This is a genomic window from Lentzea sp. HUAS TT2, from assembly GCF_051853195.1.
Classification (GTDB): domain Bacteria; phylum Actinomycetota; class Actinomycetes; order Mycobacteriales; family Pseudonocardiaceae; genus Lentzea.
In genome coordinates this window covers 1,689,595-1,746,621 of sequence record NZ_CP196667.1, presented here as the reverse complement: position 1 = coordinate 1,746,621, position 57,027 = coordinate 1,689,595, and the positions used below count along the sequence as shown (strand labels likewise).

The 57,027-nt window shown below is 68.0% G+C and carries 46 protein-coding genes and 1 pseudogene (1 of these 47 only partly in view); 24 read left to right on the top strand and 23 right to left on the bottom strand.

Features of this window, described 5'->3' with window-relative positions:
- Window positions 1-1,427: 1,427 nt before the first annotated feature.
- Window positions 1,428-2,078, bottom strand: coding sequence for a TVP38/TMEM64 family protein (locus ACSHWB_RS08505; RefSeq protein WP_439661536.1), 651 nt, complete (start codon window positions 2,076-2,078; stop codon window positions 1,428-1,430).
- Window positions 2,079-2,148: 70 nt separating this feature from the next.
- Between ACSHWB_RS08505 and ACSHWB_RS08500 the strand changes: the two genes are divergently transcribed.
- Window positions 2,149-2,553 (top strand): hypothetical protein, encoded by a 405-nt coding sequence (locus ACSHWB_RS08500; RefSeq protein ID WP_439661535.1) that lies wholly within the window; start codon window positions 2,149-2,151, stop codon window positions 2,551-2,553.
- On the opposite strand, the gene ACSHWB_RS08495 is transcribed toward ACSHWB_RS08500, so the two are convergent.
- The gene (locus tag ACSHWB_RS08495; protein WP_439661534.1) at window positions 2,550-4,427 is read right to left on the bottom strand and encodes an ABC1 kinase family protein; all 1,878 of its coding nucleotides are present in this window, start codon (window positions 4,425-4,427) and stop codon (window positions 2,550-2,552) included. The genes ACSHWB_RS08500 and ACSHWB_RS08495 overlap by 4 nt on opposite strands.
- Window positions 4,428-4,678: 251 nt before the next feature.
- On the opposite strand from ACSHWB_RS08495, the gene ACSHWB_RS08490 reads away from it, so the two are divergent.
- Window positions 4,679-6,802 carry a glycosyl hydrolase family 95 catalytic domain-containing protein gene (locus ACSHWB_RS08490; RefSeq protein ID WP_439661533.1) on the top strand — a complete coding sequence of 708 codons (2,124 nt, stop codon included), beginning with the start codon at window positions 4,679-4,681 and terminating at the stop codon, window positions 6,800-6,802.
- Window positions 6,803-6,859: 57 nt separating this feature from the next.
- On the opposite strand, the gene ACSHWB_RS08485 is transcribed toward ACSHWB_RS08490, so the two are convergent.
- Window positions 6,860-7,243, bottom strand: a complete 384-nt coding sequence (locus ACSHWB_RS08485) for an SSI family serine proteinase inhibitor (protein WP_439661532.1) — start codon at window positions 7,241-7,243, stop codon at window positions 6,860-6,862.
- Window positions 7,244-7,330: 87 nt separating this feature from the next.
- Window positions 7,331-8,200: an SGNH/GDSL hydrolase family protein gene (locus tag ACSHWB_RS08480; RefSeq protein ID WP_439661531.1), complete on the bottom strand. Its 870-nt coding sequence runs from the start codon at window positions 8,198-8,200 to the stop codon at window positions 7,331-7,333.
- A gap of 111 nt (window positions 8,201-8,311) precedes the next feature.
- On the opposite strand from ACSHWB_RS08480, the gene ACSHWB_RS08475 reads away from it, so the two are divergent.
- Complete coding sequence (locus ACSHWB_RS08475) at window positions 8,312-9,565, top strand: MFS transporter (protein ID WP_439661530.1); 1,254 nt, start codon at window positions 8,312-8,314, stop codon at window positions 9,563-9,565.
- On the opposite strand, the gene ACSHWB_RS08470 is transcribed toward ACSHWB_RS08475, so the two are convergent.
- Both ACSHWB_RS08470 and ACSHWB_RS08465 read right to left on the bottom strand, forming a co-directional pair.
- Window positions 9,497-10,348, bottom strand: coding sequence for a hypothetical protein (locus ACSHWB_RS08470; RefSeq protein ID WP_439661529.1), 852 nt, complete (start codon window positions 10,346-10,348; stop codon window positions 9,497-9,499). The genes ACSHWB_RS08475 and ACSHWB_RS08470 overlap by 69 nt on opposite strands.
- A complete protein-coding gene (locus ACSHWB_RS08465; protein ID WP_439661528.1) occupies window positions 10,345-11,292 on the bottom strand; it encodes an SPFH domain-containing protein in 948 nt (315 codons plus the stop codon). Before ACSHWB_RS08465 ends, ACSHWB_RS08470 begins: the two co-directional genes overlap by 4 nt.
- A gap of 58 nt (window positions 11,293-11,350) precedes the next feature.
- Here ACSHWB_RS08465 and ACSHWB_RS08460 point away from each other — a divergent pair, with 58 nt between their 5' ends.
- A complete protein-coding gene (locus ACSHWB_RS08460; protein ID WP_439664547.1) occupies window positions 11,351-12,037 on the top strand; it encodes an NUDIX hydrolase in 687 nt (228 codons plus the stop codon).
- Window positions 12,038-12,241: 204 nt separating this feature from the next.
- On the opposite strand, the gene ACSHWB_RS08455 is transcribed toward ACSHWB_RS08460, so the two are convergent.
- Complete coding sequence (locus ACSHWB_RS08455; protein WP_439661527.1) at window positions 12,242-13,249, bottom strand: Gfo/Idh/MocA family protein; 1,008 nt, start codon at window positions 13,247-13,249, stop codon at window positions 12,242-12,244.
- 191 nt (window positions 13,250-13,440) lie between these two features.
- On the opposite strand from ACSHWB_RS08455, the gene ACSHWB_RS08450 reads away from it, so the two are divergent.
- Together ACSHWB_RS08450 and metX are read left to right on the top strand one after the other, a co-directional pair.
- Entirely contained in the window at window positions 13,441-14,727 is a 1,287-nt protein-coding gene (locus tag ACSHWB_RS08450) for a bifunctional o-acetylhomoserine/o-acetylserine sulfhydrylase (RefSeq protein ID WP_439661526.1), read from the top strand.
- Complete coding sequence (gene metX, locus ACSHWB_RS08445; RefSeq protein ID WP_439661525.1) at window positions 14,727-15,740, top strand: homoserine O-acetyltransferase MetX; 1,014 nt, start codon at window positions 14,727-14,729, stop codon at window positions 15,738-15,740. The genes ACSHWB_RS08450 and metX overlap by 1 nt, the downstream gene beginning before the upstream one ends.
- Here the strand turns inward: metX and ACSHWB_RS08440 are convergent.
- Window positions 15,703-16,389: a TioE family transcriptional regulator gene (locus ACSHWB_RS08440; protein ID WP_439661524.1), complete on the bottom strand. Its 687-nt coding sequence runs from the start codon at window positions 16,387-16,389 to the stop codon at window positions 15,703-15,705. The genes metX and ACSHWB_RS08440 overlap by 38 nt on opposite strands.
- Window positions 16,390-16,468: 79 nt before the next feature.
- On the opposite strand from ACSHWB_RS08440, the gene ACSHWB_RS08435 reads away from it, so the two are divergent.
- Entirely contained in the window at window positions 16,469-17,596 is a 1,128-nt protein-coding gene (locus ACSHWB_RS08435) for an erythromycin esterase family protein (protein ID WP_439661523.1), read from the top strand.
- On the opposite strand, the gene ACSHWB_RS08430 is transcribed toward ACSHWB_RS08435, so the two are convergent.
- Window positions 17,568-18,074, bottom strand: coding sequence for a hypothetical protein (locus tag ACSHWB_RS08430; RefSeq protein WP_439661522.1), 507 nt, complete (start codon window positions 18,072-18,074; stop codon window positions 17,568-17,570). The genes ACSHWB_RS08435 and ACSHWB_RS08430 overlap by 29 nt on opposite strands.
- Window positions 18,075-18,194: 120 nt before the next feature.
- On the opposite strand from ACSHWB_RS08430, the gene ACSHWB_RS08425 reads away from it, so the two are divergent.
- The 4 genes from ACSHWB_RS08425 (at window position 18,195) to ACSHWB_RS08410 (ending at window position 21,749) form a co-directional block, all read left to right on the top strand.
- On the top strand, window positions 18,195-19,313 hold the full coding sequence (locus ACSHWB_RS08425) for a sensor histidine kinase (RefSeq protein WP_439661521.1): 1,119 nt from the start codon (window positions 18,195-18,197) through the stop codon (window positions 19,311-19,313).
- On the top strand, window positions 19,310-19,963 hold the full coding sequence (locus ACSHWB_RS08420; protein ID WP_439661520.1) for a response regulator: 654 nt from the start codon (window positions 19,310-19,312) through the stop codon (window positions 19,961-19,963). Before ACSHWB_RS08425 ends, ACSHWB_RS08420 begins: the two co-directional genes overlap by 4 nt.
- A 62-nt stretch (window positions 19,964-20,025) precedes the next feature.
- Window positions 20,026-20,730 (top strand): alpha/beta hydrolase, encoded by a 705-nt coding sequence (locus tag ACSHWB_RS08415; protein ID WP_439661519.1) that lies wholly within the window; start codon window positions 20,026-20,028, stop codon window positions 20,728-20,730.
- Window positions 20,727-21,749, top strand: a complete 1,023-nt coding sequence (locus ACSHWB_RS08410; protein WP_439661518.1) for an acyltransferase family protein — start codon at window positions 20,727-20,729, stop codon at window positions 21,747-21,749. The genes ACSHWB_RS08415 and ACSHWB_RS08410 overlap by 4 nt, the downstream gene beginning before the upstream one ends.
- Window positions 21,750-23,103: 1,354 nt before the next feature.
- On the opposite strand, the pseudogene ACSHWB_RS08405 reads toward ACSHWB_RS08410, so the two are convergent.
- Window positions 23,104-23,337: pseudogene (locus ACSHWB_RS08405) on the bottom strand (hypothetical protein); the annotation flags it as partial.
- Between the two features lie 308 nt (window positions 23,338-23,645).
- On the bottom strand, window positions 23,646-24,218 hold the full coding sequence (locus ACSHWB_RS08400; protein ID WP_439661517.1) for an SACE_7040 family transcriptional regulator: 573 nt from the start codon (window positions 24,216-24,218) through the stop codon (window positions 23,646-23,648).
- Window positions 24,219-24,381: 163 nt separating this feature from the next.
- On the opposite strand from ACSHWB_RS08400, the gene ACSHWB_RS08395 reads away from it, so the two are divergent.
- The 5 genes from ACSHWB_RS08395 to ACSHWB_RS08375 all read left to right on the top strand — a co-directional run bounded on the left by ACSHWB_RS08395 (window position 24,382) and on the right by ACSHWB_RS08375 (window position 32,820).
- Window positions 24,382-25,167 carry an SGNH/GDSL hydrolase family protein gene (locus tag ACSHWB_RS08395; RefSeq protein ID WP_439661516.1) on the top strand — a complete coding sequence of 262 codons (786 nt, stop codon included), beginning with the start codon at window positions 24,382-24,384 and terminating at the stop codon, window positions 25,165-25,167.
- A 137-nt stretch (window positions 25,168-25,304) separates the two neighbouring features.
- Entirely contained in the window at window positions 25,305-26,894 is a 1,590-nt protein-coding gene (locus ACSHWB_RS08390) for a carboxyl transferase domain-containing protein (RefSeq protein WP_439661515.1), read from the top strand.
- A 2-nt stretch (window positions 26,895-26,896) separates the two neighbouring features.
- Window positions 26,897-28,810, top strand: a complete 1,914-nt coding sequence (locus tag ACSHWB_RS08385; protein ID WP_439661514.1) for an acetyl/propionyl/methylcrotonyl-CoA carboxylase subunit alpha — start codon at window positions 26,897-26,899, stop codon at window positions 28,808-28,810.
- 5 nt (window positions 28,811-28,815) lie between these two features.
- Window positions 28,816-29,967 carry an acyl-CoA dehydrogenase family protein gene (locus tag ACSHWB_RS08380; protein WP_439661513.1) on the top strand — a complete coding sequence of 384 codons (1,152 nt, stop codon included), beginning with the start codon at window positions 28,816-28,818 and terminating at the stop codon, window positions 29,965-29,967.
- Between the two features lie 126 nt (window positions 29,968-30,093).
- Window positions 30,094-32,820, top strand: a complete 2,727-nt coding sequence (locus ACSHWB_RS08375; RefSeq protein WP_439661512.1) for a hypothetical protein — start codon at window positions 30,094-30,096, stop codon at window positions 32,818-32,820.
- Between the two features lie 329 nt (window positions 32,821-33,149).
- Here the strand turns inward: ACSHWB_RS08375 and ACSHWB_RS08370 are convergent, their stop codons facing one another.
- Complete coding sequence (locus ACSHWB_RS08370; protein ID WP_439661511.1) at window positions 33,150-34,685, bottom strand: acyl-CoA dehydrogenase family protein; 1,536 nt, start codon at window positions 34,683-34,685, stop codon at window positions 33,150-33,152.
- A gap of 170 nt (window positions 34,686-34,855) precedes the next feature.
- Between ACSHWB_RS08370 and ACSHWB_RS08365 the strand changes: the two genes are divergently transcribed.
- Window positions 34,856-36,106 carry an FAD-binding oxidoreductase gene (locus ACSHWB_RS08365; RefSeq protein ID WP_439664546.1) on the top strand — a complete coding sequence of 417 codons (1,251 nt, stop codon included), beginning with the start codon at window positions 34,856-34,858 and terminating at the stop codon, window positions 36,104-36,106.
- Window positions 36,107-37,339 (top strand): class I SAM-dependent methyltransferase, encoded by a 1,233-nt coding sequence (locus tag ACSHWB_RS08360; RefSeq protein WP_439661510.1) that lies wholly within the window; start codon window positions 36,107-36,109, stop codon window positions 37,337-37,339.
- A gap of 46 nt (window positions 37,340-37,385) precedes the next feature.
- Here the strand turns inward: ACSHWB_RS08360 and ACSHWB_RS08355 are convergent, their stop codons facing one another.
- The 4 genes from ACSHWB_RS08355 to ACSHWB_RS08340 form a co-directional block, all read right to left on the bottom strand.
- Complete coding sequence (locus ACSHWB_RS08355; protein WP_439661509.1) at window positions 37,386-38,219, bottom strand: S1C family serine protease; 834 nt, start codon at window positions 38,217-38,219, stop codon at window positions 37,386-37,388.
- A 66-nt stretch (window positions 38,220-38,285) separates the two neighbouring features.
- Complete coding sequence (locus ACSHWB_RS08350; RefSeq protein ID WP_439661508.1) at window positions 38,286-40,319, bottom strand: putative bifunctional diguanylate cyclase/phosphodiesterase; 2,034 nt, start codon at window positions 40,317-40,319, stop codon at window positions 38,286-38,288.
- 177 nt (window positions 40,320-40,496) lie between these two features.
- Window positions 40,497-40,964 carry a GNAT family N-acetyltransferase gene (locus ACSHWB_RS08345; RefSeq protein WP_439661507.1) on the bottom strand — a complete coding sequence of 156 codons (468 nt, stop codon included), beginning with the start codon at window positions 40,962-40,964 and terminating at the stop codon, window positions 40,497-40,499.
- Complete coding sequence (locus ACSHWB_RS08340; RefSeq protein ID WP_439661506.1) at window positions 40,961-42,061, bottom strand: LLM class flavin-dependent oxidoreductase; 1,101 nt, start codon at window positions 42,059-42,061, stop codon at window positions 40,961-40,963. Before ACSHWB_RS08340 ends, ACSHWB_RS08345 begins: the two co-directional genes overlap by 4 nt.
- A 191-nt stretch (window positions 42,062-42,252) precedes the next feature.
- On the opposite strand from ACSHWB_RS08340, the gene ACSHWB_RS08335 reads away from it, so the two are divergent.
- Window positions 42,253-43,947 (top strand): FAD/NAD(P)-binding protein, encoded by a 1,695-nt coding sequence (locus ACSHWB_RS08335; protein ID WP_439661505.1) that lies wholly within the window; start codon window positions 42,253-42,255, stop codon window positions 43,945-43,947.
- Here ACSHWB_RS08335 and ACSHWB_RS08330 read toward each other — a convergent pair.
- From ACSHWB_RS08330 to ACSHWB_RS08320, 3 genes are read right to left on the bottom strand one after another with little or no spacing between them, the layout of a single operon-like run.
- Window positions 43,936-44,403 (bottom strand): flavin reductase family protein, encoded by a 468-nt coding sequence (locus ACSHWB_RS08330; RefSeq protein ID WP_439661504.1) that lies wholly within the window; start codon window positions 44,401-44,403, stop codon window positions 43,936-43,938. The genes ACSHWB_RS08335 and ACSHWB_RS08330 overlap by 12 nt on opposite strands.
- Window positions 44,400-44,879, bottom strand: coding sequence for an NADPH-dependent FMN reductase (locus ACSHWB_RS08325; protein ID WP_439661503.1), 480 nt, complete (start codon window positions 44,877-44,879; stop codon window positions 44,400-44,402). Before ACSHWB_RS08325 ends, ACSHWB_RS08330 begins: the two co-directional genes overlap by 4 nt.
- Before the next feature lie 56 nt (window positions 44,880-44,935).
- Window positions 44,936-46,591 carry an FAD-binding dehydrogenase gene (locus ACSHWB_RS08320; RefSeq protein ID WP_439661502.1) on the bottom strand — a complete coding sequence of 552 codons (1,656 nt, stop codon included), beginning with the start codon at window positions 46,589-46,591 and terminating at the stop codon, window positions 44,936-44,938.
- 72 nt (window positions 46,592-46,663) lie between these two features.
- Between ACSHWB_RS08320 and ACSHWB_RS08315 the strand changes: the two genes are divergently transcribed.
- Window positions 46,664-47,083 carry a cupin domain-containing protein gene (locus ACSHWB_RS08315; protein ID WP_439661501.1) on the top strand — a complete coding sequence of 140 codons (420 nt, stop codon included), beginning with the start codon at window positions 46,664-46,666 and terminating at the stop codon, window positions 47,081-47,083.
- A gap of 268 nt (window positions 47,084-47,351) precedes the next feature.
- Here the strand turns inward: ACSHWB_RS08315 and ACSHWB_RS08310 are convergent, their stop codons facing one another.
- Window positions 47,352-48,038 carry a hypothetical protein gene (locus tag ACSHWB_RS08310; protein WP_439661500.1) on the bottom strand — a complete coding sequence of 229 codons (687 nt, stop codon included), beginning with the start codon at window positions 48,036-48,038 and terminating at the stop codon, window positions 47,352-47,354.
- 27 nt (window positions 48,039-48,065) lie between these two features.
- Window positions 48,066-49,928: a tetratricopeptide repeat protein gene (locus tag ACSHWB_RS08305; protein WP_439661499.1), complete on the bottom strand. Its 1,863-nt coding sequence runs from the start codon at window positions 49,926-49,928 to the stop codon at window positions 48,066-48,068.
- A gap of 43 nt (window positions 49,929-49,971) precedes the next feature.
- Here ACSHWB_RS08305 and ACSHWB_RS08300 point away from each other — a divergent pair, with 43 nt between their 5' ends.
- A complete protein-coding gene (locus tag ACSHWB_RS08300; RefSeq protein ID WP_439661498.1) occupies window positions 49,972-50,514 on the top strand; it encodes a hypothetical protein in 543 nt (180 codons plus the stop codon).
- Between the two features lie 251 nt (window positions 50,515-50,765).
- Window positions 50,766-54,011 (top strand): S8 family serine peptidase, encoded by a 3,246-nt coding sequence (locus ACSHWB_RS08295; protein WP_439661497.1) that lies wholly within the window; start codon window positions 50,766-50,768, stop codon window positions 54,009-54,011.
- Window positions 54,012-54,064: 53 nt separating this feature from the next.
- On the opposite strand, the gene ACSHWB_RS08290 is transcribed toward ACSHWB_RS08295, so the two are convergent.
- Both ACSHWB_RS08290 and ACSHWB_RS08285 read right to left on the bottom strand, forming a co-directional pair.
- Entirely contained in the window at window positions 54,065-54,436 is a 372-nt protein-coding gene (locus ACSHWB_RS08290; RefSeq protein WP_439661496.1) for a hypothetical protein, read from the bottom strand.
- 54 nt (window positions 54,437-54,490) lie between these two features.
- Window positions 54,491-55,573: a mechanosensitive ion channel family protein gene (locus ACSHWB_RS08285; protein ID WP_439661495.1), complete on the bottom strand. Its 1,083-nt coding sequence runs from the start codon at window positions 55,571-55,573 to the stop codon at window positions 54,491-54,493.
- Window positions 55,574-55,733: 160 nt separating this feature from the next.
- On the opposite strand from ACSHWB_RS08285, the gene ACSHWB_RS08280 reads away from it, so the two are divergent.
- Together ACSHWB_RS08280 and ACSHWB_RS08275 are read left to right on the top strand one after the other, a co-directional pair.
- The gene (locus ACSHWB_RS08280; protein WP_439661494.1) at window positions 55,734-56,261 is read left to right on the top strand and encodes a hypothetical protein; all 528 of its coding nucleotides are present in this window, start codon (window positions 55,734-55,736) and stop codon (window positions 56,259-56,261) included.
- A 143-nt stretch (window positions 56,262-56,404) separates the two neighbouring features.
- Window positions 56,405-57,027 carry the 5' portion of an adenylate cyclase gene (locus ACSHWB_RS08275; protein ID WP_439661493.1) on the top strand. 382 nt of this gene lie beyond the right edge of the window, so 623 of the gene's 1,005 nt are visible here — the first part of the coding sequence; its start codon is at window positions 56,405-56,407; its stop codon lies beyond the right edge, outside the window.

Sequence of the window (57,027 nt, the reverse complement as noted above, 5' to 3'; positions counted from 1 at the left end):
CCTGGTCAAAACGCTAACTGAAAGTAAGTGTGAGAGCTCTCCGCGTCAGGAGAGCTCCCACACCTCAGAACGGCCAGGTCGCGTTCTGACCTGCTTCGAGCAAGGGGATCGCCTTGAAGGTGGCGTCCGTCAGGCCGCCGAACTCGTGCCGGTCGCTGTGTCGATGGTGTGCGCGGCGTGCTGGTCGCCACCGAGGTTGATGCCGATCACTGACACCCTTGCCGGATTCGGCCATGAGCCGCGCGTAGACGAACTCGGCCGCGCCGCTACAGTCGGCCTTGCATTTCCGTTTGCGTAGCTGACGGCTACTTCTTCGAAATTAACCCGTCGTCGGCAATCCTGATCTCGGGAGCGCGCAACTTCACATGTACCCGGTGCGAGCGAATCCTGTCTTCGCGTCCATGCTGGCACGGGCTAGTGGCTTAAGACGCTTGTTGCCTTATGCCGTCGTGACCTCGGGCCACGTGTGAGGCTGTTCGCTCCCCTTCCGTCGAAGGTCTGAGCCTTGCCCTCTCCGCGCGTCGATCCACATCCATGTGAGCACTGTGGGACAACTACGCGTAACCCGCGCTTCTGTGGCAATGCCTGTCATCTCATCGGTACCCAGGTACAGCGATCGGCACGACTGCGCAAGCCCCGTCCAACGTGCCCTCAGTGCGGTGTCGGTGCCGTCGTTCGTGGTGCGAAGACTTGTAGCCGACCGTGTTCAGACGCAATGCGCCGTCGTCAGCCCGACCCATGCCGCCGATGTGGGTCATGTGAGCGGGTCGGGCGCCGTCGTGGAGGACCGTACTGCTCGTGGGCATGCTTCAACGAGGACCGGTACGAACGCACAGGCTCGTTTGCCAGATGGATCACAGCGTGGACCTCGGGTCAAGCCTCGGGGACGACCGAGGACGGAAAGCCCGACGACCGAGTGCGGCAAGCCCTCGTGTTCCTTCGCGGACAGCAGTGCGAGGAATGCGGGTGGGCCAAGATCAACCCGGTCAGCGGACGAGTGCCACTGCACGTCGATCACATCACAGGGGACCGAAAGAGGAACCGGCCGCACGAGGTGCGACTGCTTTGTCCCAACTGTCACTCGTTGACGACCAACTACCAGCACCTCAACAATCCCGATGTCGCACCAGTTCGCGTGCAACAAAGCCGGAGGTATCGAGAAACATGGCTAAGTCCAACTCCTGCGGCGTTTGTTCAGTCGTGATATCCCCGACTGTCACGGGCAACTTGTCAACCGCGACCAGGCGCGATGGCGGCTCTGACTTCGTGCGGTCGGATCAAGGGGAATTGGCCGCTCTGTCAACTGGGTTGCAGCCGCAAGAACGACCTGCGAGTCTCGGACTCGCAACCCATCCATTAGGAGTGGAAGCAGGCCTCTGCTGCGCACCGGGCGCTCATCAATACAACCACGCCGCGCAAGGGTTTTCCTAAGGCGCCGCCTTCACGAGCCGTCGCAGCATGTAGAACAGCCCGACCGTGAGCAGGAAACCCACGGCGCTGATCATCACGATCTGCTCGACGGTGTCGGCCTGCGATCCGGCGAACACGTAGGCGGCACAAATGGGGATGGTCCCGACGAGGGTGAACGACATGAAGGTCCGGAATGACACCCGTGACACCCCCGCGGACACCGACACCGTCTCCGCCATCATCGGGATACCGCGCGCCACGCCGAAGAACCAGGGCCCGAACTGACGGCCCCAGCGGCGCATTTCCGTGAGCTCCTCGATGGTCACCACCCGGCGCACCAACCACGGGCCCGCGAACCTCCCCAGGGCGTACCCTGCGGCAGAGGAACCCAGGGACCCGACGATCGCGAGTGCCAGCCCGATGGGCAGACCGAGTGCCGTTCCCGCCAGCACGATGAGCGGAGTCGACGGCACGGGCAGCAGCACGTCCACGACGAGCAGGGCGAAGATCGCCGCCGCCGCCCACAGCGGGTCGATGCCGCGCACCCACGTCACGACCCCTTCGAAGTCGATGAGGTCCAGCGCCTCGAACACGATCCAGCTCAGCAGCACGAAGCCGAGCACGACGGCCGGTATCCACTTCCACCGGACGCCCGTCTCATAACTCATCGGGTGATGGTCGCCCACGCCGATGCGCCGGACAATCCGCCAGTGGCGCAGGTTCCGCGAAGGGACACACATGAGTGACGATCTCGTGCCGTTTCTGGGGCACTGGGTGCTCGATCCGGCACGCTCCGCGTACACCGGTGGCACCCCTCCGCGAAGCGGCCACTACAACCTGAGGCTCGAGAACGACCGGCTGGTGGTCAGCATCGAGGGCGTGCTGGGCTCCGGCGACCCCATCCGGACCGGGTACACATTGGACCTGTGGCAGGACACACCGATGAGCGTCGGCCACGTCGACCGCGTGCGCACCGTCGTCGAGCCGCGACGGTTCTGCACGATCGCCTACGCGGGCGCGCAAGCGGTTGCGCGCGCCTGGCGGGTGCTCGGTCACCTCAACGAGATGACGGTCGTCCAGTCGGCACCGGACCAGTTCGGAGTGTGGCGCGACGACGTGTCGGTGTATCGGAGGCAGTTCTAGGAACGCGGCCTGAGCACCGTGACGACGACGCGAAGACCGAGCAGGACCGCGATGATCAGCAGGTTGTAGCCGAGCACCTGGTGCAGCCCGACGTCCGCCGAGATCCGCGGGCCGCCGGTCGAGCCGAGCAGCAGCACCGCCATCACGCCGGCGGTCGCGCCGAGCGCGGTCAGCATCACCTGGTGCAGCAGGCCGGTGATGAACGACCTGTCGCGTTCGTCCGCGAACAGCCTCATCGACATGCTCAGCCGGCCCTGCTCCATCGCCCCGGTGATCCGGTCGATCCGCCGCGGGAGGCGGCGCAGCATCGGCAGCACGGCCTGCAGCTCCTCGGCCATGGTCCGCTGCACCGACTCGGGCGTGAGGCGTTCGGAGATCTGCTCGGCGGCGAACGACCGCGACTCCACGACGATGTTGAAGCCCGGCGCGAGCACCGCCAGCGTGCCCTCCAGCGTCGCCAGGGCCCGGAACACGGCCGCGATCTCCGGCGGGACGGCGAGGCCGAACCGCGACACGATCAGGAACAGGTCGCCGAACATCTCCACGTCCGGCCGCATGCCCGCACCGAGGTGCCGGGCCATGAACTGCCCGAGCGCGCGCTCCAGCCGTTGCTCGTCGATGTCCTCCGGCCGTGAGGTCAGTTCCAGCAACGCGTCCGTCAGGCCCGCGGGATCACCGCGGTCGATGGCGAGCAGCAGCCGTTGCAACGCCGAGCGCAGCGCGGAGTCGATCCGGCCGACCGAGCCGAAGTCGAGCAGACCGAGGCGTCCGTCGGCCAGCAGCATGACGTTGCCGGGGTGCGGATCGGCGTGGAAGACGCCGTCCAGCATCACCTGGCGCAGCACGAACCGCAGGAGCGTGCGCGCGAGCCCCTCGTTCTCCGTGGCGCCGCGCAACGGCACCCCGTCGAGCCGGTCCATCACGAGCACGCGAGACGTCGACAGGTGGACGTGGGGCAGGCCGACGGACGAGTCCGACGCCGCCGCCACGGCCGTGATGTTGCGCGCCTCGATCTTGAAGTCGAGCTCCTCGCGCAGCGCCGCCGCGAACCCGGCCGCCAGGTCCCGGATCCCGAGCGCCGCGCCCCACCGCGTGCGCTGCAGCTTCTCGGCCAGGCGCGTGACGATGTCCAGGTCGCCCTCCGCCGTCGCACGGACGTCCGGGCGCTGGACCTTCACGACGACCTCGGCGCCGGACTTCAGCACGGCCCGGTGCACCTGCGCGATCGACGCCGCTGCCAGGGGTTCCGGATCGACCTCCTGGAACGCGTCGAGCCCGACCTCGGCGTCGAGCACCGCGCGCACCTGGTCCCACTTCGCCGGCGGCACCTTGTCCTGCAGCAGGCTCAGCTCGTCGACGAAGTCCTGCGGCAACAGGTCGGCGCGCGTCGACAGCACCTGCCCGAGCTTCACGAACGTCACGCCGGCGTCCTGCAACGCGAGCCGCAGCGACCGCGAGAGCCCCGTCGAGGTCCGCTCACGGCCGCGCAGGTAGGGCCCCAGGCCGTGCCGGACCGCGATCGCGGTGATCCGCGAGTACCGCCGGGTCCGTGCGATGCGGCGGCGCAGCATGCCCCACCACTCGGTGGGCGGCGGGATCGAGCCGGTCGGCACGATGATCTCCGCGAACGCCAGCAGCCCGATGACCACCAGGATCGACAGCCCCAGCTGCACGGTGACCAGCGCGGCGGACGGCTCAGTGCCGGCCTCGCCGTAGACGCTCGTCGCGATCGACATCGCGAGCAGGCACATCAGCGCGGTGCGGACCAGGCCGACGCGCAGGCCGAGAATTCGCCGCGCTGCCAGGGCCATGCCCATGACCAGCAGCAGGAAGGTGATCGGGAAGCCGATCGTGTAGACGAGGAAGTCCCCCATGATCGCAGCCTATGCACCGCTCTTGACTCAAGCAGACCGGTCGCGAAAGATCCGATGAATCGCCGCCAGCGTGGACCTGACCGCACAGTGAAGTGAGGTGTCCGGCAGTGGTCGAGCTCAACCGGCGTACGGTGATCGGAGGCGCATTAGCAGGGGTGGCGGGTAGTGCGCTGCTCTCTGGGAGTGCGTTCGGAAGTGATGGGTTCAGCTGGCAGGACTTCCTCGGGTCATCCGATCTCATCTGGAAGAAAATGCCCGCGACGTGGTTCGAGGGCCCGTTCCTCGGCAACGGCTACCTCGGCTCCGGCATCTACGCCGAGCCGGGCGCGAACGCGGTCAGGTTCAACGTCCAGCACTCCCAGGTGCAGGACCACCGGCCGGAGTTCGGGGCGCTGTTCGGTCTCGCCCGGCTGCCCATCGGCTACTTCACGCTCGAACCCGTCGGCGCGATCACCGGCGTCGACCTGCGGCTGGACCTGTGGAACGCCGAGCTGACCGGCACGATCACGACGGCTGCCGGAAGTCTTCGGGTGCGCGCCTTCATCCACACCCGCCGCGACCTGTACGCGATCGACGTCCAGGCCAGCGAGGGCGAACGCGCGTTCCGGTGGGTCTTCCACCCGCTCAAGGCGATCAGCCCCCGCACCGACCCGAAGTGGGGCCGTCAGCCGCCCGCGGGGTTCACCGACAACCCGCCCGTGCAGCTCACCAGCGCCGGTGACGTGCAGTTGGCCGTGCAGCCGTTGAACGCGGGCGGCGAGCACGTGACGGCGTGGCGCGAGGCCACCCGCGGCACCCGGCGCACGCTGTTCACCAGCGTCGCGTGGTCGCATCCGGCGAAAACGGCGGTGCGCAGGGCGATCGCGAACGTCCGGTGCGGTTCGATCGAGGGGCTCGCCGTCGAACACCGGTTGTGGTGGCACGACTTCTACCGCAAGAGCTTCCTGTCCATTCCGGACAAACGACTGCAGGCGTTCTACTGGATCCAGCTCTACAAGTTCGCCTCGGCGGCGCGGAAGGAAGCACCCGCGATCGCGACCTGCGGGCCGTGGCTCGAGAACACGCCGTGGCCGAACACCTGGTGGAACCTCAACGTGCAGCTGGAGTACTGGCTGATCCACGGCTCCAACCACGTCGAGTTCGACGCCGTCACCTACTCCGTCGACAGATACCGCGACGCGCTGGTGGAACAGGTGCCGGCCGAGTACCGGCACGACTCCGCCGGCATCCCGCGCACCACCGACACCGTGCTGAACAACGGGGCAGGGGTGGGCAACTCCGGTTACGGCGTGGGCATTCCCGGCAAGGACGTGCCGACGCCCGAGGTCGGCAACCTGACCTGGACGCTGCACAACGTCTGGCTCACCTACCGGCACACGATGGACGACCGCGTGCTGCGAGGTGTGCTGTTCCCGTTGCTGCGCAGGGCGATCAACTACTACTTCCACTTCCTGACCAAGGGTTCGGACGGGAAGTGGCACCTGCCGATCACGTTCTCACCGGAGTACGGCGTGAACGCGCCGGACTGCAACTACGACCTCGCGCTGATCCGGTGGGGGTGCCAGACGCTGCTGGAGTCCGCGAAGTCGTTGCGCGTCAACGATCCGCTGATCCCGAAGTGGCGCGACACGCTGGCGAACCTGACGCCGTACCCGGTGGACGCCAACGGGTACATGATCGGCGCCGGGGTGCCGTTCGCGAAGTCGCACCGGCACTACTCGCACCTGCTGCAGATCTACCCGCTGTACGAGGTGACCTGGGAGGATCCCGCCAGCCGTCAGCTGATCGAGACGTCGTTGAACCACTGGATCAGCTTCGAGGGCGCGTTGCAGGGCTACACGTTCACGGGTGCGGCGTCGATCTCCGCGCAGATGTTGCGCGGGGACAAGGCCGACTACTACCTCGGTGAGCTGATGCGCCGGTACATCAAGCCGAACACGATGTACCAGGAGTCGGGGCCGGTGATCGAGACGCCGTTGTCCGCCGTGCAGTCCATGTACGACATGCTCTGCCAGAGCTGGGGTGGGGTGATCCGGGTGTTCCCGGCGGTGCCGTGGCCGGACATCTCGCTCGACCGGTTCCGGACGCAGGGTGCGTTCCTGCTGTCGGCGTCGCGGCAGAACGGCGTCACGCGGTGGATCAAGCTGCGTAGCGAGGCCGGTGCGCCTTGTGTTGTGCGCACGGACGTCAAGGATCCGGTCGTGCGGGATTCGCGGGGGCGGCCGAGGCGGTTCTCGGTGCTGGCCAACGGAGATCTGCACATCGACCTGCGGCGCGGTGAGGAAGCGGTCATCCACCGAGCCGGGGACAAGCCTGAGTTGAAGGTTGGACCGGTGGGCGGATCACCGGTGCCTTCGTGGGGGCTTCCTGCGTAGTGCGTTCCTGGTGCCCCGCCGCGACGGCGGTGCGGCGGGGCACCAGCGAACGCGGTCTTAGAAGTCGAACACCTTGGCGGTGTTCACGCGCATGACGCACGGGTTCGAGAAGGTCTCCTCGAAGTCGACCTTCTTGCCGCGCCACGTGCCGTGCAGCTTCGCCTTCGTCGGGTTCAGCTCCATCGTGCACAGGGCTTCGGCCTGGGGCAGCCGGGTGAAGTCGCCGTTGACGGGAGCGAGGTCGTCGCACGCGGTCTTGGCGTTCTTGTGCGGCCCGCTGGCGGGGTCGCAGTTCAGCAGGGTGTTGTCGAAAGAGCCCAACTCCTGCTGCACCGAGAGGATCAGGGTCGATTCGGGCAGCAGAGGCGCCGCGGTCGCCGTCGCGGGGATGGCCGGAGCGGCGAGCGCGAGGCAGGCAAACAAAATTCGGTTCCTGGCCATGCCCTCACTGTGGCGCGGCCAGGAACCGAAATTCCAATCAACCGAGCGGTAACACCAGATCGTGTAAACCGCCGAAAGTGCGTGCAACTAGACGCCGCTGAGTTCCGTCCCGGCGAGAGCGGCGGCCACCTGCTTACCCACCGCTGCCATGCCCTTGGCATTCGGGTGAACCGGGAACGCGAGGCTCGTCGGGATGATGCCCTCGACCCACTTGTCCCACGGTGCCGCGCACGTATCGCGACCGGCGCTGATGTCGTACGGGTTCACGAAAGTGGCACCGGCCGCTTTCGCCTGTGCGCCCAGCATTCCGTTGAGCTGCTTCTGCACGTTGTCGAGGTACGGCACGTCGCCCCGCGAGATCGGCACGATCGGCCAGCACCCGCCGGACGGCGGCAGGATGCGCAGGTAGCCGACGACCACGATCTTCGCCTTCGGGCTGCGCTGCTTGATGCCCGCGAGCACGGCGGCCACCTTGGCGGAGGTGGCGTCGACGCGCTGGGCCAGCGAGTCGCCGTAGGTCGCCTGGCAGGGAGCGCCGTGCGGGTCGAGCACGCTCTTGCCGGCGCAGGTCAGGATGATGTCGGAGAAGCCGATGTCGTTGCCGCCGATGGACACCGTGACGAGGTCCGTGTCGGCCTTGAGGGCGGAGAACTGCGGCACGGACTGGCCGGGGATGCCGCTCTGGACGCCCGCCATGTCCTTGGTCTGCGCACCGCCGCAGGAGATGTCGGTGAAGTTCGCGATCCCGAGCTTCTTCGCGAGGACGGACGGGTAGTTCTGAGTGGACTTGAAGCAGCTCAGCGGGTCGAGCCGCTGCAGGGGGATGAACGGTCCGGAAACGAACGAGTCTCCGAGCGAGACGTAGTTCCGGTACTTCGGGGCGGCGCTGGCGTGCGGGGCCAGCAATGCCGCTATCAGGGCCGTGAGCAGGGAAACAACAGTCACTCGGCGCGTCATTGCTACCTCGTTACTGAAGAGTAGGAACGTAGGACGAAGGGTGACCGGACCATTGCGCAGTGTCAATCCCTCGACCAGGCTGGAACGATGACGGGGGTACGCAAAGTAGCTGTGGCATCCGCGGTCGGTAACACGATCGAGCTGTACGACTTCCTGCTCTACGGCACGGCCTCGGCGCTCGTGTTCGACAAGATCTTCTTCCCGCAGTTCGACTCGCGCGTCGGTGTGCTGCTCGCGTTCGCCACGTTCGGCGCGGGCTTCTTCGCCCGGCCGCTGGGCGGCGCGGTGATCGGGCACCTGGGCGACCGGATCGGGCGCCGCTCGATGCTCGTGATCACACTTACGGTCACGGGTGTCTCGACGGCGCTGATCGGCGTGTTGCCGACCTACGCGCAGATCGGGATCTTCGCGCCGCTGCTGCTGGTCCTGCTGAGGGTCGTGCAGGGGTTCTTCATGGGCGGCGAGCAGGGCGGCGCGTCGCTGATGGCCGTCGAGCACGCGCCACCGGGGCGGTGGGGCTGGTACGGCAGCTGGGTGTTCATCGGGTCGCCGGTCGGGCTCGTGCTGGCGAACCTGGCGATGTACCTGTCCTCGCGCGCGTCCGGGCCGGACTTCCTGTCGTGGGGCTGGCGGTTGCCGTTCCTGTTCTCGATCGTGCTGGTCGGGATCGGGCTCTACATCCGGTTGCGCGTGTCGGAGTCGCCGCAGTTCGCTCGGGTGGAGAAGTCGCGGCTGCCGATCGCCGAGGTGCTGCGGGACCGGTGGCGCGTGGTGCTGCTCGGTGCCGGGGTGAACCTCGGGTTCACGATCTTCATCTACGTGCTGAGCGTGTTCATGATCGGGTACGGGCGGACCGCGTTGAAGATCTCCGCGGACGACCTGTTGATCGCCACCGTGGTGGGGTCGGTTGCGCAGGTTGTTGCTGTGCCTGCGTTTGCGTTGCTGTCCGACCGGGTCGGGCGGTTGCCCGTCATGTTCGGCGGGGCGATCTTTCAGGCCGCCTTCGCGTTTCCGCTGTTCTGGCTGACGGACTCCGGTTGGTTCACGTTCGCGATGGTGCTCGGGTTTGTCGGCTCTGCCGCGTTGTTCGGGCCGTCGGCTGCGTATTTCGCGGAGTTGTTCCGGACTCGGGTTCGGTACAGCGGGGTGGCGTTGAGCTTCCAGCTCGGGGCTGTGCTGGGAGGTGGGCTGGCGCCGTTGGTGGCGCAGTCGTTGTTGCGCACCGGGACCTGGGCCATCGCGTTGTATTTGGTGGCTGGTGCGGTGTTGTCCGGGGTCTGTCTGTTGGTGATCGGGTCAGCGCACGAGGCGGAGCCGGCGGGTGGCGAGTCCGATGCTCAGCCGTTGGCCCCAGCCCAGCCTTAGGGCGTCGCTCTCGATGCCGTCGCCGAACGCCACCAGGCCGTCGGACTCGACGTCGATGTCGAGCGGGCGGCCGGTGATCTCGCCTTCGGTGTGGGTGATGCCGGTGCTCGGGGAGGGCCAGGCCTCTCTGACGAACCAGACGAGCTTGCGCTCTGTTGGCGTCGGGAGGGTGAGCTGGCTCTTTCGTTCGCGGTGGGCCGAGCTGCACCAGCCCGTCGCTCCCGTGCCGCTGCCCACCAGGATGCCCGAGGAGGCCTGGCGTTCGTTCGCGATGCGGTAGCGGCTGGTCTGGTGGCTCGGGTGGCCCACGTAGATCTCGTTGAGGGCGTAGAGGGTTTGGCCGTCGTCTGATCTGGCCTCGACCATCGTGCGGTCTTCGGTGTTGTCGGTGTTGTGGAGGAGTTCTGCGGCCTCGTGCGGGGCGTGCTGTGCGAGCACGCCCCGGTCGGGGTTGATGCCGATCACCGGCTGGCCGTCCAGGTACTTGGCGACGTTCGCCACCAAGCCGTCCTGGCCGACGATGACCACTACGTCCTCGGGCGCGAACAGGAACCGCGACAGGTCTTCCCGCTCGACGACGCCGCGGCGCCAGTCGAGCGGGATCGCGGCGCTGACGTCTCCCAACGCCCTCCGGGCCTGCTGGTCACGCTCCACCACCTCGTCCAGGGTTCTGTTGCGGGACTTGAGGAAGAACTCGACCTGACCTCTCGTCCCGTGTCGTGCCAGCAACTCTGTCAGCTCGGTGCGCCTGTGCACCAGCACAATTCTCGGGGCGAGGCTCATCGGGCCAGTCTCTGCAGTAGCGGCTGGATCATGTCCGGGGTGAGGGTGATGCTGCCGATCTCCGGGAGGTTGCCGGCCAGTTCCTTTGCCGCCATGGCGTAGAGGGTTTCCTGGGGGATGTCCCGGTAGGCGTTCAGGCGTGCCTGCTCGCCTGCGGCTTCGGCCTCTGCCAGTTTGCGGATGCCGTCCGCCTTGGCCTCGTCCGCGACTCGGCTGGCCCTGGCGTTGTCCTCGGCCTTCTTGAGGGCGTTGGCGCCTCGTTGGATGACCAGTAGTTCTTCTCGCTTGGCCAGTTCGATCTGGTTCTGGAGCTCGTTCTCGCTGATCGAGCGTTCGCGTTCCACCGCCATGGCTCGGCGTTCGTAGGTGGCCTTGTCCGCCTCCTGCTGGACTCGTTCCCTGACGGTGGTTTGGAGAGCCTTCTCCATGTCTGCGTCCGGGCGGATGGCCACGACCCTGACGTCGATGATCTCCAGGCCCAGGTGGGCTGCCGTCAGGTTCTCCGCGACTTCCTGCTTGACCCGTTCCACGCCTGTTCTGATGGCTGTGTCGAGGGTCAGGGTGCCCAGGACCTTCAGGGCGTGTTGCTGGGTGCTCTCGGTGAGGGTGTTCGCGATCTGGCTCAGGGGGTCCTGGCGCCAGGTTCCCGTGTCCGGGTCGATCGAGAAGTCGATCCTGTTGGTGGTGGTCTCCGGGGCGGTGCAGCGGTAGGTGACCGTCAGCTGGACTGTCACGTCCTGGTAGTCGTGGGTTGTGGCGTGGAAGAGCATCGGGAGTTCTCGGTCGTCCACCGGGACCTCGCTGAGGACTGCGGTTCTGGGGCGGAACCAGAAGCTCAGGCCCGTGCCCTCGTGGATGACCTTGCCGCTCTTGACGTGTCTGATGTGGACCGTCGGGGTTCCCCTCAGGTGGCGGAGTCCTGGGTAGCGGCTGATGTCGGCCATGGTCTGCTCCTTGGTGGCGGCTTGTCGTCTATCTGACGATAAGCCTATAGTCTGGGGTGTGTACAGGCCTAGTGATTTCCCTCCCTTTGCTGTCACGGTCGATCTGGTGGTGCTGACCGTGCGGGGGGATGAGTTGTGCGCGCTGCTCGTGCGGCGGGGGGAGGCGCCGTATCGGGGGCGGTGGGCGCTGCCTGGGGGGTTTGTCCAGGTTGCCGAGTCCGTGGATGCGGCGGCTGGGCGGGAGTTGGTCGAGGAGACCGGGGTGTCCGGGCTGCATCTTGAGCAGTTGGGGACGTACGGGGAGCCTGGGCGGGATCCTCGGATGCGGGTCGTCTCCGTTGCCTACTTGGCGTTGGCGCCTGACCTGCCTGTGCCCGTTGCCGGGACTGACGCTGCTGGTGCGGCCTGGGTTCCTGTGGAGGAGGTCTCTTCGTTGGCCTTCGACCACGCCCGGATCTTGGAAGACGGGGTGGAGAGGGCTCGGGCCAAGTTGGAGTACACGCCGTTGGGGACTGCGTTTTGTGGGGCCGAGTTCACGGTTGCCGAGTTGAGGCGGGTTTACGAGATCGTTTGGGGGGTTTCGTTGGATCCCCGGAATTTTCATCGGAAGGTCACGGGGGTGGCCGGGTTGTTGAGCCCTACCGGGGAGAGCACCTCGCGGGATGGGGGGCGGCCCGCTGCGTTGTATCGGCGTGGGGGTGCTGAGGTGTTGTATCCGCCGTTGGTGCGCGCGCCGGTTTCGTAGGCCGTCTCCCTGTTTCCAGCGCGGGGCTCCGCCCCGGACCCCGCCGATCTGATCAAAAGCCGGGGTTCACGCCACGCGTGGGTAGATGGCACGCCTGTTGCTTGGGGCGAAGTGGCGTTGCGCAGATGTGCGGCTCGGTGGGGTGACGAAGCCACCCCACCCCTCGGGGCTTGGTGAAGACTGCTCGCCTTCGGCGTCGTTTGATCAGAGGCGGACTGCGTCGCCTGTGGTGGCTGACTGCTTGGCCGCTTCGATTACCTCCAGGCCCGCCACCGCGTCCTGTGGTGAGACTGGGGGTTTGCCCGCTGCCACTGAGGCGTAGAAGTTCTGGTAGGCGCCTGGTTCTGTGCGGTACGGCTTGCCGCCCAGGGTTCCCCAGGCTTCTTCTGGTTCTTCGCCCCAACCCGGGCCTGCGGGGGTCTCGCCGTTCTTGAGGCGGTCTTCCTGGGGGTCCATGCCGTACTTCACGTAGGCCGCGTCGTGGCCCAGTACTCGGAAGCGGGGGCCCAGGTCTGCTGCCAGTGCGCTCATCCACAGGTGGGAGCGGACGCCGCCCTCGTGAGTGAGGGAGAGGAAGACGTCGTCGTCGGCCTTGGCGCCCGGGCGGACCGTGGTGATCTCGGCGTGTACTGAGAGTGGGCGGCCGAAGAGCGCTACCGACTGGTCCACCAGGTGGGTGCCCAGGTCGAAGAGGATGCTGCCCAGGTCTGCCGGGTCGCCCGATTCCTTCCAGGAGGACTTGATCTCCGGGCGGTAGCGCTCGAAGCGGGACTCGAACTTGTGGACTGTGCCCAGGGCCTTTTCGTTGAGGAGTTTCTGGACCGTCAGGAAGTCGCCGTCCCAGCGGCGGTTGTGGAACGGGGAGAGCATCAGGCCCTTGGAGGAGGCGATGGAGGCCAGTGCTCGTGCCTCCATCGCTGAGCCTGCGAAGGGTTTGTCGACCACCACGTTGAGGCCGTGTTCCAGGACCTGGCGGGCGTGGGTCGCGTGGAAGCGGTTCGGGGTGGTGATGACCACCAGGTCGAAGTTGCCGCTCCAGACTTCGTCCAGTGAGGACAGAAGGCGGGCTGACGGGTAGCGGGCCGCTACCTCCGCTTGGCGGCTCGGGTTCGACGTTACGACTGCGGAGAGGGTCAGGCCTTCCGTTGCCTCGATGAACGGGGCGTGGAAGGCCGCCCCACCTAGTCCGTAGCCGACCAGAGCTGTGCGCATGCGATCAGACTAAGCGTTCCCAGCAGATGGACGGGGTGTCGCAAGTCTGGACGGACCCCTACCTTCAGTCCTCATGACCATGTCGCTGGTTAGCCGACGCCACGTTGACTACGTGCGCGTCACCAGCATGGCCTGTCGTAGCTCTCGTTGATCTGAGCCCTCCTCTTCAACGAACGTTCTGGAGCACAGCCATGTCCTGGTCCTTTGAAACGACTCAGATTCACGCGGGCGCCGCGCCCGATCCGGCCACTGGCGCTCGTGCCACGCCGATCTACCAGACCACCTCGTACGTGTTCAGGGACACGCAGCACGGTGCGGACCTGTTCGCGCTGGCTGAGCCCGGGAACATCTACACGCGCATCAACAATCCGACGCAGGACGTCCTGGAGCAGCGTGTCGCCGCCCTTGAAGGGGGTGTCGCGGCCGTTGCCTTCGCCTCCGGGCAGGCTGCCGAGACCGCCGCGATCCTGAACCTCGCCCGGGCCGGGGACCACCTGGTCTCCAGCGCTTCGTTGTACGGCGGGACGTACAACCTGTTCCACTACACGTTGCCGAAGCTCGGCATCGAAGTGTCGTTTGTGGACGACCCCGATGACCTTGACGCCTGGCAGGCCGCCGTGCGGCCCAACACGAAGTTGTTCTTCGCCGAGTCGTTGGCCAACCCGCGTTCGCACGTGCTGGACGTGGAAGGGGTTGCCGGGGTCGCGCATGCGAATGACGTGCCGTTGATCGTCGACAACACTGTGCCCACGCCTTACCTGCTCAGGCCGTTGGACTTCGGGGCGGACATCGTGATCCACTCCGCCACCAAGTACCTGGGCGGGCACGGGACGGCCATCGCCGGCGTGGTCGTCGATGGTGGGAAGTTCGAGTACGGGGCTGAGAAGTTCCCCGACTTCCACGAGCCGGACCCCAGCTACAACGGGCTGCAGTACTGGCCGGTGCTCGGGCACGGGGCGTTCGCGGCGAAGTTGCGGGTGCAGGGGCTGCGGGACACCGGGGCGGCTATTGCGCCGTTGACCAGCTTCCTGGTCATTCAGGGCATTGAGACGCTGTCGCTGCGCATCGAGCGGCACGTCGAGAACGCGCAAGCGCTTGCCGAGTGGTTGGAGGCGCGGGACGAGGTCGAGAAGGTCCACTACGCGGGCCTCGCTTCGTCGCCGTTCCACGCTGCCGCGCAGAAGTACCTGCCGAAGGGGGCGGGCGCGGTCGTGAGTTTCGAGTTGAGGGGTGGGGTGTCGGCTGGGCGGGCGTTCGTCGACGGGACGAGCCTGTTCAGCCAGCTCGTGAACATCGGGGACGTGCGGTCGTTGATCGTGCACCCGGCGTCGACCACGCACAGTCAGCTCACTCCCGAGGAACAGCTCGTCACCGGGGTCACGCCCGGGCTGGTGCGGCTGTCGGTCGGGCTGGAAGGGCTGGAGGACCTCAAGGCGGACCTGGAGGCGGGCTTCACCGCGGCGAAGTCCGAGTTGTAGTGGGCGGCTGGCGGTTCGGCGATCCGAACGGGCGGCGGAAGTGGTTCAGCCACACCGCGCCGTTCGGGGAACTGCCGGGTTTCCAGCTCGCGTACGAGACGTGGGGGACCTTGAACGCCGAGGCCTCCAACGCGGTGCTCGTGCTCCACGCCCTCACCGGGGACAGCCATGTCGCCGGGGGCGTGGAGCCGGGTCACCCCACGCCGGGCTGGTGGGACTCGCTGGTGGGGAAGGGAAAGCCGCTCGACGCGTTCTTCGTCGTCGCGCCGAACGTGCTGGGAGGCTGTCAGGGCAGCACCGGGCCCTGGCAGTACCCCGGGTTCCCGGACGTCACCATTCGCGACCAGGTCGCGGCCGAGGTCCACCTCGCGGACTACCTCGGCATCGGGCAGTGGGCCGCGGTGCTCGGCGGGTCGATGGGTGGCATGCGTGCGGTCGAGTGGGCGGTCAGCGCGCCTGATCGGGTGAAGTCCCTGCTGTTGCTGGCCACGACGGCGCAGGCTTCCGCCGAGCAGATCGCGCTGGCGTCCGCGCAGCTGCACGCGATCAGGGCCGATCCGGTGGAGGGTCTTGGGGTTGCTCGCCGGATCGCGCACATCAGTTACCGGAGTGAGCAAGAGCTGCAGGCCCGGTTCGGCAGGGCGAGGCAGGAGGACGGGCGGTTCGAGGTCGAGTCCTATTTGGACCACCACGCCGCGAAGCTGACGCGGAGGTTCGACGCGGCCAGTTACGTGACGCTGACCGGGGCGATGAACTCCCACGACGTCGGACGTGGGCGGGGTGGTGTCGCGGCGGCGCTGCGGAAGGTCACCGCGCGCACGATCGTCGCCGGGGTGGACTCGGATCGGCTGTATCCGTTGTGGCAGCAGCGGGAACTGGCCGCGGGCATCGCCGGGGCGGACGAGGTGCGGGTGATCGAGTCGCCGTACGGGCACGACGCGTTCCTGATCGAGAGCGAGCAGGTCGGCGCGCTCGTCACGGAGCTGGTGCCCGTGCGTTCAGGTACTCGTTGAGCCGTGCGGAGGCGGCCAGCATCGCCAGGCCCCGCTCGGTGAGACGGCGGCGCCAGTCGGTCAGGGCGGCACCCAGCGTGTCGGTGCCGCCCGCGGTGCGGATCTGCTCGACCACCAAAGCTATGCGCGCCAACGGATAGCCGCCGCGTCGCAGCAGGTGGGCCAGCTCGGCGTCGCGGACGTCCTCCGCCCGGAACAGGCGGTAGCCGGTCGGTTCGCGCGACGGCACGAGGATGCCGGCCTCCTCCCACGCGCGCAGCGTCGCAGGGGTCACGCCGAGGCGCCGGGCCAGCTCGCCGATCGTGCGCGGCTCCAGGACCGGTTCGAAGTCGGTCAGGTCCTGCACCGCTCTGCTGACCGAGTCGAGGGTCGAACGGTCGCGCAGCAGCTGCTCGTGGCCGCGGTCGATCCGCACGAGCACGTCGTCCAGGGCGTCGTCGTGGATCGCGTTCATGATCTGGCCGGCCGTGGCGTGCCCGAAGGCGGGGATCAGCGCGATGAACGTGCGCAGCGCGGCGGCGTGGACCTCGGTGTAGACGCGGTAGCCGGACGGCGTGCGCCCGGCGGGCGGGAGGAACCCCGACTCCTCGTAGTTGCGCACCGCCTGGGTCGAGAGGCCGTGCTCGCGGGCTAGGTCTGCTGGACGCACAGTTGAGACTTTAGAGGCAAATGAAGAGAAGAAATGCCGAAAAGCTTCAACAGAGCTTTCAATGTTACGGTTGAACCACATGAGCCAGGACATTCGTGAGTTCATCAGCCCCTTCACCGAGCTCCTGGGGTTCGGCGAGCCGACGCACCTCGAGCACGCCCACACCTGGGTCCGCAACGAGCTGTTCGAGCAGCTGGCCGGTCTGGGCTTCCGCTCGATCGCCCTGGAGACCTGCCGGATCCGGGGTCTGGCCGTCAACGACTACGTCCACGGCGGGCCCGGTGACCTCGACATGATCATGAAGGAGGGCTTCTCCCACGCGTTCGGGGAGAACTGGCCCGCCAACCGCGAGCTCGTGCAGTGGATGCGCGAGTACAACGCGGACAAGGCGCCGGAGGAACGCCTGTCGTTCCACGGCTTCGACTTCCAGACCGAGACGGCCAGCGCGCCCAGCCCGCGTCCCTGCCTCGAACACGCCCGCGACTACCTGGGCGAGGACGTGGACCTCACGATCGACGACGAGAAGTGGAGCCGCAGTGAGGCCGTCATGGACCTCACCCAGTCGCCCGGGCGGTCAGCGGAGGCGATCAGGCTGCGCGAGATCGGCACCGGGATGCTCATGCGGCTGCACGAGCGCAGGACCACCGACGAGGCGTGGGCCCGCGCGGAGACCTGCCTGACGGCCGGGCTGAGCCTGCTCCAGTACCACCGGGAGTGCGCGGAGCCGAACCCGCTGGGTGTGCGCCTCAACCGCCTATGCCAGATGCGCGACGGCGTGATGGCGCGGAACCTGCTGGAGATCCGGCGCGCCGAGGCCGCCAACGGCCCGACGTTCGTGTTCGCGCACAACGCCCATCTGCAGCGGACGAACAGTTCGATGGAGATGGCCGGCGAACGGATCGAGTGGTTCTCGGCCGGCGCTCTCGTGGCACCGATTCTGGGTGACCAGTACACCGTCCTCGGCGGCACGCTCGGCCGCAACGACTCGATCGGGCTCGGCGAACCGGACAAAGCCACCCTCGAAGGCCAGTTGCAGGGCCGGTTCACGACCTGGGGGATCACGAGGGACAAGCCGGAGGGCGTGCCGCGCACCGACACCGGTGCCGACCCCATGCTCGCGATGGCCTACTTCCCGCTCGACGCGCACCTCATGGCCGGTGTGGACGCTCTGCTGCACGTCAGGGTTGGTCGTCCAGCGACGCGGTGATCCACGGCGCGACGGGCAGTTCGCGCGTCTCGCACTCGATGGCCAGCTTCAGGGTCCACCGCAGGGCTTGCAAGACCACGGTCGCGAGCTCCTGCGGTTGACCGTTGGCCAGCGCGATCTCGATCTGCTCCGCGGCCGCGTCCTGGTCGCCGTGCACCTCGGCCAGCAACGCGCGGATCGCGGTCCGCACCGGCGGGTCCGCGTCGTCGATCTGGACCTCGTTGCCGTCCTCGTCGAAGACCTGCATCTTCACCGGCGTGGCACCGCCGGAGCCGAGCGCGCTGACCATGCTGCTGCACTCCGCGAACAGCAGCAGCACCAGCTCACGGATCTCCTCGTTGCCCTCGGGCGACCCGCTGAGGTACCCGGTCACGAGGTCCACCGCCACAGCGTCTTCCCCGGCCCTGGCCGCGGCCAGCGCCTCACCGGCGACGGCGGTCAGCCGTGACCAGCGATCTGGATCCTGTGGTGGTCTCACAGGTACTGCCTACCGCGCGGTGTCACGCATTCGCAATGCCCCATCTTGATCAGAGTGCTACCGGGGTATGTCACTCCGCAGGTCAATGTGCGAATCAACGGATCCACCTAGCATCGGGTGGTGTTCCGCACGTTGTACCGAACCGTTCTCGGTCCCGATCACACCCGAGTGCCCGCCAAGGTCCTCGGGCGGTGGCGCGTCCCGGTGCACGCCGCGCTGATCATCTACGCTTTCGTCTGGGGCGTCGTCTCGAGCGCCGGGTACGTGCGCCAGGAGGCCTCGGACGGCTGGTGGGTCGTCGTCTTCCTGGCGACGGTCGCGCCGTACGTCCTGCTGATCTGGTCGCCGCTCTACGCCTGGCGGCTCGCCGTGCCCGGCTTCTACGCCGTCAGTCTCCTGTGGGCAGGTGAGGGTGCCGGGGCGTTCCAGTACTGGACGGCGATACCGCTGTTCGTCGCGGTGGCGGGGTTCTACTCGCGCGGCATCGTCATCGCGGCCACGGTGATCAGCGGCGCACTCATCATCGCCTCCGAGCCGCAGGCCGCGGACATGGCGCTCTTCGTGCCCATCGTCGGTACGGCGGTCTACCTGTTCGGTGCGCGTGGCAGAGCGGAACGCGAGCTCGAGGAAGAACGCGATGCCAAGGCTGCTCTGGAGGAACGCGCCCGCATCGCCCGCGAGATGCACGACGTGGTGGCGCACCACATGTCGATGGTGGTGGTCAGGTGCGAGACCGCGCCCTACCGCCTCAAAGGACTGAACGAGGACGCGGTGCGAGAGTTCGCCGAGGTCGGCGAGGCGGCGCGGGAGGCGATCACCGACATGCAACGCCTGCTGGGCGTGCTGCGGACCAACGGCCAGGAGCTGCAACGCGAACCGCAACCGGGCATCAGCCGCATCCCCGAGCTCGTCCGGCCGGGGGACGAGGCTGAGATCGACGTGGACGACGTGCCGGAGGCGGTCGGTCTGACCGCGTACCGGGTCGTGCAGGAGGCGCTCACGAACGCCACCAGGCACGCGCCCGGCTCGAAGGCGTCCGTCCACGTGCACCGGGAGGACGGCAGGCTCGACGTGCTGGTGGTCAACACCTCAGGAGGGCCGTCGAGGGGTGGCGGCAGCGGGCAGGGGCTGGTGGGCATGCGGGAACGCGTGGCCGTGCACGGTGGCACGCTGACGGTGAAGTCCACCGAAGACGGCGGGTTCATGGTCAGGGCGAGGATTCCGTTGGGGGACAAGTGATCAGGGTGGTCGTGGTCGACGACCAGGAGATGGTGCGCGAGGGGTTCTCCGCGCTGCTCGACGCTCAGGAGGACATCGAGGTCATCGGTGCCGCGGGCAACGGCGTGCAGGGCGTCGCATTGGCGCGTACGGTCAATCCCGATGTCGTGCTGATGGACATCCGCATGCCCGAGATGGACGGTTTGACCGCGACCCGGTTGTTGCTGGACGGAACCCGCGACCTGAAGGTCCTGGTGCTGACCACGTTCGACCTCGACGACTACGTCTACGAGGCGTTGCAGGCCGGTGCCAGCGGGTTCCTGCTCAAGCACGCGCCTGCCCGTGAGCTGCTCAACGCCGTCCGCGTGGTGGCCGCGGGGGAAGCGCTGTTAGCGCCGTCGATCACCAAGCGGCTGATCGAGGACTTCGTGCGGTCACGTCGCTCGGACCGGGTCCGGCCCGCCCAGCTGGGGATCCTGACCGAACGCGAGACCGAGATCCTCGTGCTGATCGCGCAGGGCCTGTCGAACACCGAGATCGCCGCGCATCTGGTGCTGGCCGAGCAGACCGTCAAGACGCACGTGAGCCGCGTGCTCACCAAGCTGGGTCTCCGCGACCGCGCCCAGGCCGTCATCGCGGCCTACGAGAGCGGGCTCGTGATACCGGGGTAGCAACGGAAAAGCGGCACGCCGGGGTGACGATCCGGGGCCCGTGGTCTTCCTAGTTTCGGTTCATGCGCCGAGCCGTCCTGTTCCTCCTGCTGATCGCCCTGCCGTCGGTCGCACCGTCGATCGCGCAGTGGCGTTCCGACGTCGCCCGCCGGGTCGCGATCGTCGGTGACCTGAGCACCGCGCGGGACGTCGTGATCGTCGTGCCGGGGTCCGACGTGGACGTCGACCGGTTCGACCGCACGATCGGGCGGATGGCGGCCGACCTGTACGCCCAGGCGCACCGCGACGACCTCGCCGTGATCGCGTGGCTCGGCTACCGGACGCCCCAGGGGCTCGGCGTGGACGCGGTGACCGGGTCGCTGGCCCGTCAGGGTGCGGCTGCGCTGGTCGACTTCGTGCGGGCGTTGCAGACCAACGCGCGCATCCACGTCTTCGGCCACAGCTACGGATCCGTGGTCGTCGGGCTTGCGGCACACGACCTGGACGTGGCGGACATCGTGTTCACCGGAAGTCCTGGTGTGCGAGCGGGTTCCGTTGCCGAACTCGGCACGCGGGCCAAGGTCTGGGCGTTGCGGTCGAGCGGCGACTGGATGCGGTTCGTGCCGAACGCCCGGCTGTTCGACCTCGGGCACGGCACGGATCCGGCCGGCGAGGAGTTCGGTGCCACGGTGCTGCGGTTCGACGGCGGCAAGCACGACACCTACTACGAACCGGGCAGCGAGACGTTGAACGCGCTCGTCCGGATCGCTTCGGGGGAGAAGCTGTGAGGAATCCGTTCATCGACGCCGTGCGGGCGCTTGCCGTCGTCACGGTCGTGCTCGGCCACTGGCTGGTGACGTCGCTGGTGGACACGCCGACCGGGATGTACATCGACAGCCCGTTGAAGCACCTGACCGCGCTCACGCCGGTTTCCTGGGTGTTGCAGACGCTCGGCCTGTTCTTCTTCGTGGGCGGTTATGCGGCCGCACACTCGAAGACCTCGTTCCTGGTCCGGTTGAAGCAGCTCGCCGTGCCGACGTTGCTGATGCTGGGCTGCTGGGCGGCTGTCCTCTTCGGACTGACGTTGCGCGGGGTGGACCAGGGCACCGCCTGGAACATCGGGTTCCTGGTCACGACGCCGCTGTGGTTCTTCGGCGTCTACCTGGTGCTGCTGGCGATGAAACCGTTGGTGCGCAGGCTGGACGAGTACTCGTGGGGTGTGCTCGTCCCGGTCCTGCTGGTGCTGGTCGTGCCGTACGCGGTGTGGTGGGCGGCCTGGCAGCTCGGCCACTCCCTGGCGCGCAGGAGGATTCCCGGACCGCCGCTGCTGGTCCTGGGCGTGCTCGGGTACGCGGCACTGACGACGTTCGGTGGCTATCCGTTGTCCGCGGTGGGAATCCCGGGCGAGGCCGTCTCCAACCTGAACCCGCCGAACTACGCGACGCTCGCGCTGGCGTTCGCGCAGATCGGCCTGGTGCTCACGATCGCACCGCTGCTGACGAGGCTCGGCACGGCGAAACCCGTGGCGTGGCTGAACAAGCGCGCGTTGGGGATCTTCCTGACGCACCAGAGCGCGTTGATCACCGTGACGCTGGCGTTCAGCGCGTGGGGAGCGTTGCCGGGGCTCCAGCAGCCAGCAGATCATCCGGACTGGGTGTGGCAGCGGCTGCTGTGGCTGCCGGTGTGCGCGGCAGTGACCTGGGGATGGCTCCGAGCACTGCGAGGCCGATCGCCACGGCGTGCAGCACCACCACCGGTCCTGCCGGATCCAGTGCCAGCATCGGCGGTACGCACGCCAGCGCCGTGAGCAGCCACGGCAGGCGGGTGTCGCAGCTGCCGGTGCGGGCCGTGTGGATCAGGTACCAGCCGAGCAGCAGGTGGATGAGGTTCTGCAACGGGTCCACCGGCAGCAGCACCAGCATCCCGTCGCCGAGGAACCCGCTCACCACGAACCCGAGCACGCCGAGAGTCCCGAACGACACGCCCATGGCCGTCGCGAGCCGCGTGCGGTGCGACTCGTGCGCGAGTTTCGGCAGCCGCACCAGGCGCCGTTCGAACCGGTGGAACACGAGGATCAGCGGCACCAGCCCGAGCACCAGCCAGACCGGCGCCTGCGTCACCCCGAGCAACCCGACCAGCGCGCCGACCCCGGCCAGGTACGCGAGGTACACCGTCATGGGCGCGCGGCGGGCGAAGTCCACGACGTGCCAGGACCGGCCGTCGAGCCAGGACGTGACCCGGCCGCGCGCCAGCAGCGCCAGGCACACCTGCGCCACGCCGAGCACCATCATCGACCGCGGGTAGTCGCTGAAGAACACCAGCGCGGGCAACGTGATCGCACCCACCGCGGCCAGCAGCTTGCGGGGGAGGCCGGTCAGCGTGCCGTCCGCGTAGAAGAAACCGATCTGCTGCATCAGCAACGCGCCGACGATCAGGTTCACGTAGCCGCCGGTCTTCCAGTCCGTCGACGTCCGTGCGACCTCGACCATCAGGGTCAGCAGCACCAGCACGAACGGCGTGGTGCGGCGCATGTGCTGATGCAGCCACGCGGCCGCCGGCGTCACCGCGACGGCGAGCAGGTAGACCCCGACGAACCACAACGGATGCGTGATCAACCGGCTGTACGCGTCGACCTTGACGTCCATCAGGTTCAGCGCCGCGAACAGCACCACCCACAGCAGCACGAACGCCATCACGGGCCGCAGCAGCCACGACGTCCGGCTCGACACCCAGCACCCGAAACCGCCCTGGTGCGCGTGCCAGCTGCGCAGGTTCGCGTGCCCGCCGGCGAAGAAGAACAACGGCACCGCCTGCAACGCCCACAACCACGACGTGCCGGACCCCCGCAGGTGCGCGAGCATCGCGACCGTCTCGCCGAGCACGAGCAACGCCAGGCTGAAGAGCCGCAGGAACGTCGCGTACCGGTCCTGTTCGGCGTGCTCCAGCACCGGCGGCAGCGAGGCCGTCTCGTCGCGACGACGGCCGTGCAGCCTGGCCAGCAGCAGGAACACCACCATCGCGCTGCCGAACGCCCACGCCACCACGGGTTCGTGGCCAGGAGCGCCCCAGCGCTGCCGCCACGAGTTGAACTTCAGTCCCAGCGCGTAGGTCTCGGCCACCGCGTGACAGCTCTGCTCGGCACCGCGCGGGTTCAGCCGGCACTGCGCGTGCAGGTCGATCGTGAGCCGGTCGTCCAGCGCCTTGCGCGCCTGCGGTCCGAGCGGATCGCCCTTGTGGTCGGCGTAGCGCAACAGGTCGTAGCCCAGGTCGTGCGCGCGGCACGCGGCACTGAAGTCCCACTCGGTGTCCCCGGCCGGCCCCGAACACCCGCCGCCGGCGTCGACGACCCTGAGCGTCCCGTCCGGCGCCGTCACGGTCTTGGGATCTCTGCCCATCTCGCGCGCGAAGTCGCCAGGCAGGTTGACGTACGGGTCGTGTGTCGCGGACGGCGTCACGAACGCGTCGACGGCGTTGGCCGCGGCGATCACGTCGGCGCTGCGCGGCAGCCCGTCGTCCCCGGTGGCGGGTCGTGAGGCGATCACCCCGCAGACGAACACGGCGAGCGTGATCACCGTGAACCGGAACCAGGCCGGAAGCCGGAGGAGGAGTTTGCGGGCGCCCATTGTCGGGCAAGGTTACGGACTGGTCTCGGCTGATCGCCAGTTCACCAGGTCAGCCGCACGCGTTGCGGCTATCGGTCGAGCTATGACGTGACGACGGCGGGCGTGAGCGAGGCCAGTGCCATCCGGGACAGCAGCGCGGCCATCTGGTCGCGGTCGAGGTGCGCGCTGTGCGGGGTCGAGTTGATGAGCCCGAACACGGCGTGCGCGGCGGCACGCGCGGTCGGCTCGTCGAACTCCGGCACCGTGCGCCGGATCGTCTCGACCCACACCTCGACGTAGCGGCGTTGTAAGGCACGCACGCGCCGGCGGTCCGGGTCGGTGAGGTTCGCGAGGTTGCGCATCTGCACGGTGATGAGCGCGGGGTCGTCCAGCGCGAAGTCGACGTGCCAGCCGATCAGCTCCCGCAACGCCTCGTCGGCGTTGGAGGCGGCGTCCACCCGCGCCTGGCCGCCGTCGAGCAGTCGTTCGGAGATCGACGTCAGCATCTCGCCGAGCATCGCGTCCTTGCTGCGGAAGTGCCGGTAGAGGGCAGGGCCGGAGATGCCCACGGCCGCACCGATGTCGTCGATGCCCACGCCGTGGAAGCCGTGGCGCGCGAAGAGTTCGGCCGCGGCGTTGAGGATCTGGTCCCGACGTGAGGGTTTCTCGACCACGGAAGGAGGTTAGCAGCCGTTCACATCGTCGTCCGATGGGTGGAATTCGCGCAGGTGCAAGCCCTGAACGTTGACTATTGACGAATACTTCACACAGGCCTTACTCGTGAGTAACCATTGACGTGCAATGCATCACACCCTGCGGCCCCTTCGGGAGTCTTCGATGCGTCCTGCTTACTTCCTCGCCTCGGTGGTCACCGCCGCCGCGGCCGTCATCGCGCTCGCCAACCCCGCCGGCGCGGCAGCCGTCAACTACGTCGCACTGGGCGACTCGTACGCCTCCGGGCTCGGGACCGGCAGTTATGACGGTTCCAGCGGCAGCTGCAAGCGCGGCCCGCTCGCGTATCCAGCCCTCTACGCCGCGGCGACAGCGCCCGCGACGTTCAAGTCCGTGGCCTGTTCGGGTGCGCGAACAGGTGACGTCATCACCCAGGCCAACAACCTCACAGCGGCGACGAACCTGGTCACCGTGCAGGTCGGCGGCAACGACGCCGGCTTCACCGACGTCATCACCACGTGCACCTTCGGCTCGGACCAGGACTGCACCAACCGGGTGAACACGGCGAAGGCCTACGCCGCCAACACGCTTCCCGGGCTGCTCAACAACGTCTACAGCACCATCAGGGCGAAGTCCCCGTCGGCGCGCGTGGTCGTGCTCGGCTACCCGCGCATCTACAAGGTGCCGGGCTCCTGCAACGTCGGCCTGAGCGACACCAAGCGGGCCGCGATCAACTCCGGTTCCGACGCGCTGCACGCCACGATCGGCGCGCGGGCCGCGGCGGCCGGGTTCAGCTACGTCGACGTGCGCGGGGCGTTCACCGGGCACGAGATCTGCTCGTCGAGTTGGTGGCTCAACAGCCTGAGCTGGCCGGTCGAGGAGTCGTACCACCCGAACCGCGCCGGTCACCAGAGCGGCTACCTGCCCGCTCTGCGGTCAGTGATCGGGTGACGTTTTCCGGAACGTGAGAGTGCCTGAAAGGCTGCTGACCTGCGTTCGGGTCACTCTCGAGGCGTTCCGGTGGACCGCTAGGTTAGCGGGCGCTAACATGAGGATGTTAACGCCCGCTAACCTGAGGTCTGGGGAGCATGGACGCACCTGTCCTGCGCAGCGCCGCCGAGCCGTCGGACCGCTACGCCAAGGAGCACACCGCGCTCGTCGACGAGCTGCGCGGCAAGCTCGCCACCGCTGCACTCGGGGGTCCCGAGAAGGCACGCCGGCGGCACGTCGACCGCGGCAAGCTGCTGCCGCGCGAGCGCGTGGACACGCTGGTCGACCCCGGTTCGCCGTTCCTGGAGCTGTCGCCGCTGGCCGCCAACGGCATGTACGGCGACGAGGCGCCGGCCGCGGGCATCATCACCGGCGTCGGGCGGGTCTCCGGCCGTGAGTGCGTGATCGTCGCGAACGACGCCACGGTCAAGGGCGGCACCTACTACCCGATCACGGTCAAGAAGCACCTGCGCGCGCAGGAAGTGGCGCTGCAGAACAACCTTCCGTGCGTCTACCTCGTCGACTCCGGCGGCGCGTTCCTGCCGAAGCAGGACGACGTGTTCCCCGACCGCGAGCACTTCGGGCGGATCTTCTACAACCAGGCCACGATGTCGGCGCGCGGGATCCCGCAGATCGCCGCCGTGCTCGGGTCGTGCACCGCCGGTGGCGCGTACGTGCCGGCGATGAGCGACGAGGCGATCATCGTTCGCAACCAGGGCACGATCTTCCTCGGCGGTCCGCCGCTGGTGAAGGCCGCGACCGGCGAGGTCGTCAGCGCTGAGGACCTTGGCGGCGGCGACCTGCACTCGCGGACGTCCGGCGTCACCGACCACCTGGCGGAGAACGACGCGCACGCGCTGCGGATGGTCCGCTCGATCATCTCGACGCTGGGCCCGCGCGTGCAACGGCCGTGGGACGTCGCGCCCGTCGAGGCCCCGGTCGTCACGGACGACCTTTACGGCGTGGTGCCAACGGATTCCCGGACGCCCTACGACGTGCGCGAGGTCATCGCACGGATCGTCGACGGCTCGAAGTTCCAGGAGTTCAAGAAGGAGTACGGGCAAACGCTCGTCACCGGCTTCGCGCGCATCCACGGCCATCCGGTCGGGATCGTCGCCAACAACGGCATCCTGTTCGGCGAGTCGGCCGTGAAGGGCGCGCACTTCATCCAGTTGTGCGACAAGCGGTCCATCCCGCTGGTCTTCCTGCAGAACATCACCGGCTTCATGGTCGGCCGCGAGTACGAGGCGGGCGGCATCGCCAAGCACGGCGCCAAGATGGTGACCGCGGTGGCGTGTGCGCGCGTCCCGAAGTTCACCGTGATCATCGGCGGCAGCTTCGGTGCCGGCAACTACTCGATGTGCGGCCGGGCGTACTCGCCGCGGTTCCTGTGGATGTGGCCCAACGCCCGCATCTCCGTGATGGGCGGCGAGCAGGCGGCGTCCGTTCTCGCGACCGTGCGGCGCGACCAGCTCGGTGACGAGTGGTCGGCCGAGGACGAGGAGGCGTTCAAGGCGCCGATCCGTCAGCAGTACGAGGACCAGGGCAACCCGTACTACTCGACCGCGCGGCTCTGGGACGACGGCGTGATCGACCCGCGTGACACCCGCACGGTGCTGGGGCTTGCCCTGTCCAGTGCGGCGAACGCCCCCATCGACGATGTTTCCTACGGCGTCTTCCGGATGTGATCATGTTCGACAGCGTTCTGGTGGCGAACCGCGGGGAGATCGCGGTCAGGGTGATCCGCGCGTTGCGGTCGCTCGGGATCCGTTCCGTCGCCGTGTACTCCGACGCGGACGCCGAGGCGTTGCACGTCCGGCTGGCCGACGAGGCCGTGCGGATCGGGCCCGCCGCGGCTCGCGAGAGCTACCTGTCCATCGAGAAGATCGTGGCCGCCGCTGTTTCCACTGGCGCGCAGGCGATCCACCCCGGCTACGGCTTCCTCGCCGAGAACACGGCGTTCGCGGCGGCCTGTGACGCGGCGGGAATCGTGTTCGTCGGACCGCCCGCGTCGGCGATCGACGCGATGGGCGACAAGATCCCCGCGAAGCTGACGGTGTCGGCGGCGGGTGTTCCCGTCGTGCCGGGCCGCACTCGTGCGGGCATGTCCGACGACGAGATCGTCGACGCCGCCCTGGAGATCGGTTTCCCCGTGCTGCTCAAGCCCTCCGCGGGCGGTGGCGGCAAGGGCATGCGGCTGGTGCACGAGGAATCCGCGCTGCGCGAGGCGATCGAGTCCGCACGGCGGGAGGCGCGCGGGTCGTTCGGCGACGACACGCTGCTGATCGAGCGGTTCATCACGAACCCGCGGCACATCGAGATCCAGGTCCTCGGCGACGCGCACGGCAACGTGATCCACCTCGGTGAACGCGAGTGCAGCCTCCAGCGGCGGCACCAGAAGATCATCGAGGAGGCGCCGTCGCCGTTCCTCACGCCCGAGATGCGCGAGGCGATGGGATCCGCCGCGGTCGACGCGGCGAAGTCCGTCGGGTACGTCGGCGCGGGCACCGTCGAGTTCATCGTGGACGGTACGTCGGGTGACTACTTCTTCATGGAGATGAACACCCGGCTGCAGGTCGAGCACCCGGTGACCGAGATGGTCACGGGCGTCGACCTGGTCGAGTGGCAGCTCCGCGTGGCGTCCGGTGAGGTGCTGGACGTCGCCGTCGAGCTGAACGGCCACTCGGTCGAGGCCCGCGTCTACGCAGAGGACCCGTCGCGCGGCTTCCTGCCGACCGGTGGCCGCGTGCTGGCGTTGAGCGAACCGGCCGACGTCCGCGTCGACTCCGGGCTGTACGAGGGACTTGTCGTCGGCTCTGACTACGACCCGATGCTGGCCAAGGTGATCGCGCACGGCCGCACGAGGGAAGAAGCGTTGCGGCGCCTCGACCACGCGCTCGGCAAGATGGTGCTGCTCGGCGTCACCACGAACATCCCGTTCCTGCGCGCACTTCTGCGTGATCCCGATGTTCGTTCAGGCGCTCTGGACACCGGTCTCGTCGAACGGAAGCTGGACGAGCTGACCTCGGTCGAGATCCCGGACGAGGTGTACGTGGCGGCGGGCCTGGAGCGATCGCTGCAGCCGCACGGCGAGGACCCGTGGGACCAGCTGGGCGGCTGGCGCATCGGTGAGCACGCCTGGACGACCTGGCGGATCAACGACGTCGACGTGCGCGTGCGCGGCGAGGAAGTCGTTGTGGGCGCCGGAGAACCGGTCCGCGCCCGAGCCCGCAGGGAAGGCGCCGACCTGCTCGTCGGCACGCGCCGCTACTCGATGGCCCGCGACGGCGACGTGCTGTGGCTGGGCCACGACGGCGCCTCCTGGGCGTTGGTCGAGGCCGAGTTCCTGGTCGGGGCCGCAGACGGTGCCGCGGCCTCCGGTGGCCCGGTGAAGTCCCCGATGCCCGGAACCGTGCTCGTGGTTCGAGCGCGGCAGGGCGAGGAAGTGACCGCCGGTCAAGCGTTGTTCGTGGTCGAGGCCATGAAGATGGAGCACACCGTGACCGCACCGGTCGACGGCGTGCTCGCCGAAGTGAACGTGCAAGCAGGCCAGCAGGTCGCACTCGACCAGGTACTGGCCCTCGTCGTCTCTCACGAGGAGTGACAGCAATGTTGGACTTCAGGCTCCCGAGCGAGTACGAGGACCTGCGCAAGACCGTCGAGGAGTTCGCCCGCGACGAGGTGGCGCCGGTCATCGGCGACTTCTACGAGCGCTGCGAGTTCCCGTACGAGATCGTCGCGAAGATGGGGCAGATGGGCCTGCTGGGCCTGCCTTTCCCAGAGGAGCACGGCGGCATGGGCGGCGACTACTTCGCCCTGTGCATCACGCTGGAGGAGCTCGCGCGCGTCGACTCGTCGGTCGCGATCACGGTGGAGGCGGCGACCTCGCTGGGCGCCATGCCCATCTACCGCTTCGGCACCGACGAGCAGAAGGCCGAGTGGCTGCCCTCGCTGACGTCCGGCCAGAAGCTCGGCGCGTTCGGCCTCACCGAACCGGGCTCCGGCTCCGACGCGGGCGCCCTGGTCACCACCGCGCGCCTCGACGGCGACGAGTGGGTCATCAACGGCACCAAGGCGTTCATCACGAACTCCGGCACGGACATCACCGGCCTGGTGACGGTCGCCGCGGTCACGGGCACCCAGCCCGACGGCCGCAAGGAGATCTCCTCGATCATCGTCCCGGCCGGCACCCCCGGCTTCGTGGTGTCGAAGAAGTACTCCAAGGTCGGCTGGAACGCCTCCGACACCCGCGAACTGTCCTTCCAGGACTGCCGAGTGCCCGCGGCGAACCTGCTCGGCACCCGCGGTCGCGGCTTCGCCCAGTTCCTGCGCACGCTGGACGAGGGCCGCGTCGCGATCGCCGCGCTGTCGGTCGGCCTCGCCCAGGGCTGTGTGGACGAGTCGGTCCGCTACGCCCACGAGCGCGAGACGTTCGGCGCGAAGATCGGTACCTACCAGGCGATCCAGTTCAAGATCGCCGAGATGGAGGCCCGCGTGCACACCGCGCGCCTGGCCTACTACGAGGCGGCGTCCCGGATGCTGCGCGGCGAGCCGTTCAAGAAGCAGGCGGCGATCGCGAAGCTGGTCTCGTCCGAGGCGGCGATGGACAACGCCCGCGACGCCACGCAGATCTTCGGCGGGTACGGGTTCATGAACGAGTACCCGGTCGGCCGGTTCTACCGCGACGCGAAGATCCTGGAGATCGGCGAGGGCACCTCCGAGGTGCAGAAGATGCTGATCGCGCGGGAGCTCGGGCTTTAGGCCGTTCCATCTAAATAACTTCAAAACGCCGGTTCGAATCGCACTGTCCGGCTACCGTCGTCTGCCTTCCGCACGAGTGTGAGGGTGCAGATGACAGGTAGCCGGACAGAACCGGTTTTCCCGGGGTTGAACGTTCTTCTCGAAGTCATTCACGGGCTGTGCGACCGACCCGGCTTCTTCTACCGCAGCAAGACCGAGGAAGTGGTCGGTGACCAGCCGCTTCCGCTGCTCTACCTGGAGAGCGAAGACAGCCCGACGCCATTTCTGCGCGCGCTCGAACACAAGCTCGACGAGGGCCGCCCTTCAATACCGCACGCCTATGTCGACGTGTCCTCGGTGCGGGCGGAAGTCGCCAAGAGATGGCCACCAGAAGCGCGTGAGACGCCGCCGTTGTTGCCGTTGCTGGACGTGCTGAGCCGGCAGCTGTCGGAGGTCCACGTCGGCACCGAGCGGCTGACGCGGTTCGACCATTACCGGCTCGTCGACTGGCTCACGAGCAAGAGGCTGCCGCGCAAGCCCGGCCGTGACGACCGGGCGAGCGTCATCGAGCTGCTGCGCCAGTGGACCGGCAGGACCGCGCAGGACGGCGAGGCGCTCAACCGGGCCGTGGACGCGTTCATCCCCAACCTCGTCACGCGGCTGGGTCTCGGGCTGGTGGCGTGGGTCGGCAGCAAGGCCGGCTTCCGGTGGCTCGGTAAGCGAGTGCCGGGGCTCGCGCGGGAGTCGAAGTGGTTCATGCGCGGGCAGAACTTCGCGCTGCCCAACCACTCCATCGAGTTCCTCGGGTTCGCCGAGCGCCTCACGCTGGGCAGGCGGGAGTCGGAGAACGAGGAGCAGATCAAGCTGCTGCTCGTGCACGCGTTCCTGGAGGACCTGCGGATCGCGTACCGGCGGCGCCGCCGGTTCACCCCGCGCAGGGCCGGCTGGCGGCGCACGGCCTACATCCCCGCGCTGCTGGACGGCGTGACCGAGGACAACGGCGGCTGGGAGCTGCTGGAGCTGATCAACGACGTCCGCAACGAGACCGGCGAGCTGGACCCGCTGCTGGTGATCGCGGCGAGCTCAGGCCAGCCCGCGCTGTCCCGGCGGCTCGGCACCACGCCCGTCGCGCCGGACGAGACCGCGGAGGCGTTGACGACCTGGCGGGAGGAGCTGCCGCGCAAACGGCAGATGCTCGCGCCGGACGCCCGCTACCTGATGATCCGGCTGCCGTTCCCGAGCCCGGACCGCAAGAAGTGGAAGGGCGCGCCCGCGTTCCAGGCGGCACCGGTGCGCTGGCTCGCGAAGTCGCGGCGGCTGGAGGCGATCATCGCGGCGGTGGTCCTGGTGCTGCTGGTGCCGGGGTTCGTGGCGGTGCAGAACAACGTCAAGGCCAACTGCTCGATCGTCGGCTCCGCGATCTCGCCGGGCGTCTCGACGCGGCTGATGGACGTCGGCGGCAACGTCGAGTGCCTGGGCTACAGCGACAACAGCGGCCAGGTGTTCGGCTCGAACGAACGGCTGAGGTGGACGCAGCAGGCGGTCTTCGCGCAGAACGAGACGGCGGAACGGCTGCACGACTCCGAGCCCGCGCGCCCGCTCGTCACGCTGCTCTACTTCTCGAGCCTCACTCACAAGGACAGCAACCCCGACGCCGACCACTCCAGGGCGGAGGAGTTGGAGGGCATGCTGCTCAAGCAACGGCAGCAGAACGACAGGTCGAGCTCGGGCCCGTTGCTGCGGGTCGTGGTCGCGAACGGCGGCGGGAAGATGGGCCGCGCGGACGACGTGCTGTCGGAGCTGCTGATCCCGTTGCTGGAGAAGGATCCGAGCATCATCGGGGTGGTCGGGCTCGACCGCAGCGTCGAGCAGACGCAGAAGGTCATCAGCTCTCTCGGGTCGTTCGGCGTGCCGACCATCGGCACCACGCTGACCGAGGCGTCGCTGCCGAAGCTCTCGACGACGTACTTCCAGCTCATCCCCGGCAACGTCCGGCAGGCCGACCTCGTCAGGAGGTACGCGCAGCACGTCGGCGCGACCAAGGTGACGATCCGCCACCCGAGGCTCGGCGGGACGGACGTCTACCTCGACAACCTGGTCAACGTGCTGGGAGAGGAACTGGCCAGGGAGAAGGTGCCGTACGAGGCGCACGAGTGGGTGAACAGTCCGCAGGAGGTGCCGTCGCAGTGCGTCGAGGACCACTCCAGCGAACTGGTGTTCTTCGCGGGCCGTGAGGAGCACTTCGGCGAGTTCCTGCAGGCGGTCGGCAAGGACTGCTACGACAAGAACCGGCTGCCGCGCATCCTGGCCGACGACGCGATCATCCGTTTCATCGCGCAGAAGGCCAGCCGCACCCGTGACTCGCTGGCCGGCATGCGCGTGTCGTACGTGAGCATGGCCGGACTCGTCGTGCTCGCCGGCAAGTCCTGCGTGGAGGGCAGACCGGACCAGAAGGTGCGCGGTGGCCTGCCGCTGGACGCCTTCTGCGCCGGCTACAGCAGGCTGGCCGGCGAGATCCAGCAGTCCGCGCTGCCGGCGGAGGACAAGCCCGCGAAGCCGTGGCCGGGCGAGCACATGGCGGTCGCCTACGACGCGGCGGGACTCTTCCTCGACACCGTGGGCAACGCCCAGGCCCGGTTGGCCGGTGGCACTCCGCACCGCGGTGCGATCGCGGGGGAGCTGCGAGAGCTGGAGTACTTCGGTGCGACGGGACGCACGAACTTCAAGGCGTCGCGGGTCGGGGAGACGAGGAACTTCACGATCCTGGAGATCGCGAACATCCACGACTTCGAGCAGCAGCCGACGTGCGTGTTCCTGACCGGTGATCTCTACGGCCCGGACTCGCCGCGCCTGCCGAACGGGTGCCCTGCCTGAGCACCTGGCCAGTGGTCTTGTCCGAAACCTCGTGTCCTGGTTGGTGCCGAGGCGTCTGCAAGTACCACCAACTCTTGATCGAATCGCCGTCAACCACACCCAACCTGTTCGCCGAATGGCGAACAGGCGCCGTCCCTTTCAAGCCTCGCAAGCCTGTTGGTGGTAGGAAAGTGTCTGTTGATGTTGAGTTGGTGGTACTTGCAGACGCCGGCAGAGCCAGGAGCTGGGCCGCTTGGGGGGTAACGGAGACGACTTCTGGCAACAGGCCTGGATCTTGGGACCTATGAAGCAGCAGCCCAAGCGCGGGATCGTTACCTGCCTGTACTGGCCTACGTTTTTGTGACGGCCCGGTCGATGATCGAGGCGAAGTCGGTGGACTTGGGGAGCGTGCCGAACGCGACTCCCCAGTCCCCGCCGAGCCGTGACCCGAGGAACGCGTCCGCGACGGCGGGGTGCCCGTGCTTCACCAGCAGGGCGCCCTGCAGGATCAGTGCCATCTTCTCCACGACCCGCCGCGCCTGCGACTCGTCCACATCGGACAGTGCGGTGCCGAGCTCGTGCAACGCCCTGTCGACGCGCTGGTCGACCCCGGTGACGACGGCGAGGAACTCCTGCACCGACTCGGGCTCCTTCTTCATCGCGCGCAGCACGTCCAGCGCGGCGACGTTGCCGGAGCCCTCCCAGATCGACATCAGCGGCGACTCGCGGAACAGCCTCGGCATCCCGCTGTCCTCGATGTACCCGTTGCCGCCCAGGCACTCCAACGCCTCGGCGGCGTGCACCGGGCCTCGTTTGCACACCCAGTACTTGGTGACCGCGAGCGCGAGCCGCGGCCGGTGTCCTGCCAGCCACATCGCGGTCGTGGTCGCCGCCTCGGACTCGATCGCGAGGTCCGCCAGCACGTTGCGCATGGCGGGCTGGTCGATCAGGTAGCTCCCGAACGCCTTGCGGTGCGCGGCGTGGTGCGCGGCCTGCCTGAGCCCGGCGCGCATGCCCGCGGCGCTGCCGAGCACGCAGTCGAGGCGGGTCGTGTTGACCATCTCGATGATCGTCCGCACGCCGCGGCCCTCGTCGCCGACGCGCCAGGCGAACGCCTCGTCGTACTCGATCTCGGCGGACGCGTTGGACTTGTTGCCCAGCTTGTCCTTCAGGCGCTGCAGGAAGAACCGGTTGCGCGTGCCGTCCGGCAGCACCCGCGGCACCAGGAAGCACGTCAGCCCGCCGGGTGCCTGCGCGAGTGTCAGGAACACGTCCGACATCGGTGCGGACGTGAACCACTTGTGCCCGGTCAGCACGTAGCCGTCGGACACCGGCTTCGCGACCGTGGTGTTCGCGCGGACGTCCGACCCGCCCTGCTTCTCGGTCATGGACATGCCGGCGATCAGGCCCTGCTTGGACAGCGGCGCGCGCAGCCCGAAGTCGTAGTTCCGTGCGGTGAGAAGGGGTTCGTAACTTTCGGCCAGTTCCGGCGCGACGCGCAAAGCGGGCACGGCCGCGTAAGTCATCGAAATCGGGCATCCGTGGCCGGCCTCGACCTGGGACCACACGTAGAACCTGGCCGCGCGCTCCAAATGTGCACCGTCGACATAGGCGTGCAATCCGTGCGAAACGGCCACGTTCATCAGTTCGTGCCAGGCAGGGTGGAACTCGACCTCGTCGATCCGGTTCCCGAACCGGTCGTGCGTGTGCAGCACCGGCGGGTGGGCGTTCGCGAGCCTGCCGTGCTCCTGCCACTCGTGGCTGCCGGCGAGCCTGCCCAGCGAGTGCAGCCCGGCGTCATCGACCCAGCTGAGGAGGGCTGGGTCGTCCGCGACGTCGTGACCGCTCAGCGGCGGCACCTGGTTGGTCACCTCGTGCGTAGCCATGGCTCGCACGCTACTACTCGCTAGTAACTTTGGGCAGGGTGTGATGAAAGATCGCTGGCCCATTCGGGCTTTTGGGCGCGACAAGGACGGTGACGAGGAATAACGTCGTTCTGGTGAGTGACCATGGGCACAGCTCGGCCGTGGCTGCGCTGAGCGCGCAGTACGCCGCGATGCGCGAAGGTGCGCCAGTGCGGCTCGCGAAGAAGACGTCGAACCTCTTCCGGTTTCGGGCCGACCAGGCCGGCGGGCTCGACGTCGGCAGGTTCGACCAGGTCCTGTCAGTGGACCCGGTCGGACGCACCGCACAGGTGCAGGGCATGACCACCTACGAGAACCTCGTCGCCGCGACACTTCCCCACGGCCTGATGCCGTTAGTGGTGCCGCAGCTCAAAACCATCACCATCGGCGGTGCGGTGGCAGGACTCGGCATCGAGTCCACGTCCTTCCGCAACGGGCTGCCGCACGAGTCCGTGCGGGAGCTGGAGATCCTCACCGGCGACGGCGAGGTGGTCGTCGCCAAACCGGACGACGACCTGTTCCGCGCGTTCCCCAACTCCTACGGGACGCTCGGCTACGCGCTGCGGCTCGAGATCGAGCTGGAGCCCGTGCGGCAGTACGTGCGGCTGCGGCACGTGCCGTTCGGTTCGTTCGCCGAGTGCGCCGCCGTCATCGAGGAGGTCTGCGAGGACGGCTCGGCGGACTTCGTCGACGGCACCGTGTTCTCACGGGGTGAGATGTACCTGACGCTGGGGCACTACGCCGACATCGCGCCCTACACGTCGGACTACACGGGAAACCAGATCTACTACCGGTCCATCCAGAAACGCCGAACGGACCACCTCACGATCCACGACTACCTGTGGCGCTGGGACACCGACTGGTTCTGGTGCTCACGGGCGTTCGGCGCGCAGAACCCGGTCGTCCGTCGCATGTGGCCGAAGCGCTACCTGCGTTCGGACGTGTACCGCAAGCTCGTCGCGAAGCACCGGCAGCTGCGGCCGAGGGTGGACGTCGAGCCGGTGATCCAGGACGTGGAGATCCCCGTCGGCGGGCTCGCCGACTTCCTCGACTTCTTCGACCGCGAGATCGGCATCACGCCGGTGTGGCTGTGCCCGGTTCGCCTGCGCGACACCACGGGCTGGCCGCTGTACCCGATGGACAGGGACACGCTGTACGTCAACGTCGGGTTCTGGTCGGAGGTCCCGGTGCGTCCGGGAGAGAAGATGGGTGACCGCAACCGGCTGATCGAGCGCGAGGTGGCTCGGCTGGGCGGCCACAAGTCGCTGTACTCGGACTCCTACTACACCGAGGACGAGTTCTGGCGGCATTACAACGGTTCGCACTACCGGTCCGTGAAGGCCCGGTACGACCAGACGAACCGCCTGCCTGATCTGTACGCCAAGTGTGTCAGGGGACGATGAATGCGGTTGGCCTCCATTTTCCAGCGCATCACAGGTGGCAGCGACGTTCGCTTCCAGGCCTACGACGGCAGTACCGCCGGGCCGAACGCGGCCTCGGTGTCCATCGACATCAAAACACCGGAAGCCTTGTCCTACCTGGCTTCCGCGCCCGGTGAACTGGGTCTGGCCCGCGCCTACGTCACGGGCCACCTGGAGATCCTCGGCGACGTGCACGCCGGTCTCGCCCAGCTGTCGGAGTTCTCCCTGCGGGAGCTCCCGGTCCTGCAACGGCTGGAACTGCTGCGGTTCCTGGGCCGGATCCGGTTCTCGCACAAGGTGACGCCTCCGCCGCAGGAGACCAGGCTGCACGGCCTGCGTCACTCGAAGGCCCGCGACTCGCAGGCCATCGCCCACCACTACGACGTCTCGAACCAGTTCTACGAGTGGATCCTCGGCCCGTCGATGGCCTACACCTGCGCGGTGTACCCGACGCTGGAGTCCACATTGGAGGAAGCCCAGTTCGCCAAGCACGACCTGGTGGCGCGCAAGCTGGGGCTCAAGCCCGGCATGAAGCTGCTGGACGTCGGGTGCGGCTGGGGCGGCATGGTCATGCACGCGGCCCGCGAGTACGGGGTGCGGGCGATCGGCGTCACGCTCTCGCGCAACCAGGCGGAGTGGGCGCAGAAGGCGATCGTCGAGGCCGGGCTGTCGGACCTGGCGGAGGTGCGGCACCTGGACTACCGGGACGTGCGCGAGACCGGGTTCGACGCGGTGTCGTCGATCGGCCTGACCGAGCACATCGGCAAGGCCAAGCTGCCGGCCTACTTCTCGTCGCTGTACCGCAAGCTCAAGCCCGGCGGACGGCTGCTCAACCACTGCATCACCCGGCCGAACAACAAGGAGCGGGCGTTGTCCGGGCCGTTCATCGACCGGTACGTGTTCCCGGACGGTGAGCTGGTCGGGCCCGGCCATCTCGTGTCGCTGATGCACGACACCGGGTTCGAGGTGCGGCACGAGGAGAACATCCGCGAGCACTACGCGCTGACCCTGGCCGCGTGGAGCCGCAACCTCGAGAAGCACTGGGAGGAAGCCGTCGAGGACGTCGGCGAGGCCCGGGCACGGGTGTGGCGGCTGTACCTGGCTGCGTCGCGGCTCGGGTTCGAACGCAACAACATCCAGCTGCACCAGGTGCTCGGGGTGCGGCTGGACGGGACGACGTCGCACATGCCGTTGCGCCCGGACTGGTTGTCCTGACATGGCTGAGGGCCGCGGCGTCGCCGCGGCCCTGGTCGTTCGTTCGTCAGCTCAGCTGGCCCACGATCTGCTTGGCGGTGTTGGACGGGATCGCGAACCCGATGCCGACGCTGCCTGCCTCACCGCTGCTCGACGCCGGCGAGTAGATCGCCGAGTTGATGCCGATCAGCTCACCGGCCGCGTTCACCAGCGCCCCGCCGGAGTTGCCGGGGTTGATCGACGCGTCGGTCTGGATCGCCTGGTACGACACGGAAGAGGCGCGGCGGGTCTCCCCGGGCACGGTCACCTTGCGGTCCAGGGCCGAGACGATCCCGGTCGTCACGGTGCCCTGCAGGCCTGACGGCGAACCGATGGCCATCACCGCGTCACCGACCTTCACCGAACCCGAGTCCGCCCACTTGATCGGCGTCAGGCCCGAGGCACCGGAGACCTGCAGCACGGCCAGGTCCGAGGCGGGGTCCGTGTTGACGACGGTGGCGGGCAGTTCGCGGCCGTCGTTGAACTTCACGGTGATCTGGCCGCCGGACGAGGCGACCACGTGGTTGTTGGTGAGGATCTTGCCGTCCGCCGAGAGGATCACGCCGGAGCCGAGGCCGTTGCCGACGTTGACCTGCACCACGGAGGGCAGCACGTCCGACGCGACGGCACTCCAGTCCAGAGTGGACGTGTTGGAGATCGTCTGCGCGGAGACGGAGGTGGAGGTGGGGGTGGCGTCCGGTGAGGCGATCACCGCTCCGGTGACACCTCCGAACAGACCGGCGACGAGTGCCGCCGCCGTCAGCATCGGGGCCGTGCGGCGCCAGAACTTCGGCGCCGGGGTAACGGCGGGCTGCGGTTCCACCAGTGACCCGCTCATCGCGGGGAAGCTCTGCTCGGTCATGACTCCACGATGGACCCCCATCATGTGAGCCAGCTGTGCCGAAACCCTGGAAAACCCTGATAAGAACTAGCTGAGAAGAAGCGCGGAAACGCCTGAGGCCGACAGCGGCGGCCCGAAGTGCGCGCCCTGCCCGCCCGTCACGCCCAGCTCGGCCAGCCGGGAGGCCTCGGCCTCGGTGCGCACGTCCTCGGCGTAGAGCGGCAGCTTCAGGATCGACGCCCACCGCAGCAGGGTGACCGACGCGCTCTCCTCCACGCGGTTCGCGCCCTCGTCCAGGCCGTGCACGACGGAGCCGGTGAACTTCACGCCGGTCAACGGCAGCCTGCGCAGCCGGTCGACACCGACGTTGCCGCCGTTCACCTGGTCCAGCACCAGCCCGATGCCGCGCTCGGCCAGGATCGTGAGCTCGTCGAGCTGCTCGTCGTTCAGCAACGCTGGCAGGTGCTCGTGCAGCTCGAAACGCAGCAGCGACGCGGGCAGGCCGGTGCGGTCCAGCACGCGGGCGACCTCGGCGACGAGCTCTGGCTCCTGGCACAGCCGCGGCGGCAGGTCCAGGGAGAGGGCGGGCATCCGCTCGCCCAGCGCCAGGTACCAGTCGGCCGCGTGCCGGCACGCGTCCTCCAGCGCCCAGTGCACCAGGCGGACGATCATGCCGTTGTTCGAGGACTGGTCGAGGAACGTGTCGGGGCACAGCACCCCGCGCTGGGGGTGATCCCAGACGATCTTGGCTTCCAATGCGAGCACCGAGCCGTCGGCCAGCGAGTGGACCGGCACGTAGTCGACGCGGAACTGGCCCTCTTCCAGCGCGCCCGGGATCGAGGCCGCGAGCGCGTACCTCTCCTTGTCGTGCACGTCCCGTTCGCGGTCGTACAGCGCCCACTGCGCCTTGCCGTCGCGCTTGGCCCAGCCGACCGTGACGTCCGCGGCCCGCAGGAGGTCCTCCGCATCACTGCCGCGCGCCGCCCGCGCCACGATGCCGACGCTGGTCGTCACGCCGACGCCGTGCTGGGCGATCCAGATCGGCTCCTCCAGGCGTGCCGTGAAGTCCTCGACCAGGGCGACCACGCTGCGCACGTCCTGCGGGTCCTTGACCAGGACGCCGAACTCGTCCTCGCCGATGCGCGCGACCTTGGCGATCTCCTCGGAGAACACCGTCCGCAGGTGCGTCGCGACGTGCATCAGCACCCGGTTGCCCGCCTCGTGCCCGAACGCGTCGTTCACGCCGCGGAACCCGTCGATGTCGACCTGCACCAGCGCGAGCGTCTCCGGCCCCTTCGAGCCGACCGCGCCCTCCAGCCAGCCGAGGAACTGCGCGCGGTTGGGCAGGCCCGTCTGCGCGTCGTTGAGGCTCTGCCGCACGAGCTGCGTCTGCAGCGCGCGCATCTCGCTCATGTTCTCGATCATCGTGACGAGGTACGGCGGCGTGCCGTCCTCCTCGCGCACCACCGAGATCGCCATGTGCGTCTGGATCGTCTCGCCGTCGCTGCGGACCATCCGCTTCTCGACCCGGACGTTGTCGTGCCCGGACGCGACCAGCTGCCTGGTCAGCTCCCGCAGTCCTGCCCTGTCGTCGGGGTGCACGATCTCGCGGCCGCTCATCTTGCGCAGCTCGTCGTGCTTGTAGTCGAGCATCGCCAGCAACGCCTCGTTGACGTCGATGATCTCGCCCTTGAGGCCGCTCACCACGATCCCGAACGCCGCGCTCTCGAAGATCGCCCTGAACTTGGCCTCGCTCGCCCTGACCGCGCTCTCGGCCCTGCGCATCGTGTTGATCGCGGCCGCGCGGCTCAGCTCCTGCTGGTCGAGCGTGCGGTCGCGCAGTCCTTCGGCGAACCCGGCGGCGAGCGCGGCCAGCTGGGCGGGCGTCACCGCGGTCCGCTCACCGAGGAAGACGAGCGTCTGCTCCAGCGTCGCCGAGGCGATGAAGTCGTGCTCGACCATGGACCGGCCGATCTGCCGTGCCTCGCCCACGCCACCACTGAGCAGCTGCCCGACGTAACCGCCGAGCAGTTGCTCGAGCTTCTCGCGCGTGAAGTTCGCGACGAGGGTGTTGGAGATCGCCGCCGCCCATGCGGCAGCGGCCTCTCTGTCGTCGACCATGTTCATTCAGCTCTGGCGGCCATTCGGATTCGGTCGAACGGGTGACAACCCCGATGCGGTACCACCCACCGGGTGTGGGTCCAGCGGACAAGCCTACTGATCAGTCACAACCTGTCCAACCGAACCCCGAATCCCGGTCGAGAATCGACAGATCCGCCACGAATTCACTCGATTGAACTAGTGAATCACCTTGCTGAAGGCCAGTGGGCCAATTGTCAGAGGGTCTGTATCAACGTCGAACAACGGTGTGTAACCGGTCGCCAGGTAGAGCCCTTTCGCTTCGGGCTGACGCGGCCCCGTCGTCAGGTAGATCCTGCTGTATCCAAACGTTCTGGCCTCGTTCTCGAGTTCGACGAGCACGCGCCGTGCCAATCCACGCCGGCGGTGCTGGGAATGCGTCCAGATCCGCTTCATCTCGGCCGTTTCGTCGTCGTACCGCTTGAACGCGCCACCCGCGACCGCCACTCCGGACTCCATGAGAAGGAGGAACTGCCCGTGCGGAGGCTCGAAAACATCCGCCGCCCGTCGCATCTCCTCTGCACCCATCGGGCCGTATCGAGACGTGTATTCGTACGTGAGCTCGGCTACTAATGGCGCCGCTTCCGGATCCGATTGCCGGACACGGCGCACTTCGAGAGTCGTCATGCGGCCCTGGCCCGGTCTCGCTTCGCGACCTCCTCGCGCACGATGGGAATCACGTACCGGCCGAAGTCGATCGCGTCGTCGAGCAGGTCGTAACCGCGCGCCGAGAGGATGTCGACGCCGAGGTCGTAGTAGTCCAGCAACGCCTGCGCGACGGTCTCCGGAGTGCCGACCAGCGCGTTGGAGTTGCCCGCACCGCCTGTTGCCTTCGCGGTCGGCGTCCACAAAGCACGATCGAACCGCTCACCGCGTTCCGCGACGGCCAGAAGTCGTTGCGAGCCGGTGTTCTCCGGGTTGGTCAGCGAATGCCGGCGGCTCAGCGGCCCGCCTGCCTTGCGCGCCTCGATCCGCTCGACCGTCCGGTGCGCCTTCTCCCAGGCCAGTTCCTCAGTCGGCGCGATGATCGGCCGGAACGCGACCTGGATGCGCGGCACGTCCGTGCGCCCGGCGTCCTTCGCCGCCTGCTTGACCGACTCGATCTGCTGCGCGGTCTCGGCCAGCGGCTCACCCCACAGGCAGAAGATGTCGGCCTCCGCGCCGCCCGCCGCGTAGGCCGCGGGGGAGGAGCCGCCGAACGACACGTTCGGACGTGGCTGCTGCACGGGGAAGACGTCGCTCACGAAGTCCGCGAAGTGGTAGTGCTCACCGTCGTGGTCGAACGCGGACCTGCTGGTCCAGGCCTTCTTGACGATCTGGATGTACTCGCGGGTGCGGCCGTAGCGCTGGTCCTTGGTCAGGTAGTCGCCCTCGCGCTGCTGCTCGTGGTCCGTGCCGCCGGTGATGAAGTGCACGGTCAGCCGGCCGTCGCTGATCTGGTCGAGCGTCGCGAACGTCTTGGCGGCGAACGTCGGGTAGGACACGTTCGGCCGGTGCGCCAGCAGGATCTGCAGCTTGTCGAGCCTGCTGGCGAGGTAGGCCGCCGCCGCGGAGGGTTCCGGCGCACCCGATCCGTACGCGAACAGCACGCGGTCCCACCCGTGCTCCTCGTGCGCCCTGGCGAGCCTGAGCGTGTAGTCCTTGTCGAACGCACTGCTGGACGACCGCGGCGTCGTCTCCGAGCCGTCGTTCGTGGCGGCGATCCCGAGAAACTCAACTGGCATGACCGATTCCCCAGAGCTGTTGGTGGGATTGGGGCGCGTTGAGGGAGGCGCCCTTCGAGTGCACACCCGGATCTGCTTCGTCGCAACGACGTCCACAGAGCGGGATTTGCTTGCACGCGCGGGGTACTCTGGTGGTGTTCGCGTTGAGGGGCGCGGCTCGTTTCTCGTTGTCCTCCAACGGAAAGACGCGCATGCGCTCACTCGTCGTGATCGGCGGCGGCCCTCGTGCCGCCGGCCTGCTGGAACGCATCGCCGCCCAGTCGCCCACGCTGCCGCTGGCGGTGCACGTCGTCGACCCGTTCCCGCCGGGTGCGGGCCGGGTGTGGCGGCACGCCCAGTCCCCGTTGCTGCGCATGAACTCCATGGCCGAGGACGTCACCGTCTTCACGGACTCCTCGTTCGACGGCGCGGGCCCGATCCGTCCCGGTCCGTCGCTCTCGGAGTGGACCGACGTCGACCCGGCCTCGTTCCCGTCGCGCCAGGTGCAGAGCAGGTATCTGGAGTGGTTCTTCGACCACGTAAGGAAATCTCTGCCTCCGAACATCTCTGTGACCGTGCATCAGGCCTCCGCGCTGAAGGTCGTGGGCAACTGGGTGTCGCTGGACAACGGCGAGTCCTTGACCGGTGACGTGCTCGTGCTCGCCCTGGGGCACCTCGACGCCGATCCCGAGCCCGAGCACCGCAAGCTGGCCGAGCACGCCTCGGAGCACGGCCTGGTCTACGTGCCGCCGCTGTACTCGGCCGACGCGGACCTGTCCGCGGTGACCGGGGACGTGGTGCTGCGCGGGTTCGGGTTGGCGTTCATCGACCTGATGGTGTTGCTGACCGAGGGGCGTGGTGGCCGATACGTGCGTTCAGACGGGCAACTCACGTACGTGCCTTCTGGTGCTGAGCCAACGCTTTACGTCGGCTCGCGGCGGGGCGTGCCGTACCACTCCAAGACGGGCTACCGGTTGCAGGGAACGCGTCCGTCGCTGCCGAACTTCTTCGTCGCGGACGCCCTGAAAGGTCAGGAGTTGGACTTCCGCGGCGACGTGTGGCCGTTGATGGCCAAGGAGATCGCGTGGGGTCACTACCACGAGCTCTTCACCGGGCACCCCGGCCTGGTGCGCATGCCGTTCGTGGAGTTCGTCGCGTCGTTCACCGCTTTGCCCTGGTACAGCACCGAAATGCGCGAACTGGAGTCGTTGGCGGTGCCTGACCCGGCCGACCGCATCGACTTCGAACGCCTGGACCGGCCTCTGCAGGGCGTGACCTTCGGGACCGCCGAGGAGTTCCAGGAACACCTGCGCTCCTACGTCGAGGCCGACGTCGTCCGGCGCTCCGATCCGCGGCACAGCGCCGATCTGGGGGCGTTCCTGGCGCTGCTGTCGGTGTACGGCCAGCTGGCGGGGCTCATGCCGTTCGACGGCTGGTGGCACGGCTACTTCAGCTACCTGGCCTCCGGCCCGCCGCCGGACCGTCTGGAGGAGATGCTGGCGTTGTCGCGCGCGGGAATCGTGCGGTTCCTCGGCGCCGACATGTGGGTGGACGCGGTGGAGGGCGCCTTCGTGGCCGGCAGCGCGACAACGCCGGACGTGGTGCGCGCCAACGGTCTCATCGAGGCCCGCCTGCCCACGCACTCGTTGTCGCGCACGGCGGATCCGGTGCTGCGGTCGCTGCGCGCGGTCGGCGACGTCTCCGAGGACGCCGCCGGCCTGGTCCGGGTGTCGCCGGTGGGGCACCTGGTCAACGAGCGCGGCGAGGAGGACCCGGTCCGCTTTGCCGTGGGGCCTTACACGACGGGGAAGGCGTTCGCGGCGTTCGCACGGCCGCACACGAACGCCCCGGCGTTCCGGCAGAACGACGTGCTGGCGCGGGAGATCCTGCGCACGTTAGGCGACTGAGGTGTAGCGCCCCTGGTGCCGCACCAGGGGCGCGGCGATGTCGGTGTGCGTGACGTCCAGCGGTTCGCCGACCAGCGCGATGTGGTCGCCGACCGCGATCCGCCGCGAAGTCCTGCAGCGCAACCGAACCCGCGCGTCCAGCAGCAACGGCACGCCGTCGTCGTCGTGCTGCCAGCGCGTGTCCGGCCCGAACCGGTCGACGCCCTTGGTCGCGAACAGGTCGGCCAGCGCGGTCTGCTCGGCGTGCAGCAGGTGCACGGCGAACAGCGGCGCGGTCCGCAGCACCGGCCACACGGAGGCGCCCTCGCCGATCCACACCACGACGAGCGGCGGTTCGAACGAGACGGAGGTGAACGAGGAAACCGTTGTGCCGACCGGACCTTCGGCGCCGGTGGCCGTGACGATCGTGACGGCCTGGGCGTGGTGCTTCAGCGCGTTGCGCAGCTGTTCCCTCATCGCAGCACCTTCAGGGCGTCCAGGTCGAAGTCCGTGGCGTCGGCGGGCAGCGCGGCCTCGTTGAGGAACAACGCCTGCGGCACCAGTGCTCCCAGCTCGGCCAGCACCGGGCGCAGGTGCACCTCGACGGCCAGCGCGTGCTTGTCGGAGGCGGCGATCTGGAGCGGCACGGCGATCTTGCCCTTGAGCCAGCCCGGCGGTGCCTGGTCCAGCACGGCCTTCAGCAGGCCTGTGTACGCGGCCTTGTACGTCGGTGTCGCCACCACCAGCACGTCGGCCTGGCCGAGCGTCTGCAGCGCGGCCTTGATGGTGTCCGGTTCGGTGAAGACGGCGGGTGCGAGGGTCGCCGCCTCGATGACGGGCCCGTCGACGGGCACGCCCAGGGTCGAGGCCAGGGCCTCGCGCAGGGCCAGGGCCGCCTGCAGCGTGCGCGAGGCGGGCCGCGGGTTGCCGACCAGAACACCGATCTGCGTCATGCCTTCAGCACAGCCGCAAGCCGGGGGGCCGTCAACCCGCGTCCACCACGCGAGAACTACTTGACGGCCTCCGCCGCCGAACGGCCGGCGACCCGTCCGGAGAACAGGCAGCCGCCGAGGAACGTGCCCTCCAGCGCGCGGTACCCGTGCACGCCACCGCCACCGAACCCGGCGGCCTCACCGGCGGCGTAGAGCCCCGGCAGCACCTCGCCGGACGTGTCGAGCACGCGCGACGACAGGTCGGTGTGCAGGCCGCCCAGCGTCTTGCGGGTGACCACCGAGAGCCTGACCGCGATCAGCGGACCGGCCTTCGGGTCGAGCAGACGATGCGGCTCGACCACGCGGATCAGCTTGTCGGTCAGGAAGTGCCGGGCCGCGCGGATCGCGTTGACCTGCATGTCCTTGCTCAGGCCCGCGGTGACCTGGCGGTCGCGCTCGACGATCGTCTTCTCGAGCTCGGCCGCGTCGATGCGCGAGTCGCCGGTCAGCGCGTTCATGCCGCGGGCCAGGTCCGCGACCGTGCCCGCCTGGATGAACTCCTTGGACTTCTGCGCGAACGCCTCGACCGGCGCGACGGCACCCGGCAGTGCGCGCTTGAGGACGGCCTTCGTGTCCTTGCCCGTGAGGTCCGGGTTCTGCTCGGAGCCCGACAGCGCGAACTCCTTGCCGATGATCCTCTTGTTCAGCACGAACCACGAGTGCTCGTGGCCGTGCGAGGTGATGTGCTGCAACGACCCCAGCGCGTCGAAACCGGGGAACAGCGGGATCGGCAACCGCTTGCCCTCGGCGTCGAGCCACAGCGGCGACGGGCCTGGCAGGATGCGGATGCCGTGCCGCGACCACACCGGCGCGTAGTTCGCGATGCCCTCGGGGTAGTGCCACATGCGGTCGGCGTTGATGATCGCGCCGCCGGCCTTCTGCGTGATCTCGAGCATCGAGCCGTCCACGAAGTCCGGCACACCGGCCAGCATGAACTTCGGCGGCGTGCCCATCCGCTCCGGCCAGTTCTTGCGCACCAGGTCGTGGTTGCCGCCGATGCCGCCGGACGTGACGATCACGGCCTGCGCCTTCAACGAGAAGTCGCCGACGACCGTGCGCGAGCTCGGCTCGGCCCTGCCGACCGACGACGGCTCCAGCACGTCACCGGACACGCCGTCGCACACGCCGTTGGTGACGTTGACGCTCGTGACCTTGTGGCGGAACTTCAGCGTCACGAGTCCCTTCGCGACACCCTCCCGCACCCGCCGCTCGAACGGCTCGACGACGCCGGGCCCGGTGCCCCAGGTGACGTGGAAGCGCGGCACCGAGTTGCCGTGCCCGTCCGCCAGGTAACCGCCGCGCTCCGCCCACTGCACGAACGGGAACCAGCGCACCCCCATGTTGTGCAGCCAGGAGCGCTTCTCCCCGGCCGCGAAGTCCACATAGGCCTGTGCCCACAGCCGTGGCCAGTGGTCCTCGTCCCGGTCGAAGGCCGCCGAGCCCATCCAGTCCTGCAACGCCAGGTCGTGCGAGTCCTTGACCCGCAGCCTGCGCTGCTCGGGGGTGTCCACCATGAACAACCCGCCGAACGACCACCAGGCCTGGCCGCCGAGCGACGCTTCCGGCTCCTGGTCGAGGAGAATGACCTTGCGACCCGCGTCCGCGAGCTCTGCGGTCGCGACGAGACCTGCGAGGCCCGCGCCGACGACGATGACATCCGCGTCATGTGCCATCGGGCGAGTCTAGATCTACCCCTGGTCACGCACTAGACCTGAATCAATTTCACTTTTTGGGGGGATGACGTAGTGAGCTTCCGACCGGCCTCCGAGGTGGGCTTCACCACTCCGACCACGCGTTTTGTCGCGCCAGGGTCGGTCACGAACGGCGAGTTCGGCCTGTTCGAGTGGCGGATGGAGGCCCGCCAGCCAGGCGCGCGCCCGCACTTCCACAAGACGTTCTCGGAGTCGTTCTACGTGCTCGAAGGCGAGATCACGCTGCTGGACGGCGAGGAGTGGACGACCGCGGGCGAGGGCGACTTCCTCTACGTGCCGGCTGATCGCCCCCACGCGTTCCGCAACGACAGCGACGCCCCGGTGCGGATGCTGATCCTGTTCTCACCGGGGATCGCCCGCGAGAACTTCTTCCTGGAGGTCCGGGAGGCGAAGGGCCTCTCCCCGGAGGAGCTGGTCGCGTTCTACGAGCGCCACGACCAGTACAACCTCTGAGGGTGCCGTCGACCGCCACTACCGGTGAGGGGGGTTTACCGGAGTGCCGGTCGACGGCGGGTTGACCGCGGCGCGAGCACGGACCGCCTGCGGAAGGGCTTTTCCGACCTGGGGGTGTCGGATCGCCCTGGCGACCAGCTCGAGCGCCAGCGGCCAACCACATTGTTGAACGTACAACCGGACTGCTGTGTTCCGGTCGCCTTTGACTGTGACCAGGCTCAATTCCTTCAGCTGGCCTTCAGGTTCGGCTCATCGGGTGATCGCCTGATCACTGCAGGTCCTGGAGCTTGCGCTCCGCCGCCTTCCGCGCCTTCTCCGCGCCAGAGGTCACCCGTTTGGCGTCCTCCAGCCGTTCCGCGGCCCGGTCGAACGCCCGCTGCGCCGCCAGCTGGTCGGCCTGCGCCTCACCCAACGCCTGCTCGGCCTCGTCCAGCGCCTGCTGCGCCTCGGCCCGCTTGCGCTCCTGCCGTTCCCGCCGCTTGCGGGCCAGTGCGTCCTCACCGTCCTGCGCCGGTTCGGGTGTCGGCAGCGCGAAGCCGAACCCCGAGTACTCCAGGCCCTTGGTCAGGTGGCCGTTGCGCACCTGCTCTGCCGACTCCGGGTCGGCCATTGCGGCGGTCAGGGTGTTGCGGACCTGCGTTACCGCGTCGTCTGCGAGCGGGCCGGTCAGCTCCAGGGTTCGGTAGACCAGCGCCTCCAGGAGCTCTTTGCGCTTGCGGCCCAGCTCCCGCATGGTCAGCTGGGCCGTGGAGAGGCCCAGGGCTTCGTTGAGGCCCTCTGGCGCGTCCCTGACGAGCTTGTTGACCGCCCAGGCGCCCACCGTGGGCCTGCGGAGCTCTTGGATGGCCTTGGCCAGGTCCTTGTCGTCGGCCTGCTTGGCCGCGGCGTTGCGGGCCGCGGTGAAGTCCTTCGGAGGCAGGCCGTAGAGCTCGTCGGCGACCGGCTTCAGGTCCATGGGCGCAAGGTAGCGCCTGACCGGCTGTCAGGCGTCCCGAATGATCTGCAGCGCGCCTTCGGACGTGGTCACCAGCAGATGATCGGGTCCGAACAAGTCGATGCCGATAGCGCGCACGATCAGGAACAGGCTTTTCGCCAGTTCGGGCTCGCCGGTCCGGAAAAGGGCTGCGGCGAGCTTTCCAGCGGCGAACAGGGTGTCCGGATGGTCGGGACCTGATGTGCGTCGATGCGTTTCCCAGACCTGCTCGCACACTCTGCGTGCGTCGACTACCCGGTCAAGCATTCCGTACGCATCGCTGAGCAGCGTCTGCGTGTACAGCGATGCTGGCCTCGCCTTGAGGGAGCGTTCGAGCACCACGACCGAGTCCTCAGGCCGTCCAGCGAGTGTGTAGGCGTAGCCGAGATCGTCCAGGGCATCGAAGAGATCAGTCGTGTCGAGCGGCTGGTCCCGCCACGGTTCGAGCACTGCGACGGCTTCGTCCCCTCGACCGGACTTGATGCAGTACCGGCCGAGGATCCTCGCCGCGACGAGTGTGTTCGGGTGTTCTGCGCCGTGAATCTCACGGCTGGTGACCAGATCAACCCGCAACTGGGACAACAGCTCCTCCGTTCCGCTCAGCGTGGTGGCCGAGGCAATCCGGCGAGCTTCGAGGAGGAGCTCATGGTCGTCGCCGAACCGTGCGACGCTTTCCGCGTAGACCTCCTCGCTGATCGCTCCGGCTCGGGTGAGGTTCGCGATGCTGCCCAGAAAGCCCGCTTCCCACAGCCGCAGGAGCAGCACGGGCTTGGACGCGTGCTGTGCGCCCGTGTTGGCCCACAGCGCCTCGATCTGCCGCACGAGCTCGTTGCCTGAGTGGCGGCGCTGCCAGGCATCGCCACCGAACTCGACCCGGTCGAGGAGCAGCCTTGCAGCGAGCGCAGCTCCGTTGTCCAGGTCTCGGATCACGCGCTGCACCAGCCGATGCATGATCACGGAGTTCTCGCCGGCGAACTCCACCAGCGACGCCTCGTACAGCGCCACCAGCTCGTCGTCCGCGGAGTCGCCCAGCACCTGTCTCGATACGCCGTCCGGCGACAGCACCGCCAGGATCCGCACGAGTTCGCTGTGCTGGAACGGTTCCAGTGCCATCAGGATCGCGGTGGCGGCGCCGACCGGATACGGGTCGCCGTCGCGCCGGTTGAGGTGCTTCTCCACTGGGAAATTCCGGAATTTCTCCAGGTATTTGGCGAAATCCCATCGAGCAGCCCTCATTCGCGCCGCGGCCTGGGCGAGCGCCAACGGCAGATGTCCGAGCTCGGTGGCGAGATCGGCGGCGTTGCCGTCGAGTCCGGTGGCCTCGTGCAGAAATCGCGCTGCGGCTTCTGGTGTGAAGATCTCCACCGGCACGCCGTGTCCGATCTGCGATCCGCGCACGGTGCTGGTGATCAAGACCTGACAAGCACCGACGGACGGCAGGTGCGGCCGGACCGCGTCCAGCGACACCACGTTGTCGAACACCAAAAGCGCAGGTCCGGACCGTATCTGGAGGTGGTTGCGGACTCTCGCGACTGCGACCTCGACGCTGTCTTCCGGCCGGTACAACCCAAGTCGATCAGCCAGTTCGACCATCCCAGCCGTGATCTGGTCAGGAGTCTCCGCCCCGATCCACGCCACCAACCACCCGTCCGACACCCGCTGCCGCGCGTAAGCCGCAGCCAGCTGAGTCTTCCCAACCCCGCGCTGCCCGGTGACAACGCACACGGGCTCACTCAACAAACCCAGGGCCGCCGGCGTCTGAAAGTTAGGTGGTTCGTGCGGAATCAGCCCCGTGACCACCTGATCCGCAGGCACGGCAGGCAGACCGCGGTATTCCGCCCGCACTGGCATCCAGCCGTCCTGGTTTCGCACCGAACAATGCTAGGCCCCGGAATCGGGTAAACAGGATGGAGACATGCACACCAGGTGGAGATGGGTCCTGTTCGGCCTCGGCGCAGCCGTGGCCGCGGTCGGTCCGCTCGCGGCACTGGACGGCCCCTGGTACGGCTACGTGTTCGGTGGCCTGTGGTTCCTCATGGGCGGCACGGTGGCGTGGCGGACGTTCAAGCTGGGCACCAAGGTCTCGGCGCAGGGCATCACGTCGCACGGCCTCGACCACGAGACGTTCGTCGAGTGGTGCGACGTGCAGGGGTTCGAGCCGAAGCGCAGCCGGAACCTGATCTTCTTCCACACCATCACGCCCGCGGCGCAGCTCCGGCGCGGCACGCACGTGCTGACCGAGCTGAGCCTGCTCTCGGTCAAAAAGGACTCGGTGCCCGAACGGACCGCTGAGCACGTGACGGAACTCGAGCGGGCGCTCGCCAAGCATCGGGCCAACTGCCCGGAGTGCGGTGCGCAGCCTAAAGCGCTCGCGACCCGGCAGGGAGTCGTCGGACGCCTGCGGTCGAGATTGCGCTCTCTAATGGGCGGAAATAGCGATCGGTCCATCGCCGGATGACGTGATCCTGTTACACGGCAACACCGTTCACCGTTGACACAGCCTTGACATTCCCCTCCATCAGCTCTTGACTGGAGGACGGTTGCTCGTTCCAGAGCACAAAAGAAACGTGCAGCATTAAAACCCTGCCCGTTCAAGCCGCTGAACAGTCCAATGTGGATCTGACAATTAGTCCGGTCCGACGATTGCCCCTCGCGAGGGGAAGAGATGTGCTTCGGAGCACTCTTTACCCCACGAAGGGCACATGCGCCGTGAAGAACTGGAGACGCCGCACCGGAACGGTCTTGCTGACCGCGGTGCTGGGCACTACCGGGTTCGGCTTCGCCGCCACCCCTGCCATCGCGCAGAACGCACCACAGCAGCAGCCGGCCGCTGACAAGCAGCTGGACAAGCAGGACCGGGCACTCGTCGACCAGGCCACCCGCGAGGGCAAGCCGACCGTCGACCTGCTGGTCGCCGCCGAGGCCGGCAAGACCGACGCCGCGGTCAACGACCTCAAGGCGCTCGGCGCCACGGTCCAGAAGACCGAGAAGGACGTCGACTACGTCAAGGTGACCATCCCGCGGGAGAACGCGGCGAAGGCCGCCAAGCTGGCGTCGGTCAGCAAGGTGGACGTCGACGGTCTCGTGGCCCTCGACAACCCGCGTCCCGAGGGCATGGAGCAGCCCGCTCCGCAGAAGGCGCCTGACTCGAAGACGCCGCGCACCAACCCGTACATGCCGACGCAGGACACGCAGGCGGCGCAGTTCGCCACCGCGCACCCGAAGTGGGACGGCCGCGGCACCACGATCGCCGTGATCGACTCCGGCATCGACCTGGACACGCCCGCGCTGCAGACGACCAGCACCGGTGAGCGCAAGATCATCGACTGGTACAACGCGAACGCCACGAACTCCGGCGACGGCACCTGGGTCACCATGACCAAGACCGGTCGCGTCGGCAAGTTCACCGACAGCGGCCGCGAGTGGACCGCGCCGGCGACCGGTGGCCCGTACTCGTTCGGTCTCTTCCGCGAGACTGCGGGCGACCTGAACCTCGCGAACAGCGAGACCGGCGGCGACATCAACCGCGACGGTGACCGCACGGACGCGTTCGGTGTCATCCAGGACATCACGACGAAGGAAGTCTTCGTCGACACCGATGGTGACGGCAACTTCACCAACAACAAGCGCATGATCGACTACAAGGTCAAGCAGGACACCGGTTTCTTCGGAACCGACAACCCCGCGACCCCTGTCGTCGAGCGCGTGGCGTTCGTCGTGCAGACCGACCGCTCGATCTACGACAACGCGGGCACCCCGTACGTCAACCTGGGCATCTCGGGTGCGGCTCACGGCACGCACGTCGCCGGCATCACCGCCGCGCACAAGCTGTTCGACGGCAAGATGTCCGGTGCGGCCCCCGGCGCGAAGCTGATGGCCATCAAGGCCTGCCTCTCCACGCCGTCCTGCACCAGCTCCGGTCTCATCGACGGTGTCCTCTACGCCGCGCGCAACGGCGCCGACGTCGTGAACATCTCCATCGGTGGCCTCCCGTCGCTGAACTACGACGCCCCGAACAACGCCCGTGCGGAGCTCTACAACCGCACGATCGACGAGTACAACGTCCAGATCTTCATCTCGGCGGGCAACTCGGGTGCGGGCGCGAACACGGTCGGTGACCCGTCGATCGCCACGAACGCGGTGAGCGTCGGCTCGTACATCACCAAGGAGACCTGGCTCTCCAACTACGGCTCGAAGACCGCGCAGAAGCAGAACCTGCACGGCTTCTCGTCGCGCGGCCCGGCCGAGGACGGCGGCTTCAAGCCGAACATCGTCGCCCCCGGTTCGGCGATCTCCACCACGCCGCGCTGGCAGCCCGGTGGCCCGGTGGCGGGCACCTACGCCCTCCCGCCCGGCTACTCGCAGTTCAACGGCACCTCGATGGCCGCCCCGCAGGCGACCGGTGCCGCCGCGCTGCTCGTGAGCGCGTTCAAGGCCACGCACAACGGCCAGAAGCCGACCAGCGCCGAGCTGCGCTACGCGATCCAGCGCAGCGCGAACTACGTGAGCACCCTCGGTGCCTACGAGCAGGGCGCCGGCCTCTTCAACACCAACGCCGCGTGGACCCTGCTGGACAAGCACTCCGTGCCGGACAAGGTCACCACGTCCGTCGCGGTCAACACCGTCCTCAGTGGACAGATCCTGCCCACCCCGAACGTCGGTGTCGGCATCCACGACCGTGAAGGCGTGACCGCGGGCCAGGAGTACACCCGCACCTACACGCTGACCCGCACCACGGGCCACGACGACGAGACGTACAACGTTTCCTGGAAGGGCAACGACGGCACGTTCACGGCGCCGAAGAAGGTCGACCTGCCGCTGAACAAGCCGGTCCAGTTCGCCGTCAAGGTCAAGGCCAAGACCGCGGGCGTGCACAGCGCCGTCCTGCAGCTCGACAACCCGGAGACCCCCGGCGTTGACGCCCAGACCCTGAACACCGTGTTCGCGGCGGAGAACTTCAACGCCGCCAACAAGTTCTCGGTCACCAAGTCGGGCAAGATCGCGCGCAACCAGTCCGCGACGCTCTACGTGAACGTGCCCAAGGGCACGAGCGCGCTGAAGGTCGACCTGGCCGGCGGCGGTGCCGAGGCGGGCAAGGGCCAGGTCCGCTTCCTGCGCTACACCCCGCAGGGTGTGCCGCTCGACGTGACCAGCTCGACCAACTGCTACAACCCGGACGCGGGCGCCGGTTGTTCCGGTGGCACCCCCACCAGCCGCACGGTCGCCAACCCGATGGCCGGTGTGTGGGAGATCGTGGTCGAGGCTCGCCGCACCTCCGACGTGGACGAGGCGCCGTACTCGGTGACCGCGTCCGTGCTCGGCACGTCGGTCAGCCCGAACCCGGACACCATCGCGTCCGCGACGCTGGGCACGCCGATCGAGCGCACCTACTCCGTCGCGAACACGCAGGCCAACTTCACCGGCCGGCTCGCGGCACAGCCCGCGCTCGGCAGTGCGAAGCAGGCCCGTCTGACGATCGCGGACGCGGAGACCCAGCAGTACCCGATCACCGTCTCGGCCGGCTCGTCGAAGCTCACCGCCACGATCGGCAACACCGCCGACGTGGGCGCCGACCTCGACCTGATCGTCTACAACTGCACGTCGGGCACCTGCGTGCCCGCCGGTCAGTCGGCGGACGCGGACTCCGAGGAGTCGGTGACGATCGCCAACCCGGCGGCCGGCAACTGGCTGGTCGTGGTGGAGGGCTACGCGGTGCCCGCGGGCACCACGGCGTACGACTACTTCGACATCTTCACCTCGGCCGGACTCGGCACGCTGTCCGTCTCGGACACCGACGCCGACCGCGCCGCCGGTGCGTCCTGGAGCGCAACGGGTGTCATCACGCCGCTGGGCGCGCCCGCCGCGGGCCGCGTGCTGCGCGGTGACCTCGAGGTGCGCACTTCGGAGAACGTCGTCGTCGGTGGCGGCGCCGTGATCATCCAGTCGGTCAGCTAGTAGCTCGCAGTTGAACGCAGAAAGCCCCAGGGTCCACGAGATCCTGGGGCTTTCTACGGTTCAGGGAGCCTGTTGTTGAGCGGCTCCTCCACGTCCACCGCGGACACACCGCTGATCAGATACGCGTCTTCCACCTTGTCGACCGGCATTTCGGCGCGCAGGTAGCCGATTCTGGGATCCCGCGACTCGATGGTCGCGCCCAGCTTCGTCAGTGCCTGCTCGACCTCCTCGTCGCGTCCCAGTCGCACGGAGATCGTCAGTGGCACTGTGAGGTGGCCGTCGCGCTTCGCCTGCTCGACCCGGAGCCTGTCCGGTTTTGCTGAGGACACGATCGGCACCTCCGCCAAAGGCACGGCTGGAGACCCGTTCGTACCACAGCTGCCGAGAGCCAGCGCGCAGAACGCGACGGCGAGCGGTCTTCTCATGATCGAAGGACGGAACGGGTTCCGCAGGCGGTTGCACCTGATTTCCGGGCAGTCTTACTGCTTGGGGCCCGCAAACGCTTGCTCCCGCAGCTCGCCGTCGACGCTCTCGCCGAACACCCGAGCGTCCGTGTGCTGGTCACCGGTGGGCTGGGCCTTCTTGACCCCGGTCACGGCCTTGGTTCTGATCTGCGGCAACGCGCCGCCGTGCTGTCGCTGCACCCAGTCGACCAGGTGCTCGCGGGTGAGGCAGCGCAGGTCCCAGAGCTTGCCGGCGTCCGCACCGCTCACCAGCGCCCGCAACCGCACGAACCCCTGCGTGGCCTGCGTGACCTGGAGAACGGACACCCGCCCGTCCCACAGGTCGCTGGCCTCCAGCATGGACCGCATCTCCTGCCGCATCGCCTCGACCGGCACGGTCCAGTCCAGGTCGAGCTCCACGGTCCCGAGCAGCTCCGACTGCGTGCGCGTCCAGTTCTCGAACGGCGTCTTGAGGAAGTACGAGGTCGGCAGCACCATCCGCCGGTCGTCCCACAGGTGCAGCACCACGTACGTCAGCGTGACGTCCTCGACCCGCCCCCACTCGCCTTCGACGACCACGACGTCGTCGAGCCGCACCGCGTCGCTGAACGCGATCTGCAGCCCGGAGATCAGGTTGCCCAGCAACGACTGCGCGGAGAACGCCGCCACGGCACCGATGACCGCCGCGGAGGCCAGCACGGTCGACCCGACCGCCCGCGCACCGGGGAACGTCATCAGGATCGCGCCGATCGCCAGCACGCCGATGACCACCAGCACCAGCCGCCGCACCAGCGTGATCTGCGTGTGCACCCGCCGCGCGTGCCGGTTGTCCGTGACGTCGGTGCGGATCCGCGACAGCGAGACGTCCACGAGGGTGCTGATCAGCGCGGCCAGTAGCCACGCTCCCGCCAGGATCAACGCGATTCCGAGCGCGTGCAACGTGACCGGTGCGTTGATCGGGTAGACGCTGAGCACTATCTGCGCGGCCAGCACCACCCCGAACGCCTGGCCGGGCCGGTACATCTTGCCGCTGTGGGTGAAGCGGCGGACCAGGCGGTGGATCACCTCCACCACGAGCAGCGCGAAGGCCACCGAGCAGCCCAGGACGACGAAAAGCATGTGCCTCCTCTCGTATCGGAGTCGGGTACCCGGCGTCAGAGGACGGGGACACCATGAGTCAACTCACGAAAACGGGCGGACAGCCGCAGTTGCCCGCCCGTTCCTCTTAGCGGGTCAGAGTTCTGCCCTCGGCGGGAAGTCGTTCACCGCCCTCGTCGCGATGTGGGATGGCGGGATCAACGGCGATCCGGAGCACCATGTGTCGATCATCAGCCGCAACATGGCCGACGTGGCAAGCTGGGCTCAAGGCAGTGATCGCAGAAACCAAGATCCCGAAGGCTCCGAAGTGAACGAGTTCGCCGTGTGGGAGCAGTGCTGGAATCGCCTCGACGGTGTCTTCAGGCAGTCGGCGGAGGTGTTCCGCGAAGCGAATCCAGCGCTGTGGTTCCAAACCGGCTGGCGATCGACCGCGAAGTTCCCCTTCGACGCCTGGCTCGAGCTCAAGCGCGTGGAGGATCCGGCTCGGATCGAGGACATCGTGGTGTTCGTGTCGTTCAGCTGGGAGGCGGGCAGGTATCGAGGTGAGGTGGACATCGCCACTGGCGAAGGGGCCGTCCTGGCCGACGGGCCGGCGGCGGAGTTGGCTGTTGATCCAGCGGAGTGGCCCCTGCAGATGGAGCGGTACGGCGCTGAGGTCCTCCTGTTACTGGAGGACCACCGGTTGATGCTGCGCGACGCCCTGTGCTGAACCAGGGCAGCGGGCCGGGCGGACCGGTCGGCGGCTGAAGAGGTCACGATGGCCGGCGAGGACTCTCTCGCCGGCCATCGTGCTGTCCGGGTCACATCGGGGGACCCGTTGCAATCCGGGTTTGAGTCTGCAAGACTCAAACCATGGTCACCACATCGGAGGCGCTGGAACTGGTCGAGGGCGCAGCATCGGCAGAGGCCCTCTTCGGCCCGCGCACCACCGACCCCGGCAAGCGCAAGCAGGCAAAACGCCTGTACCACGCGCTGGCCTCGGTGCTGCACCCCGACGTGGTCGGACCGCACCACCCGCGAGCGCACGAGGCGTCGGCGAACCTGACCCGCCTGCACCACGAGTGGATCCACTGCACGAGCGTCGAGCTCAGGACCAGGACCGGCGTCTACCGCATCGGGGAGCCGTTCGCGGTCGGCAGCATCGCCAACCTGTACGAGGCGGACGGGCCGCACGTGGTCAAGGTGGTGCGCAACCCGGCCCTCAACCCGTTGCTGCACGGCGAATGGCACGCCCTGCGGGAGTTGGAACGCTTCACCGACCGGAACCAGTGGCTGCGGCCCTTCTATCCGCAGTTGCTCGACACGTCCGGTGAAGTCGCCAAGGGCTCGAGGGCCTTCACGGTGCTGGACCCGCTCATCGACGGCTTCGTGACGCTCGCAGACGTGAAACGCGCGTACCCGAACGGGCTGGACGGCCGCGACTACGCGTGGATGCATCGCAGGCTGCTCAAGGCTTTGGCCGGCGCGCACCAGAT

What these genes read in the sequence shown, in the direction of transcription:
- ACSHWB_RS08340 (WP_439661506.1), bottom strand. Translation starts at nt 42,061, where the DNA reads ATGCCAGTTGAGTTTCTCGGGATCGCCGCCACGAACGACGGCTCGGAG.
- ACSHWB_RS08335 (WP_439661505.1), top strand. Translation starts at nt 42,253, where the DNA reads ATGCGCTCACTCGTCGTGATCGGCGGCGGCCCTCGTGCCGCCGGCCTG.
- ACSHWB_RS08505 (WP_439661536.1), bottom strand. Translation starts at nt 2,078, where the DNA reads ATGAGTTATGAGACGGGCGTCCGGTGGAAGTGGATACCGGCCGTCGTG.
- ACSHWB_RS08355 (WP_439661509.1), bottom strand. Translation starts at nt 38,219, where the DNA reads ATGACCGAGCAGAGCTTCCCCGCGATGAGCGGGTCACTGGTGGAACCG.
- ACSHWB_RS08320 (WP_439661502.1), bottom strand. Translation starts at nt 46,591, where the DNA reads ATGGCACATGACGCGGATGTCATCGTCGTCGGCGCGGGCCTCGCAGGT.
- ACSHWB_RS08285 (WP_439661495.1), bottom strand. Translation starts at nt 55,573, where the DNA reads ATGCTTTTCGTCGTCCTGGGCTGCTCGGTGGCCTTCGCGCTGCTCGTG.
- ACSHWB_RS08485 (WP_439661532.1), bottom strand. Translation starts at nt 7,243, where the DNA reads ATGGCCAGGAACCGAATTTTGTTTGCCTGCCTCGCGCTCGCCGCTCCG.
- ACSHWB_RS08365 (WP_439664546.1), top strand. Translation starts at nt 34,856, where the DNA reads ATGCGCGAAGGTGCGCCAGTGCGGCTCGCGAAGAAGACGTCGAACCTC.
- ACSHWB_RS08470 (WP_439661529.1), bottom strand. Translation starts at nt 10,348, where the DNA reads ATGAGCCTCGCCCCGAGAATTGTGCTGGTGCACAGGCGCACCGAGCTG.
- ACSHWB_RS08350 (WP_439661508.1), bottom strand. Translation starts at nt 40,319, where the DNA reads ATGGTCGACGACAGAGAGGCCGCTGCCGCATGGGCGGCGGCGATCTCC.
- ACSHWB_RS08280 (WP_439661494.1), top strand. Translation starts at nt 55,734, where the DNA reads ATGTGGGATGGCGGGATCAACGGCGATCCGGAGCACCATGTGTCGATC.
- ACSHWB_RS08385 (WP_439661514.1), top strand. Translation starts at nt 26,897, where the DNA reads ATGTTCGACAGCGTTCTGGTGGCGAACCGCGGGGAGATCGCGGTCAGG.
- ACSHWB_RS08300 (WP_439661498.1), top strand. Translation starts at nt 49,972, where the DNA reads ATGCACACCAGGTGGAGATGGGTCCTGTTCGGCCTCGGCGCAGCCGTG.
- ACSHWB_RS08390 (WP_439661515.1), top strand. Translation starts at nt 25,305, where the DNA reads ATGGACGCACCTGTCCTGCGCAGCGCCGCCGAGCCGTCGGACCGCTAC.
- ACSHWB_RS08345 (WP_439661507.1), bottom strand. Translation starts at nt 40,964, where the DNA reads ATGACGACTCTCGAAGTGCGCCGTGTCCGGCAATCGGATCCGGAAGCG.
- ACSHWB_RS08455 (WP_439661527.1), bottom strand. Translation starts at nt 13,249, where the DNA reads ATGCGCACAGCTCTGGTCGGCTACGGACTAGGTGGGGCGGCCTTCCAC.
- ACSHWB_RS08495 (WP_439661534.1), bottom strand. Translation starts at nt 4,427, where the DNA reads ATGGGGGACTTCCTCGTCTACACGATCGGCTTCCCGATCACCTTCCTG.
- ACSHWB_RS08370 (WP_439661511.1), bottom strand. Translation starts at nt 34,685, where the DNA reads ATGGCTACGCACGAGGTGACCAACCAGGTGCCGCCGCTGAGCGGTCAC.
- ACSHWB_RS08490 (WP_439661533.1), top strand. Translation starts at nt 4,679, where the DNA reads ATGCCCGCGACGTGGTTCGAGGGCCCGTTCCTCGGCAACGGCTACCTC.
- ACSHWB_RS08360 (WP_439661510.1), top strand. Translation starts at nt 36,107, where the DNA reads ATGCGGTTGGCCTCCATTTTCCAGCGCATCACAGGTGGCAGCGACGTT.
- ACSHWB_RS08480 (WP_439661531.1), bottom strand. Translation starts at nt 8,200, where the DNA reads ATGACGCGCCGAGTGACTGTTGTTTCCCTGCTCACGGCCCTGATAGCG.
- ACSHWB_RS08395 (WP_439661516.1), top strand. Translation starts at nt 24,382, where the DNA reads ATGCGTCCTGCTTACTTCCTCGCCTCGGTGGTCACCGCCGCCGCGGCC.
- ACSHWB_RS08310 (WP_439661500.1), bottom strand. Translation starts at nt 48,038, where the DNA reads ATGGACCTGAAGCCGGTCGCCGACGAGCTCTACGGCCTGCCTCCGAAG.
- ACSHWB_RS08330 (WP_439661504.1), bottom strand. Translation starts at nt 44,403, where the DNA reads ATGAGGGAACAGCTGCGCAACGCGCTGAAGCACCACGCCCAGGCCGTC.
- ACSHWB_RS08415 (WP_439661519.1), top strand. Translation starts at nt 20,026, where the DNA reads ATGCGCCGAGCCGTCCTGTTCCTCCTGCTGATCGCCCTGCCGTCGGTC.
- ACSHWB_RS08435 (WP_439661523.1), top strand. Translation starts at nt 16,469, where the DNA reads ATGAGCCAGGACATTCGTGAGTTCATCAGCCCCTTCACCGAGCTCCTG.
- ACSHWB_RS08290 (WP_439661496.1), bottom strand. Translation starts at nt 54,436, where the DNA reads ATGAGAAGACCGCTCGCCGTCGCGTTCTGCGCGCTGGCTCTCGGCAGC.
- ACSHWB_RS08325 (WP_439661503.1), bottom strand. Translation starts at nt 44,879, where the DNA reads ATGACGCAGATCGGTGTTCTGGTCGGCAACCCGCGGCCCGCCTCGCGC.
- ACSHWB_RS08380 (WP_439661513.1), top strand. Translation starts at nt 28,816, where the DNA reads ATGTTGGACTTCAGGCTCCCGAGCGAGTACGAGGACCTGCGCAAGACC.
- ACSHWB_RS08465 (WP_439661528.1), bottom strand. Translation starts at nt 11,292, where the DNA reads ATGGCCGACATCAGCCGCTACCCAGGACTCCGCCACCTGAGGGGAACC.
- ACSHWB_RS08450 (WP_439661526.1), top strand. Translation starts at nt 13,441, where the DNA reads ATGTCCTGGTCCTTTGAAACGACTCAGATTCACGCGGGCGCCGCGCCC.
- ACSHWB_RS08500 (WP_439661535.1), top strand. Translation starts at nt 2,149, where the DNA reads ATGAGTGACGATCTCGTGCCGTTTCTGGGGCACTGGGTGCTCGATCCG.